This window comes from Noviherbaspirillum massiliense JC206 (genome assembly GCF_000312045.1).
Lineage (GTDB): Bacteria > Pseudomonadota > Gammaproteobacteria > Burkholderiales > Burkholderiaceae_D > Noviherbaspirillum > Noviherbaspirillum massiliense.
Genome location: NZ_HE978634.1, coordinates 553,940 through 609,951 on the forward strand (window position 1 = coordinate 553,940; position 56,012 = coordinate 609,951).

At 58.7% G+C, this 56,012-nt stretch carries 55 protein-coding genes, 2 tRNA genes and 1 pseudogene (1 of these 58 cut by a window edge); 34 read left to right on the top strand and 24 right to left on the bottom strand.

What is annotated here, in order from left to right:
• The first annotated feature begins 751 nt into the window (after positions 1-751).
• From HGHM_RS02775 to HGHM_RS02795, 5 genes are all read left to right on the top strand, one after another.
• Positions 752-1,198 (top strand): pyrimidine dimer DNA glycosylase/endonuclease V, encoded by a 447-nt coding sequence (locus HGHM_RS02775; protein ID WP_019139978.1) that lies wholly within the window; start codon positions 752-754, stop codon positions 1,196-1,198.
• Between the two features lie 11 nt (positions 1,199-1,209).
• Positions 1,210-1,662, top strand: a complete 453-nt coding sequence (locus tag HGHM_RS20440) for a DUF6714 family protein (protein ID WP_019139979.1) — start codon at positions 1,210-1,212, stop codon at positions 1,660-1,662.
• Between the two features lie 148 nt (positions 1,663-1,810).
• Entirely contained in the window at positions 1,811-2,662 is an 852-nt protein-coding gene (locus HGHM_RS02785) for a class I SAM-dependent methyltransferase (RefSeq protein WP_019139980.1), read from the top strand.
• Between the two features lie 11 nt (positions 2,663-2,673).
• Positions 2,674-3,180: a RidA family protein gene (locus HGHM_RS02790; RefSeq protein WP_019139981.1), complete on the top strand. Its 507-nt coding sequence runs from the start codon at positions 2,674-2,676 to the stop codon at positions 3,178-3,180.
• A gap of 123 nt (positions 3,181-3,303) precedes the next feature.
• The gene (locus tag HGHM_RS02795) at positions 3,304-3,777 is read left to right on the top strand and encodes a hypothetical protein (protein WP_019139982.1); all 474 of its coding nucleotides are present in this window, start codon (positions 3,304-3,306) and stop codon (positions 3,775-3,777) included.
• Between the two features lie 62 nt (positions 3,778-3,839).
• Here HGHM_RS02795 and HGHM_RS02800 read toward each other — a convergent pair whose 3' ends face one another.
• Together HGHM_RS02800 and HGHM_RS02805 are read right to left on the bottom strand one after the other, a co-directional pair.
• Positions 3,840-4,475: a hypothetical protein gene (locus HGHM_RS02800; protein ID WP_019139983.1), complete on the bottom strand. Its 636-nt coding sequence runs from the start codon at positions 4,473-4,475 to the stop codon at positions 3,840-3,842.
• A 9-nt stretch (positions 4,476-4,484) separates the two neighbouring features.
• Positions 4,485-5,048, bottom strand: coding sequence for a hypothetical protein (locus HGHM_RS02805; RefSeq protein ID WP_019139984.1), 564 nt, complete (start codon positions 5,046-5,048; stop codon positions 4,485-4,487).
• Between the two features lie 196 nt (positions 5,049-5,244).
• Between HGHM_RS02805 and HGHM_RS02810 the strand changes: the two genes are divergently transcribed.
• The 6 genes from HGHM_RS02810 to HGHM_RS02835 all read left to right on the top strand — a co-directional run bounded on the left by HGHM_RS02810 (position 5,245) and on the right by HGHM_RS02835 (position 11,176).
• Positions 5,245-6,090 carry a MipA/OmpV family protein gene (locus HGHM_RS02810; protein WP_019139985.1) on the top strand — a complete coding sequence of 282 codons (846 nt, stop codon included), beginning with the start codon at positions 5,245-5,247 and terminating at the stop codon, positions 6,088-6,090.
• Between the two features lie 102 nt (positions 6,091-6,192).
• Positions 6,193-6,528, top strand: a complete 336-nt coding sequence (locus HGHM_RS02815; RefSeq protein ID WP_019139986.1) for a hypothetical protein — start codon at positions 6,193-6,195, stop codon at positions 6,526-6,528.
• A gap of 44 nt (positions 6,529-6,572) precedes the next feature.
• The gene (locus HGHM_RS02820; RefSeq protein ID WP_019139987.1) at positions 6,573-7,196 is read left to right on the top strand and encodes a DUF1294 domain-containing protein; all 624 of its coding nucleotides are present in this window, start codon (positions 6,573-6,575) and stop codon (positions 7,194-7,196) included.
• 148 nt (positions 7,197-7,344) lie between these two features.
• Positions 7,345-8,136 carry an alpha/beta hydrolase gene (locus HGHM_RS02825; RefSeq protein WP_148415316.1) on the top strand — a complete coding sequence of 264 codons (792 nt, stop codon included), beginning with the start codon at positions 7,345-7,347 and terminating at the stop codon, positions 8,134-8,136.
• Between the two features lie 128 nt (positions 8,137-8,264).
• Positions 8,265-10,433, top strand: coding sequence for a VTT domain-containing protein (locus tag HGHM_RS20445; protein WP_019139989.1), 2,169 nt, complete (start codon positions 8,265-8,267; stop codon positions 10,431-10,433).
• A complete protein-coding gene (locus tag HGHM_RS02835) occupies positions 10,433-11,176 on the top strand; it encodes an endonuclease/exonuclease/phosphatase family protein (RefSeq protein ID WP_019139990.1) in 744 nt (247 codons plus the stop codon). The genes HGHM_RS20445 and HGHM_RS02835 overlap by 1 nt, the downstream gene beginning before the upstream one ends.
• 195 nt (positions 11,177-11,371) lie before the next feature.
• Here HGHM_RS02835 and phaP read toward each other — a convergent pair whose 3' ends face one another.
• The gene (gene phaP, locus HGHM_RS02845; protein ID WP_019139992.1) at positions 11,372-11,941 is read right to left on the bottom strand and encodes a TIGR01841 family phasin; all 570 of its coding nucleotides are present in this window, start codon (positions 11,939-11,941) and stop codon (positions 11,372-11,374) included.
• A gap of 478 nt (positions 11,942-12,419) precedes the next feature.
• Here phaP and ybaK point away from each other — a divergent pair, with 478 nt between their 5' ends.
• Entirely contained in the window at positions 12,420-12,911 is a 492-nt protein-coding gene (gene ybaK / locus HGHM_RS02855; protein WP_019139994.1) for a Cys-tRNA(Pro) deacylase, read from the top strand.
• 81 nt (positions 12,912-12,992) lie between these two features.
• Entirely contained in the window at positions 12,993-13,598 is a 606-nt protein-coding gene (gene plsY / locus HGHM_RS02860) for a glycerol-3-phosphate 1-O-acyltransferase PlsY (RefSeq protein ID WP_026075645.1), read from the top strand.
• 19 nt (positions 13,599-13,617) lie between these two features.
• Here the strand turns inward: plsY and tsaD are convergent.
• Positions 13,618-14,645 (bottom strand): annotated as a pseudogene (gene tsaD / locus HGHM_RS20450) (tRNA (adenosine(37)-N6)-threonylcarbamoyltransferase complex transferase subunit TsaD).
• Between the two features lie 261 nt (positions 14,646-14,906).
• Positions 14,907-15,155, bottom strand: a complete 249-nt coding sequence (locus HGHM_RS23020) for a hypothetical protein (RefSeq protein ID WP_148415318.1) — start codon at positions 15,153-15,155, stop codon at positions 14,907-14,909.
• 398 nt (positions 15,156-15,553) lie between these two features.
• Here HGHM_RS23020 and ybiB point away from each other — a divergent pair, with 398 nt between their 5' ends.
• The 7 genes from ybiB to dnaG all read left to right on the top strand — a co-directional run bounded on the left by ybiB (position 15,554) and on the right by dnaG (position 23,321).
• On the top strand, positions 15,554-16,558 hold the full coding sequence (ybiB, locus tag HGHM_RS02875; RefSeq protein ID WP_019139997.1) for a DNA-binding protein YbiB: 1,005 nt from the start codon (positions 15,554-15,556) through the stop codon (positions 16,556-16,558).
• A gap of 247 nt (positions 16,559-16,805) precedes the next feature.
• Positions 16,806-18,011, top strand: a complete 1,206-nt coding sequence (locus HGHM_RS02880; RefSeq protein ID WP_026075646.1) for a cation:proton antiporter — start codon at positions 16,806-16,808, stop codon at positions 18,009-18,011.
• A gap of 42 nt (positions 18,012-18,053) precedes the next feature.
• Positions 18,054-19,208 (top strand): YbdK family carboxylate-amine ligase, encoded by a 1,155-nt coding sequence (locus HGHM_RS02885; RefSeq protein ID WP_081583515.1) that lies wholly within the window; start codon positions 18,054-18,056, stop codon positions 19,206-19,208.
• A gap of 69 nt (positions 19,209-19,277) precedes the next feature.
• Positions 19,278-20,474, top strand: a complete 1,197-nt coding sequence (locus HGHM_RS02890) for a BaiN/RdsA family NAD(P)/FAD-dependent oxidoreductase (protein WP_019140000.1) — start codon at positions 19,278-19,280, stop codon at positions 20,472-20,474.
• A gap of 116 nt (positions 20,475-20,590) precedes the next feature.
• Entirely contained in the window at positions 20,591-20,803 is a 213-nt protein-coding gene (gene rpsU / locus HGHM_RS02895; protein WP_005877634.1) for a 30S ribosomal protein S21, read from the top strand.
• Between the two features lie 144 nt (positions 20,804-20,947).
• Positions 20,948-21,397, top strand: a complete 450-nt coding sequence (locus tag HGHM_RS02900; RefSeq protein WP_019140001.1) for a GatB/YqeY domain-containing protein — start codon at positions 20,948-20,950, stop codon at positions 21,395-21,397.
• A gap of 130 nt (positions 21,398-21,527) precedes the next feature.
• Positions 21,528-23,321, top strand: coding sequence for a DNA primase (gene dnaG, locus HGHM_RS02905; protein WP_019140002.1), 1,794 nt, complete (start codon positions 21,528-21,530; stop codon positions 23,319-23,321).
• Between the two features lie 208 nt (positions 23,322-23,529).
• Here the strand turns inward: dnaG and HGHM_RS23650 are convergent, their stop codons facing one another.
• Positions 23,530-23,922 (bottom strand): hypothetical protein, encoded by a 393-nt coding sequence (locus HGHM_RS23650; RefSeq protein WP_245549142.1) that lies wholly within the window; start codon positions 23,920-23,922, stop codon positions 23,530-23,532.
• 7 nt (positions 23,923-23,929) lie between these two features.
• Here HGHM_RS23650 and rpoD point away from each other — a divergent pair, with 7 nt between their 5' ends.
• From rpoD to HGHM_RS02925, 3 genes are all read left to right on the top strand, one after another.
• Positions 23,930-26,071: an RNA polymerase sigma factor RpoD gene (gene rpoD, locus HGHM_RS02910; RefSeq protein WP_245549144.1), complete on the top strand. Its 2,142-nt coding sequence runs from the start codon at positions 23,930-23,932 to the stop codon at positions 26,069-26,071.
• A gap of 135 nt (positions 26,072-26,206) precedes the next feature.
• Positions 26,207-26,285 (top strand) — tRNA-Ile (locus HGHM_RS02915).
• 197 nt (positions 26,286-26,482) lie between these two features.
• Positions 26,483-26,989: a protease complex subunit PrcB family protein gene (locus HGHM_RS02925; protein ID WP_161603761.1), complete on the top strand. Its 507-nt coding sequence runs from the start codon at positions 26,483-26,485 to the stop codon at positions 26,987-26,989.
• Between the two features lie 65 nt (positions 26,990-27,054).
• Here the strand turns inward: HGHM_RS02925 and HGHM_RS02930 are convergent, their stop codons facing one another.
• Entirely contained in the window at positions 27,055-27,474 is a 420-nt protein-coding gene (locus HGHM_RS02930) for a hypothetical protein (RefSeq protein WP_019140007.1), read from the bottom strand.
• Positions 27,475-27,692: 218 nt separating this feature from the next.
• Between HGHM_RS02930 and HGHM_RS20455 the strand changes: the two genes are divergently transcribed.
• The 3 genes from HGHM_RS20455 (at position 27,693) to HGHM_RS02955 (ending at position 30,233) form a co-directional block, all read left to right on the top strand.
• Positions 27,693-27,959: a hypothetical protein gene (locus tag HGHM_RS20455; RefSeq protein ID WP_034348666.1), complete on the top strand. Its 267-nt coding sequence runs from the start codon at positions 27,693-27,695 to the stop codon at positions 27,957-27,959.
• Between the two features lie 237 nt (positions 27,960-28,196).
• Positions 28,197-28,275, top strand: a tRNA-Ile gene (locus tag HGHM_RS02945).
• Positions 28,276-28,793: 518 nt separating this feature from the next.
• Positions 28,794-30,233 (top strand): DEAD/DEAH box helicase, encoded by a 1,440-nt coding sequence (locus tag HGHM_RS02955; RefSeq protein ID WP_026075649.1) that lies wholly within the window; start codon positions 28,794-28,796, stop codon positions 30,231-30,233.
• 4 nt (positions 30,234-30,237) lie between these two features.
• On the opposite strand, the gene gluQRS is transcribed toward HGHM_RS02955, so the two are convergent.
• The gene (gluQRS, locus tag HGHM_RS02960; protein ID WP_019140012.1) at positions 30,238-31,110 is read right to left on the bottom strand and encodes a tRNA glutamyl-Q(34) synthetase GluQRS; all 873 of its coding nucleotides are present in this window, start codon (positions 31,108-31,110) and stop codon (positions 30,238-30,240) included.
• Positions 31,111-31,259: 149 nt separating this feature from the next.
• Here gluQRS and HGHM_RS02965 point away from each other — a divergent pair, with 149 nt between their 5' ends.
• Complete coding sequence (locus HGHM_RS02965; RefSeq protein WP_019140013.1) at positions 31,260-31,958, top strand: pirin family protein; 699 nt, start codon at positions 31,260-31,262, stop codon at positions 31,956-31,958.
• 124 nt (positions 31,959-32,082) lie between these two features.
• Here the strand turns inward: HGHM_RS02965 and HGHM_RS02970 are convergent, their stop codons facing one another.
• The gene (locus tag HGHM_RS02970; RefSeq protein WP_019140014.1) at positions 32,083-32,949 is read right to left on the bottom strand and encodes a sulfurtransferase; all 867 of its coding nucleotides are present in this window, start codon (positions 32,947-32,949) and stop codon (positions 32,083-32,085) included.
• Positions 32,950-33,101: 152 nt separating this feature from the next.
• Between HGHM_RS02970 and dnaE the strand changes: the two genes are divergently transcribed.
• On the top strand, positions 33,102-36,548 hold the full coding sequence (gene dnaE, locus HGHM_RS02975) for a DNA polymerase III subunit alpha (RefSeq protein ID WP_019140015.1): 3,447 nt from the start codon (positions 33,102-33,104) through the stop codon (positions 36,546-36,548).
• Here dnaE and HGHM_RS02980 read toward each other — a convergent pair.
• Positions 36,545-37,171, bottom strand: a complete 627-nt coding sequence (locus HGHM_RS02980) for a GNAT family N-acetyltransferase (protein ID WP_148415320.1) — start codon at positions 37,169-37,171, stop codon at positions 36,545-36,547. The two genes, dnaE and HGHM_RS02980, sit on opposite strands and share 4 nt — an antisense overlap.
• A 64-nt stretch (positions 37,172-37,235) precedes the next feature.
• Positions 37,236-37,619: a DUF2917 domain-containing protein gene (locus HGHM_RS02985; RefSeq protein WP_161603762.1), complete on the bottom strand. Its 384-nt coding sequence runs from the start codon at positions 37,617-37,619 to the stop codon at positions 37,236-37,238.
• Between the two features lie 151 nt (positions 37,620-37,770).
• On the opposite strand from HGHM_RS02985, the gene HGHM_RS02990 reads away from it, so the two are divergent.
• The 4 genes from HGHM_RS02990 (at position 37,771) to HGHM_RS03005 (ending at position 43,108) form a co-directional block, all read left to right on the top strand.
• A complete protein-coding gene (locus HGHM_RS02990; protein ID WP_019140018.1) occupies positions 37,771-38,682 on the top strand; it encodes a LysR family transcriptional regulator in 912 nt (303 codons plus the stop codon).
• Positions 38,683-38,889: 207 nt separating this feature from the next.
• A complete protein-coding gene (gene msbA / locus HGHM_RS20460; protein WP_148415322.1) occupies positions 38,890-40,710 on the top strand; it encodes a lipid A export permease/ATP-binding protein MsbA in 1,821 nt (606 codons plus the stop codon).
• A gap of 71 nt (positions 40,711-40,781) precedes the next feature.
• Positions 40,782-41,822: a polysialyltransferase family glycosyltransferase gene (locus tag HGHM_RS03000; protein ID WP_019140020.1), complete on the top strand. Its 1,041-nt coding sequence runs from the start codon at positions 40,782-40,784 to the stop codon at positions 41,820-41,822.
• 83 nt (positions 41,823-41,905) lie between these two features.
• On the top strand, positions 41,906-43,108 hold the full coding sequence (locus HGHM_RS03005; protein ID WP_019140021.1) for an O-antigen ligase family protein: 1,203 nt from the start codon (positions 41,906-41,908) through the stop codon (positions 43,106-43,108).
• A gap of 65 nt (positions 43,109-43,173) precedes the next feature.
• Here HGHM_RS03005 and HGHM_RS03010 read toward each other — a convergent pair whose 3' ends face one another.
• The 13 genes from HGHM_RS03010 to HGHM_RS03070 all read right to left on the bottom strand — a co-directional run bounded on the left by HGHM_RS03010 (position 43,174) and on the right by HGHM_RS03070 (position 54,630).
• The gene (locus HGHM_RS03010) at positions 43,174-44,055 is read right to left on the bottom strand and encodes an ATP-binding cassette domain-containing protein (protein ID WP_019140022.1); all 882 of its coding nucleotides are present in this window, start codon (positions 44,053-44,055) and stop codon (positions 43,174-43,176) included.
• A gap of 1 nt (position 44,056) precedes the next feature.
• Entirely contained in the window at positions 44,057-44,728 is a 672-nt protein-coding gene (gene modB / locus HGHM_RS03015) for a molybdate ABC transporter permease subunit (protein ID WP_019140023.1), read from the bottom strand.
• A complete protein-coding gene (locus HGHM_RS03020) occupies positions 44,725-45,135 on the bottom strand; it encodes a TOBE domain-containing protein (RefSeq protein ID WP_019140024.1) in 411 nt (136 codons plus the stop codon). Before HGHM_RS03020 ends, modB begins: the two co-directional genes overlap by 4 nt.
• Positions 45,132-45,881 (bottom strand): molybdate ABC transporter substrate-binding protein, encoded by a 750-nt coding sequence (gene modA / locus HGHM_RS03025; protein WP_019140025.1) that lies wholly within the window; start codon positions 45,879-45,881, stop codon positions 45,132-45,134. The genes HGHM_RS03020 and modA overlap by 4 nt, the downstream gene beginning before the upstream one ends.
• 299 nt (positions 45,882-46,180) lie before the next feature.
• Positions 46,181-47,113: an L-lactate dehydrogenase gene (locus HGHM_RS03030; protein ID WP_019140026.1), complete on the bottom strand. Its 933-nt coding sequence runs from the start codon at positions 47,111-47,113 to the stop codon at positions 46,181-46,183.
• Between the two features lie 481 nt (positions 47,114-47,594).
• Positions 47,595-49,058, bottom strand: coding sequence for a ribonuclease G (gene rng, locus HGHM_RS03035; RefSeq protein ID WP_019140027.1), 1,464 nt, complete (start codon positions 49,056-49,058; stop codon positions 47,595-47,597).
• Positions 49,055-49,675 (bottom strand): Maf family protein, encoded by a 621-nt coding sequence (locus HGHM_RS03040; protein WP_019140028.1) that lies wholly within the window; start codon positions 49,673-49,675, stop codon positions 49,055-49,057. Before HGHM_RS03040 ends, rng begins: the two co-directional genes overlap by 4 nt.
• A 20-nt stretch (positions 49,676-49,695) precedes the next feature.
• Entirely contained in the window at positions 49,696-50,166 is a 471-nt protein-coding gene (rlmH, locus tag HGHM_RS03045) for a 23S rRNA (pseudouridine(1915)-N(3))-methyltransferase RlmH (protein ID WP_019140029.1), read from the bottom strand.
• Positions 50,167-50,193: 27 nt separating this feature from the next.
• A complete protein-coding gene (gene rsfS / locus HGHM_RS03050; protein WP_019140030.1) occupies positions 50,194-50,802 on the bottom strand; it encodes a ribosome silencing factor in 609 nt (202 codons plus the stop codon).
• On the bottom strand, positions 50,802-51,467 hold the full coding sequence (locus HGHM_RS03055) for a nicotinate-nucleotide adenylyltransferase (protein ID WP_019140031.1): 666 nt from the start codon (positions 51,465-51,467) through the stop codon (positions 50,802-50,804). The genes rsfS and HGHM_RS03055 overlap by 1 nt, the downstream gene beginning before the upstream one ends.
• Positions 51,458-52,384 (bottom strand): oxygen-dependent coproporphyrinogen oxidase, encoded by a 927-nt coding sequence (gene hemF / locus HGHM_RS03060; RefSeq protein ID WP_019140032.1) that lies wholly within the window; start codon positions 52,382-52,384, stop codon positions 51,458-51,460. The genes HGHM_RS03055 and hemF overlap by 10 nt, the downstream gene beginning before the upstream one ends.
• A gap of 128 nt (positions 52,385-52,512) precedes the next feature.
• Complete coding sequence (gene purD, locus HGHM_RS03065; RefSeq protein WP_019140033.1) at positions 52,513-53,787, bottom strand: phosphoribosylamine--glycine ligase; 1,275 nt, start codon at positions 53,785-53,787, stop codon at positions 52,513-52,515.
• A 117-nt stretch (positions 53,788-53,904) separates the two neighbouring features.
• Positions 53,905-54,630: a YebC/PmpR family DNA-binding transcriptional regulator gene (locus tag HGHM_RS03070; RefSeq protein WP_026075650.1), complete on the bottom strand. Its 726-nt coding sequence runs from the start codon at positions 54,628-54,630 to the stop codon at positions 53,905-53,907.
• Between the two features lie 242 nt (positions 54,631-54,872).
• On the opposite strand from HGHM_RS03070, the gene HGHM_RS03075 reads away from it, so the two are divergent.
• Complete coding sequence (locus HGHM_RS03075) at positions 54,873-55,787, top strand: DMT family transporter (protein ID WP_026075651.1); 915 nt, start codon at positions 54,873-54,875, stop codon at positions 55,785-55,787.
• Between the two features lie 10 nt (positions 55,788-55,797).
• Positions 55,798-56,012: the 5' portion of an SDR family oxidoreductase gene (locus tag HGHM_RS03080; RefSeq protein WP_019140036.1), read on the top strand. Its footprint extends 565 nt past the window's final position; only the first 215 of its 780 coding nucleotides appear in the window; the start codon lies at positions 55,798-55,800; the stop codon falls past the right edge of the window.

Here is a 56,012-nt window from a genome sequence, read left to right on the forward strand (position 1 = left end):
CCCATGAGGGTGACGTGCCATGAGCTTCAGAATTGAGCAAGATACTTCGGCTCGTGATTCATTCGGGGAGTATCGGTACCGTATTTACAGCGGCGCCCGGCTAGTTGCCCACTACTGGCATGATTACCGTGGAGATGAGCACGGTATTGAATTCCTCAATGGTACAAGTGAGTCTTATCCAGTTGGTAGCATGGTTGAGTTCATTGAGGGCGGTGGGCCAAAGCCGCTAGTGCTCTCTGCACGAGCTATTGCCTACCTAGAAATGAAGGTCGCGTCGTAGTGCTCATGCAGGGGTTGAGCTGCGGCCTAACAAATCGTATATGGACTCCCCCGAAGTACAAGGGACTTATCGAAAGGGATGGCATGAGGGAGCAGCCTGCAGTCGGCTATACGGCACCTGAAGTGGACTTTGTGATGGTCAGTGCCAACATGAGATTCGTGTCGTTCTTGCGCTAGTCGCTAACAGGAGCCAACGCGGTAGATCTGACAATCGATACCGTCACTCTCCATCTGCTCGACACGCTGAACATGTTCTCTGCAATCAATGGGGGAAATGACCTCGGGCGAAGCTTTTGACCGCCATCTGCCAATGCGAGTGCACTGTCACATCAATCAAGGACGACAGACTGGCGTATATTCCTGCTCATGACGCGCCCTGTCATAGGAAGTCGCACTCAATCCGGCCCGGTATGGCAGCCGATATGGGTGTCCGACCGCGCCCGTCTTCTTAAATACTAGGCACTTCATCCCCATGCGCCTCTGGTCCTTGCATCCTTCCTACCTTGACCCGAAAGGGCTTGTTGCCCTGTGGCGCGAGGGCTTGCTCGCGCGCGCCGTGCTACGGGGCGAGACGCGCGGCTACCGGCATCACCCGCAGCTCGAGCGCTTCCGCGCGCACCCCGATCCAGTGCAGGCGATCAATGCCTATCTCTGCGCTGTCCATGCCGAAGCAAGCACTCGCGGCTACGCTTTTGACCGGAGCAAGATAGAGCCATGCGATGCGGTCAGTCCCATCGAAGTGACGACCGGCCAGCTGGCCTGCGAATGGGCTCACCTGCTTTCCAAGCTCGCCGTGCGCAGCCCCGAGTGTTACGCACGCCTTGCCACCCATGAAAATCCTTTGTGCCATCCGCTCTTTGTCATTCGGCCGGGCCCCGTGGAGCCATGGGAGCGGGCCCAAGCCGCACCTGGCGAATGAAGCGGGGCCACATGGAGAAGACATCCACTGACTGGAAGGAAGCATTCGCCGGCTTGCCCGCGATGCCGGCCATGTCGCTCCGGGGCGGCGACGCCGTGGATGAGTACGCGCCGGTCCCGCCTTATGATCCGGATGCGGATTGCCCCACCGGCGACTACTTCGAAAGGTATTTCTGGGAGCTGCCGCATCTGGATGCCGATTCCTGGCGATACTATCTGCCATTCCTTCTCGAGTATGCGCTGGAAAACATTGGAAATTCCGAGTCGAATGCTGTTGACGCGTTCCTGTTTTCACTTCGGCCACCGGATCGCGATCCTCCACGCTTCGGAGCACTTTCGCTGCAGCAGGATCAGGCTGTGGTAGCCGTCCTGGACCGGCTTGCCTTCGTTCCGGAATCCGTCTGGAAGGAGCCAGCGATGACGGCCCTAGAAGAGTATTGGGGGCCAGGGGCGATCCATCGGTAATTCGCGTAAGGCTTGGCAGTGGGTGTGCGGAAGTGCTGCATCGCTGCCAAGCGCTCTATCTGACGAGGATTCCTGAGCCGCGTCGGAAGCATGGAAGGTGTAGAGACCTGTCACTTAAAATAATCCATCTACATTCGCCGGCACATCCATGAAAGAAAATCATTCGAGCAAGACCGCGGAAGATGTGGCCCGGTTGCGAGCCGCCCATCAGCTTATGGATCATCCCCGGGTATTTGACGATCCGGTGGCGCTGCGCATCGCCGGTGCGGAGGCGTTTGCGGCGACTGTCGCCGACCGCCAGCAAGGCCGGGGCCGGACAGCAATACGCGCGCTGCGTGCGGCAGTCGTGGCGCGCAGTCGTTACGCCGAAGAGCAGCTCGCACGCGCTGTCGAGACCGGTGTGCGCCAGTACGTGATCCTCGGCGCCGGTCTCGATACTTTCGCCTATCGATGCGAATATGCCGGCTTGCATGTTTTCGAGGTCGATTATCCCGCCACGCAGGTTTGGAAAAGGAAGCGGCTTGCCGAGGCCGGAATTGAGCCTCCTCCATGCCTGCATTTCGTTCCCATTGACTTCGAAACACAATCCCTTTCAGGTGCGCTGCAAGACGCGGGACTCGATGCGAATCAGCCGGCTTTCTTTTCCTGGCTGGGCGTCACTCCCTATCTCAGTCGGGGAGCCATCATGGCGACGCTTGGTTTCATTGCCGCTTCCATGCAGCAGGGCAGCGCTGTGATCTTCGATTACATGGTTGCGCCGCATCTTCTCGATCCCGTCCGGCGGACCGCGTTCGAAGCCATGGCTTCGAGAGTCGCTGAACTGGGTGAGCCCTGGCGTGCTTCCTTCGAGCCTGCTGCGCTGGCGTCCGAACTAAAGGAAATCGGCTTTCCCGCCATTCGGGATATGGGGCCGGAGGAACTCAACGCGCTTTATTTCCGTGACCGCACGGACGGCCTGAGGGTAAGCGGAATGTCCCGCATCATGCTTGCAATGGTTTGAGGAGAATAGCGATGACAACGATGCAGTCCAGGGAAGAGGCGTTCCAGCAGGTGGCCAGAGAACTTGGCCACAGTTTTGATGGCGAAATGCGTACCGGCGGAAATTACGTGCCGGCGGTCGAGCATGGCGATGAAGTCTATGTGAGCGGCCAGATCCCGCGAGTCGGCGACATGGTCGTGGTCACCGGGCGGGTCGGGAAGGATGTCTCGCTGGAGCAGGGACGTCATGCAGCGAAAATCTGCGCCATGCGTGCGCTGGCAATTCTTCGCCAGACCCTTGGCAATCTCGATCGCATTCGCAAAGTGCTGCGCATCACGGTGTACGTGCAATGCGCGGAGGATTTTACCCAGCAAAGCGAAGTGGCCGATGGCGCCTCGGAAGTCCTGCATGCCGTTCTGTCGTCCGCAGGCCGGCCTACGAGAACGTCGGTGGGCGTCTATCAATTGCCGAAGAACGCGCCGGTCGAGATCGACATGATCGTCGCGGTCGATCCCGCACACGCAAGCAAGAGGTCTTAAACTTGCCGGGGATGTTGCAGGCATGTCACTTTCGCAAGCATGTTTCTGGCCAAGGCCATGTTGCCATGCCAGACTGTCGGCGCGCGACTTGCGCGAAGGACAACAAGGACATGTGGAGGCGCTATGGATGGTAAAGGATGGGGCTGGGTCGGCAAATATGTAATCGTGATTATTGCGGCGCTGCTGTTAGGTGTGGCCCTCGGCAATCTCGCCCTGTTCAAGAGTGCAACACTCGGCAATCCGCGGCTGACGGCAGCACGGCTGGCGGAATTCATTGCGCATATGGCGGCGCTCTCACTGCTGTGGTCGCTTGGCTGGCAGGCTGCGCAACAGATGCGCGATTCCAGCGAGCGCCTGAATGGGGTGGCAACGATCCTGGTGGCGCTCGTCAGCCTGTTGATCACGGCGACGGGCTACGTGGTTCTTGCCAACTTTATCGGTCCTTTCGTTTCCCGGGATGTGATGCAGATGGTGAACTGGCTGTTCATCCTCGGCGTGTTCGGTGCCGCCGCGTGGTTCATCTTCGCGCTGTTTGCAGGTGCCGATGATCTGATGGCTGCGGTACGTGATGCACTTGCCGGGAAAAGGGAGGTCTGAGGGAGGATTCCGGCGCCATGTGTAGAGGACGCCGGAGTCAGAACGTCATATCAAGGGCCGGCCTATTTTGAGGATCGTGCTGGCCTGGCAAGCGCCTTTCTTAACTCGGCATTCGCGCCGAACTGCTTCCTGAACTCGGCCAGGGCTGCAGGATACTGGTCAACCAGTTCCGCCTTGGTGACTTCGTTGAATTCATCCCGATGGAAACGCCAGGTGCCGACATAGATCGCCTTGTCGCCTGGACGAATGTCGAATTCGATCGGCACCGGTAACAGGATTTCATTGGTATTCACTTCCGAACGGTAGCGGTTGACGGTCCTGAGCTTGTAATACGTGTAGACCGAGCCGTAGACAATGTAGCGCTTGTCTTTCGGTATGGGGAAGAAATAGGTTTCTTCCAGCTGGGGATTGAAGGCTTCTCGCGTCGTTTCGGCTTCCGTCAGTTGATCCGACAGGAACAGCATCGCCCGGTTGCGATAGGCTTCCTTCACATTGAAAGGATCGACCGTGCCCATCTTCAGGTCCTGGTCCTTCGCCTGGATCTTGGGCAGCATTTCAATTTTTCCCACCACCATCACGCTGCCGGAATCCACTTCGCTCAGGCTGGTCGCACTCTTGTGCAGCGTGCCGCAACCGCCTAAAAGCAACGCCGAAGCAAGCAGAACAGGGCGGGCACACTGAATGAATCTGGATAGCATGGATGTCTCCTATTGAAGGGTGGCGAGCCGTTTCTTGGCGAGGTTGATCTGCCGCGTGTATTCGCGCATCTCGTCATCCGCCTCGAGTTCCTTGATGAGGCGTTGCAGCAGTTCCTTTTCCGAGGGTGCCTTGAGCGCTTTCATCTCGAACTGGCCCTGTTTCCAGAAGCCGCCCGCATGATCGACGTACTTGTAGGCACCCATGAAAAAAACGCCCGGCGTCTGAATGCGGATTGCGGTTTCGTTCCTGCCCTTGGTGCCGAAGAGGTATTCATGGTCACGCCTTGTCAGGAAGCTTCCTCCCCGCCCGCCGAATTTCTCGACCTGATAGGCACCGGGCTCGATGCCGATATGCCAGAACAGGCCATCCTTCGCGGGCACGTTGTACCAGCCGGCTTGCCCGCCATACTTTTTGATCGACACCCATTCCAGGCTCGATGGCGCATCTGTCATGTCGACGTAGCCGTACACCAGCGACAGAGTTTCATCTTTCGGATCGACCGCCGGTCCCGCGCATCCGGCGAGAACGATGATGAAGCTCACGAGCGCAATCCGCCATTTGTGAAACGCCATGCTTTTCCTCCCGGGTTGAAAAAACCTGCAGCACGTTCCTGAACATGGTGCCCGGAGGATGAAAGTCCTTGTTGATTCGTGTTTGCACGGGCAGGTGGAGCGTTTAATATAGGCAACTATTTTGCCGCCACGGTGCCAATTCGCCAAGTGTCCGCTTCGGAAGGGTGGCCGCCCGCAGCACCAACTGGAAACCTCCATGATGAAAAAAACGATCGCAATTCCGCAGGCAATTCTCTGCATGGCAGGTCTGCTGAGCTCGGCCGCGGCTCACGCGGAGGCGCTGCCGCTGTGGGAGCTCGGCCTTGGTGTCGCCGGCATCAGCCTGCCGGATTACCGCGGCTCCGACGAGAGGAGCACCTATGTATTGCCTGCGCCGTATTTCGTCTACCGGGGCAAACTCCTCAAGGCCGACCGCAATGGCGTACGCAGTATGTTGTTCGATAGCGACAGGGTGGACATTACTCTCGGTCTGAATGCAACCCTGCCGGTGAACAGCCGGAACAATGCGGCGCGTGCCGGCATGGAGAACCTCAAGCCTTCGATCGAGGTTGGTCCGACGATGAGCGTCAACCTGTGGAAGTCGTCCAACGAGAAAATGAAGCTGGATTTCCGCGCACCATTGCGGACGGCGATCACCGTGGAGTCTTCACCCAGACAGATAGGCTGGCTGTTTTCACCCAATCTGAACCTGGACGTGCGGGACCCGGCCGGTTTCTCGGGATGGAATCTCGGGCTGCTTGGCGGGATATTGGTCAATTCGCGCAAGAACAACGCTTATTTTTATTCGGTCGACTCCGCTGAGGCCACCGCGACCCGGCCTGCCTATGCCGCGCCGGGCGGCTATGCCGGTTCGCAATTCACCATGGCCTTGTCGAAGCGCTTCCCGCGCTACTGGGTGGGCGGCTTCGTGCGCTACGACAGTCTCGCCGGCGCGGTATTCGAGGACAGTCCGCTGGTGAAGAAGCGCAGCTCGGTATGGGCAGGGTTTGCGATTTCCTGGATCTTCAGCGAATCTTCGAGGATGGTGACGGCCGAGGATTGATTGGAGCGAAGGGCAATTTTCCGGATTCGCTTTGAACACGGACAGGTCACACCAGCTGACAGACAAGACATATCCGTCAACTTGATGCGCGGGAGAACAGCCATGAAGCCATTCAGTGGAAACGCCCCTCTGGCCTGGGTCGCCGCCCTTGGCGCCCTGATGGCCGTATTGTGGCCGTATTTTTCGGCGTCACCGTTGCCACTCCCGGGTTTGCGCAATCTTTCCGCGCCGCTGATCGGCTGGCCTCTGGCAGCCGTCAGCTTTGCGATGGCGGCATGGTTGTCACTGCCCGCCTGGCAGTCCCGGGACAGGCTGCTGATCTGCGCCGGGTTCTCGCTCTGCCTTTGCTTCGTGGTCGCGTTGTACGCATCCATGGTGGCTGCATGCATCTTCGCGTTTATCGGGAAGAACATCATTTACGAGCAGCGGCGCACCTGAAGATGCAGCCGAGCCGAGCTTCGCGCCATCCTGAACCAGGGGCCATGCGCCATCGGGGCCGAATCACCAGCTGGAATGATGCGCGCGGCTTCGGTTTCATCACCCCGGACGATGGCGGTGCCCGGGTATTCCTTCACATCAAGGCCTTTTCAAAGGCAACGCGCCGCCCGGCTGGAAATGAAAGAGTGGTTTATGCACTTGCGCGTGACGGCAAGCGCGGGCCGAGTGCAGCGAGCGCCGCGTTTGCAGGCGCCCATCCTGCGCGCAGAGGAGGCGCCGGGGCGGGCGGCATTGCGGCTGCCTCCGCTTTCCTGTTCCTTCTTGCGATTTCAATTGCGGCATGGGCAGGCAAGCTGCCGATGCAAGTCCCGGTCCTGTATTGGGGCGCAAGCCTGCTGGCCTTTGCAGCCTACCTGGTCGACAAATCGGCGGCGCGGAGCGGCCGCTGGCGGACCAGGGAATCCAGTCTGCATCTGTGTGCGCTCGTCGGCGGCTGGGCCGGCGCACTGCTCGCGCAGCAGACGCTTCGCCACAAGTCCCGCAAGCAGTCATTCCAGTCGGTATTCTGGGTGACCGTTATCGCCAATCTGGGCATGCTGGGGCTGTACATATCACCGAGTTGCCGGCATGCCTTGGGTGTGGCGCTCGGGTGGACGATTAAAGGGTAAGATGTTTTCGAAGGTTTGCGCGTTCATGCATGCATGGCCCCGCATGGCGCGTGCAATGCCTGGCGCACTGTTCAATAATAAGGATCAGAGATTGATTTCAGAAGCTTGCGGATTACTGCGAATATTCATCGCTAAGGCATGCAGAACGGTGGCAATACTCATGCTGACCAGCGGCATGATGTCAGCCCATGCGGCAAATGATCGCATCATCCGCATCGACAGACCGGGCAAGGCACCGCTGCTTTACCTGGCGACTGGCGCGGAAGGGCAGGCGCCCCAAGTGGGCGTGATCCTGTTCGTAGGAAGCGAAGGCGTCATCGATCTGGCAAACAAGGGCATCCCCCAGCCTGGGCATAATTTTCTGCTGCGCGCGCGCGCCGTGTTTGCCGAGCGTGGGCTGGCCGTGGCAAGTTTCGATCCGAGCGCCGACAGTGCGCCGCTGTCGGACGGCGTGCGCATGTCCAATCTGCATGCGGAAGAAGTGCGGCAGGTCTTGTCGGATTTCAAGGACAGGTTTGGGTTGAAACAGGTGTATCTGGTTGGAACCAGCCGCGGCACCATTTCAGCGGCACATCTCGCCGTTTACTTCGGCAAGGAAATCAGTGGCGTCGTGCTGACGTCGACGGTCTTCGTCAGCAGTCGCACCGGCCCCGGGCTCGCCAGTTTCGATTTCGACCAGATACCGGTTCCGCTGCTGTTCGTGCATCATGGCCACGATGCCTGCAGGGTGACACCGCCCGACGGCGCCCGCAGGATGAGTGATCGATTTCCCGTGGTATTCATTGAAGGCGGCGATTGGCAGCGGGGTGATACCTGCGGTCCGTTCGGCCCGCATGGTTTCCTGGGGCGGGAGCGGGAAACGGTGGAAGTCATCAGCGACTGGATTCTCTGGAGGAAGTTGGGCAACGGGAGCGCGCCGGATGCTCCCAAGGTTGAATGATGCCGGGAATTTCCTCCTGCTTGCCTTGGAGGACGATCTGCTTGTCCGTCTTTTATTGAAGCGAAACTAACAGCCTTGCCGGACGTCGAACACCGAAACAAGCATTCTTTCTTTTCGGTACGGCGAGCATGTCCGCACAAGACCATCCTTTCAAAACTACTTCGCTCGCAACCGGCCTGCTGCAGCCGGGCCATAACTGTTGGCGCATCGAGCATGCCCAGCGCTTCAGCCTGCTGATTGACGCAGATGCCTATTTCCGTGCGGTACGTGCTGCAATTCGTGCCGCGCGGCACAGCGTGTTCATCCTGAGCTGGGATATCGACAGCCGCATGCTGCTGGTGCCGGAAGGCGCAAACGACGGCTATCCCGAACCGCTCGGGGAATTCCTGCATGCCGTGGCGACAGAGCGTCCTGACTTGAGCATCTACGTCCTTAATTGGGATTTCGCGGTGCTGTACGCCTTGGAGCGGGAATGGCTTGCTGCCTACAAGCTGGGCTGGCAAACCAGCCGCAATCTTTTTTTCCATATGGACGCCCGCCATCCGATCGGCGGTTCCCATCATCAGAAAGTGGTGGTGGTAGATGATGCGCTTGCTTTTGTAGGCGGATTGGATCTCACGCGTTGCAGATGGGACACGCCGGATCATGCCTGCCATATGCCCTTGCGTCGCGATATCGACGGCAAGCCGCATGCTCCGTTCCACGATGTCCAGGCCATGGTGGACGGCGATGCCGCGCGTGCATTGGGCGAACTGGTTCGTCTGCGCTGGGAGCGCGCTACCGGGCGCAAGCCGGCAAGTTGTTGCAGCGAAGGATACGACCCCTGGCCGTCAGACGTCGCTCCGGACTTGACCGACATCGATATCGCCATCTCCCGTACAGAGCCCGCTTTCGAGGGCGAGGCGGGAGTGCATGAGGTGCGTCAATTGCACCTTGATGCGATTGCTGCTGCGAAGCGCTACATGTTCTTCGAGAACCAGTATTTCACCTCCGTATTGATCGGGAATGCGCTCGTTGGCCGCCTGGCCGAACTGGACGGTCCGGAAGTCGCGGTGATTTCCCCGCAGACGCAAAGCGGCTGGCTGGAGCAGGTGACGATGGGCGTGTTGCGGGGGCGACTGCACCGGCGCCTGAAAGCGGCGGACATGCATGACCGCTACCGGATGTACTGTCCGCATATTCCGGGCCTGGAAGAGCGCTGCCTGAATGTGCACAGCAAGGTGTTTGCAATCGACGAGGACCTGTTCTGCGTCGGTTCCGCCAACCTCTCCAACCGCTCTTTGGCACTGGACACTGAATGCAATCTGGTGATCGAGGCGAGCGGCAGTGAAGAAGAAAAGGCGCGCATCCGCAGCGCGATTGCCCGTTTGCGTAATCGCCTGCTGGCCGAGCATCTCGACACCACACCGGAAGTCGTCGATGCGGAACTTCGCCAGTGCGGAAGCCTGCTTGAGACGATCGCAGCGTTGCACAAACCGGGCCGCTCGATGCACCTGCTCGATCCCGTGGTGACGCCGGAGCTGGATGCGCTGATTCCCGAACAGGCGGTATTCGATCCGGAAAAACCGATCGATCCGGAAGAACTGGTGGCGCAGTATGTGCCGCACGAGGCCCAAAAGCCAGTGCCGCGTCGTCTGATCGGCCTTGGCATTGTGGCGATCGCGCTCGCTGCGCTGGCAATCGCCTGGCGCTGGAGCCCGCTGCGGGAATGGATCAATCTCGCAACCCTGGTCAACTTCGCACACCACCTGGAAGGCTTGCCTTTCACGCCGCTTGCCATCATCGGCAGCTATGTAGTGGCGGGCTTGCTGGTGGTGCCGGTCATGCTGCTGATCGCGGTCACCGGCATCGTTTTCGGCCCGGTCGTGGGTGCGGCCTATGCAATTGCCGGCACACTCCTGAGTGCCGCCGTTACTTATGGACTTGGCCGGTGGCTGGGGCGCGAAACTGTCCAGCGAATGGTGGGGCCGCGCGTCAATCGCCTCAGTAAGCGCATTGCCAGGCAAGGCATTGTCGCCATGGTGATCATTCGCATGTTGCCGATCGCGCCCTTCAGTGTAGTCAATGTAGTCGCCGGCGCTTCCCATATCCGCTTTCGGGATTACATGATCGGCACCTTGATCGGCATGCTGCCCGGCATAGGCATGACGGTCACCTTCGTGCATCACCTGGTGGAAGCGGTACGCAATCCGAGTCCGGGAACCGTCGCCGTTCTGGCTTTGGTGGTGGTTCTGATCATCGGGCTGGCGATGGCACTTCAGCGTTTTCTCAGGAGGAAAGGAGAGCCTGCGGCGTAATGGATTCGCTGATCGATGTGGCGCCCTCGCCCCTGAAGACGGCGCTGGACCTCAACCCCTGGCCGCTCACGGTCGCCACCTACAATATCCATGGAGCGGTAGGTGTTGATCGTCGTTTTTCGCCGGAACGGGTTGCCGAGGTGCTGCGCGAAATGCGCGCCGATGTGGTTGCGATGCAGGAAGTGCCACTGGGCGGCAGTAAAACGCCTAATGTGCTAGCAATGCTGGAAGAAGCCACCGGCATGATCGGGGCGGCGGGTCCGGCTTTGAAGCTGCCTCACAAGATTTACGGTAACGCAGTGCTGAGCCGCTATCCGATCACGTCGGCACGTACCATCGATCTGTCATTCGGCAGCCGCGAGCCGCGTGGTGCGCTCGATGCCGACCTGAGTTGTCATGGCCATCCCTTGCGCATCATCGCGACTCACCTCGGTCTGCGTCCGGCGGAGCGGCGCGATCAGATACGGCGTCTGCTGCAGGTATTCGACACCGAGGAAATGCCGGTGATCCTCCTGGGCGACATCAACGAGTGGTTCGTCTGGGGCCGGCCCTTGCGCTGGCTGACTTCGCATTTCGAGTCGGTGCCGGCGCCGGTCACCTTTCCCTCACGCCTGCCGATGTTCGCGCTGGACCGCATCTGGATCCGGCCGCGTCATCGCCTGGTGCATGTAGAAGTGCATTCGACATCCCTGGCGCGGCGCGCGTCCGATCACTTGCCCCTGATCGCGCATATCGACGGGTGAGGGCGGGCACAAAACGACAACGCCATGCAATTGCCGGTTATGAAGGCTGGCGCAATCCTGGGCGATATTGCAATCGCCCGGGCCGGTACGCGGGAGGAAGGGCAGTTGAAGAGCGGGTTCAATGATCTTTTTTTCCGGGGCAGGAAATGAAAACGGGCCGCAAGCGGCCCGTATCATCAAGCACTGACGCGAAAATTACTTGCGAGCGCGACCGGCGCTTGCAGTTTTTTCAGCGGCTTGCGCGAACTGGTTCACGGCCGAGGTCAAGTTTGCTTCCATGACTTCCGCAGCCTGCTTGGTGGTCTTGCTGAATTGCTCGTAGCCGGCGTTGGCATTGCCAAGCGCAGACTTGACGATGGCGATAACGTTTTCGGAGCCGGCCGGCGCATTCTTCGACACATCGTCTACCAGCGCATTGACCTTGCGGCTGGTTTCGGCAACCTGCTCTTCAGTGGCACGGGCCAGTTCTGCCTGCACATTGCTGGCGATGCTGAACAGGTGACGGCCATAGGCGATCACTTTCGCGGTATTCGGCTGTGCCTGCGCTGCAGTCAGCGTGAAGAATTCCTGCGCATCTTTTGCTGCCAGGAGCTGACGAGTCACGGCAGCGGAATCTTCCAGCGATGCCTTGGCGGCGGTGATGTTCAGGTCGACCACCTTTTCCACGCTTTCAAATGCCTTGCTGGTTAAGGTAGTGAAAAAGGAAAGCTGAGCTTCGAGATTGGTTTTGGTCGCGGACGACAGCTGTTCGGGTAGGGCAAACATGAAATTCTCCTGAAGTAGATCGCAATGAAAGGGAAGTGCGCCTCTTATTGTGCGCTGCAACAAATCCTATTTTAAGGGCTGAATTGATGAAGTCAAGGGTTTTTTGGTGCGCCGCACAAAATATTTGAGAATTTTTTAAGTGCGCACCCATCGGAACGGAGAAAAGCTTTCTTCTTGTAAATAAAAGAAGCTCTCCTGACCGCGAATTCGAAGCATCGCATCGGAATTGGATTGGCAGAGTGCCATGCAAGCGCTGTGGATTTGCTGAGCCAGATCAAGCTTTTTCAACGGCATTTCCTGTTGCATGCTGAAAGACAAGAGAAGCCGTCTGCACATGACACCGTGACACTTCGGCTCCCGATGCCTCCTGCAGTGTGGTGATGAAGAGTCAGATGCAGCAGTTTCAAGGGCTGGGAGAGCTGAAAACCGGATTTCTTGCTGCATAATGTGCTCCATTTTTCTGACTACTCTTTGCCGCATGGCCAAGAAGGAACACATTTCTGAAACCCCGGCGACGCAATTGCTGCGCAGGCAAGGCATTGCCTTCTCCGAGCATCCTTACGAATATGAAGAGCATGGCGGTACCGCGGTGTCGGCGCGTGAGCTCGGGGTCGACGAGCATCATGTCATCAAGACCCTGGTCATGCAGGATGAAGCTGCCAAGCCACTTGTGGTGCTGATGCATGGTGACCGCAAGGTATCGACCAAGAACCTGGCACGCCAGATCGGCTGCAAGTCGGTCGAGCCGTGCAAGCCGGAAGTCGCAAACCGGCATTCCGGCTATCTGGTGGGCGGCACTTCCCCGTTCGGCACCAAGAAAAACATGCCGGTCTATGTCGAGGAGAGTATTCTTGCGCTCGACAAAATCTATATCAATGGCGGCAGGCGCGGCTATCTGGTTGGCATTGACCCAAGGGTGCTCACGGCGCTGTTGAACGCCAAGCCTGTCCACTGCGCCTTGCAGGAGTGACCGAAAGGGAACAGCGTCGCATGGGACCCGCAAGCGGCAAGAAGTGCGCAGTCCGCCACCATCCAATCCTGGGAGAGAATGATGAACATGGTTTTATTTACCGTCGCAGCCTATCTGATCGGCTCGATTTCGTTTGCCGTCGTAGTGAGCGGCCTGTTCGGGCTGGCTGACCCGCGCACCTATGGATCCAAGAATCCGGGCGCGACCAATGTTCTGCGAAGCGGCAACAAGAAAGCCGCGGCGCTGACGCTGCTGGGAGATGGCTTCAAGGGCTGGCTTGCGGTGTGGCTTGCGCAGAAATACGGGCCGCAATACGGTATTGACGACACCGGCATTGCACTGGTTGCCATCGCCGTATTTGTCGGGCATTTATGGCCGGTGTTCTTCCGTTTTGTCGGCGGCAAGGGTGTAGCGACTGCCCTGGGCGTGCTGCTTGGCTTGAACGGCTGGCTGGGACTGGCGACGCTCGTGACCTGGCTGGTCGTGGCCTACGCATTCCGCTATTCGTCGCTGGCGGCGCTGGTGGCCAGCATCTTCGCGCCGTTCTACTACGGACTGCTGTTTGGTACGGACGTGAAATTGCTTGCCGTCCTGCTCATGAGTGGCCTGCTGGTGTATCGCCACCGCGCCAATATTGCCAACCTGATGGCCGGCAAGGAAAGCCGCATCGGCAGCAAGAAGAAGTAAGAACGAAGAACGGCCGTCTTCAGGCAGCTTTCAATTCTTCCAGTGGCCAGCGCGGCCGCACGTTGAACGCATAATCGCGCACCGCCGCCTGTGGATTGAGCTGCAGGCGCATCGCGCCGGCGAACGCAATCATCGCGCCGTTGTCCGTGCAGAACTGCAGTTCCGGATAGAAGACCCGGAAATTTTTTTCACTGCGGCGGCATTCAGGGCCTCGCGCAGCTGGCGGTTCGCGCCGACGCCGCCCGCAATCACCAGCCTTTTCAAGCCGGTCTGCTTCAGCGCAGCCAGGCATTTCGCCAGCAGCACATCGACAATGGCCTCGACGAAGGCGCGCGCGAGATTGGCCTTGTCCTGCTCGCAGATATTCGTGACCTGGCTTTTCACCACGGTCAGCACTGCGGTTTTCAATCCCGAGAAGCTGAAATTCAGATCCTTGGAGTGCAGCATCGGCCGCGGCAATTTGTAGACATTGGCATCGCCGAATTCCGCCAGCCGGGAAATCGCCGGGCCACCCGGATAGCCGAGACCGAGCAGCTTGGCCGACTTGTCGAATGCCTCGCCTGCCGCATCGTCCAGGGTCTCGCCGAGCAAGGTGTATTGGCCCACGCCATCGACCCGCATCAATTGCGTATGGCCGCCCGAGATCAGCAGTGCCACGAAGGGGAATTGCGGCGGGTCGCTTGCCAGTAGCGGTGAAAGCAGGTGGCCTTCGAGGTGATGTACGCCCAGCACCGGCTTGTCCAGCGCCAGGCCGAGCCCGCAGGCGATCGAAGCGCCCACCAGCAGCGCGCCGGCCAAACCCGGTCCTTGTGTATAGGCGATGGCGTCGATGGCGGACCGCGGGAGGGCGGCGTCTTTCAATACCTGTTCCAGCAGTGGTATCGCGCGCCGTACGTGATCGCGCGAAGCCAGTTCCGGCACGACTCCACCATACTCTTCATGCATTGCGACCTGCGAATGGAGCGCATGCGCGAGCAAGCCGCGCTGCGTGTCATACAGGGCGAGGCCGGTTTCATCACAGGAGGATTCGACACCAAGGACAATCATGGGCAATCAGGGGAGGGCTTATATCACGAAGCGCCATTGTAAAGGAAAGCATATTGATGCGACGTCGGTGGAAGCATGGCTGGCGGCGCAGCACGCCTGCAGGTTTGTCAATGCTGCAAATTCATCGTGCCATTTGAATGCGAGGCCGCGCGGAAGAGGGAGGAGAAACCAGTAAAACAGCAGTGGGGCATGGAAGGGAAATTGCGGACAAGCTGGCCTGCTCATTGCCGGCGGCCCGACAGGAATGTCGGCCTTACATTGTCAGCCCGGCAAGGCGGCCAGCAGTTCGCGCAGCAGGCTTGAGTAATGGGCCAGCGCCTCGTGCCATGAGTCGAAATGAAAAGCCGTCTCGCCGAGCGCGACCGTAAAGCCCAGGAACATGCCTGTAATGATTCCGCCAGCCGCCGAAAAAAGTCCTGCCGCAATGCCGCGCCACATGAAACTCCAGGCCACACCAATAAACTTCACCGTAGGCAGAGCGCTTATCCGAGAGATCGTTGCTGTATTCATGGCCTTCCGCTCCCTTGCATAATTCGCGCTCACTTGTTTGTCGACCAAACGCCATGTCGCGGGGCAATTGTCCAAACCGTTTTGCTCTTATGCATTAAACCTCAGGCCACTTCTTTAGCCCATACCATGAACATGGGAGGGTTCGAAGAGCACGCACAAGGGCAGGGGCATATCCAGCAAGTGCACTCCGCTGCATCTTGGCAGCAGTCGTTCTTGCACGAGCCCCGGTTGTATAATCCCGCGGCTTGCCCGCAGAGAGGCTGGCCAGCGCAATCACGGCAAGCATTGCGTATCGTATCCGCCCCAATTAGCAGCTTCCGGTCCGCTGCATCGAATAGCCGAGGCTGAAAGTGATGCGAGAAATGCCCGAGTTGAAAGTTCATAGTACCCTTTAGCCTATGGACTCTTCATACTCAAGCGAAAAATTTTCTGCCGCACCTTTTATCAAGGAAATCGGGCGCGGCAAGAAGGGCGCGCGCAGCATGTCGCGCGACGATTCGCGGCAGCTATATGCTGCGATGCTCGATGGTCGCGTATCGGACCTGGAGCTGGGCGCCGTCATCCTGGCACTGCGCATCAAGGGTGAGTCCGTCGATGAAATTGCCGGATTTCTCGACGCCGCCGAAGCTTCGTTCGATCCGATCCCTTCACCACCAGGTGAATACGCGCCGGTCGTCATTCCCAGCTACAACGGCTCGCGCAAGCTAGCCAATCTCACGCCGCTCCTGGCCATCCTGCTGGCAAGGCAAGGCGTGCCGGTGCTGGTACATGGTGTGACACGCGACCCGGGACGCGTGACTACGGCGGAAATTTTTCAGGAACTCGGAATTCCTTTTTCACAAGACCGGCAGCAACCGGCGGACCAGTTTGCATCCCGCTTGCCGGCCTTCATGCCGATCGAGTCACTGGCACCGCGTCTGGCACGCCTGCTGGAACTACGGCGTGTGCTTGGCGTGCGCAATTCGACCCACACGCTGGTAAAGATCATGCAACCCTTTGCAGGACCTGCACTGCGTCTTGTCTCTTACACCCATCCGGAATACCTGGCCATGCTGACCAGTTATTTCACGACTGCCGCACCGGCCGAACGCGGCGATGCCTTCCTGATGCGTGGCACTGAAGGTGAAGTTGTTGCCAACAGCAGGCGGGCGCAACAGATTGAATGGTTCCATGGTGGTGTACGCACGGTGGTGGTCGAAAAGCAGGAGCCGGTGGATGAGTTGCCATCCTCGCCCCAAGACCGCGATGCAAGCGGCACTGCGCAATGGATTTGCTCGGTCTTGAATGGAAAGGAGCCGATTCCGGAGGCGATCGCAGAGCAGGTCCGGCACTGCCTGGACGTATCGCGGCGTCTCCGTGCAAATACGCTTGTACGTCATGCGAATGATAATCACCGAAGCTGATTGCAGCCGTGGCGCATTTGACCCGAGACTTGATGTCTGCTAACTTGCGCGACTTGAATAACAAAATTTAAAGCCAGAAAGTGCTTCCAACAGGAAATATTTTTTGGAACTTTTTATTCTTCCTGCTGACGAAGTAGTGCAGTCAAGAAACGTCGCGATAAAAACAAATTAGCGACCGTGCCGTAACAGGGACGTCTCATTTCACGCCTTGCTTGCCTCTGCAAGCTTTCCAAATTAAGGGGGATCCATGCCTTGGAGTCTTCCGCCTTTTGACCTAATGCAGTCCATTCAATGGAATGCGCTGCTGTTGTTCGGCAGCCTGCTGCTGCTCGGTCTGGTAGGCGGCCATATCGTTTCGAAAATTTCCTGGATACCACGCATCACCGGTTATCTGCTGGTCGGCTTTGCGCTGGGCGCGGGCGGACTGGACTGGCTGTCGGGAGATGTGCTGACGGTGGCTCGCATCTTTGGCGACATCGCGATTGCACTTGTCGTGTATCAGCTTGGACGGTATGTGGACATTGGCTGGCTGCGTTACGAGAAATGGCTGGTGGCGACCGTGCTCACCGGCTCCGCGCTGTGTTTCGGCCTGGTCTGGACCGGGCTGGAGTGGCTCGGTATTCCGCGTTCCGTAGCAATGCTGGCGGGCGTGTTCGCCATTGGGACCGCGCCCGCGGTCGTCACGGTCGTGATCCGCGATCTCGACGCCGAAGGCCATGTGACACGCCGGCTGGCGGCCATGACAGCCTTGAACAACCTGGTGGCCTTGCTGATTGCCTATGTGCTCCTGCCTGTGGTCGCGTCGGAAGATGCGGCTCCGATCGAGACCCTGATCGGTGACACGCTGTATGTACTCGGCGGTTCGCTGCTGCTTGCCTATCTGACTTATCGTCTGATGATGCCGCTGGCACGCCTTCTGGGACGCGAGCGCAGCCGGCAATTCGTGCTTGTCATTGCCATCATCACACTTGCGATAGGCGCGGCTTATGCATTGAAATTGCCGGTGTTGCTGACAATGCTGGCGTTCGCGATCCTGTCCAAGAACCTGGATGTGCAATATGACGTGATGGAACTCGAATTCGGTGTTGCAACCGAGCTGTTCATCGTGATGCTGTTTGTCACCATCGGCGCATCGATCCGCCTGCCCGCTCTGCTGTCGATCGGTATGCCGGTGGCACTGCTGATTGGCGCACGCCTGCTTGCCATGACGATCAGCATTTTCGTGTTTGCCCGCCCGGCGAAACTGAAATGGCGTCAAGCCGGCCTGCTTACGCTCGGCACGCTGCCGATGGCGGAAGCCGGCCTGGGGTTCGTGCAGTTTTCATCGCTTTATCCGCAAACTATCGCGGCAGTGGCGCCGGTACTGGCGGGCAGCCTGATCGTGCTAGAACTGCTCGGCCCGATCGCCACGCAATTTGCCCTGATCAAGTCGGGCGAGGGCGGCCACCGCTAAGACGGCTGTTTGGGCCGATCTTGAAGAATCAAGGAGAATTGGATGAGTATCTTGCCCTTTGGCTCATCGACGCCTTACACCATGGGCATTGAGCTGGAACTGCAACTGGTCAACCGTCGCAATTACAATCTGGCGACCGATGCGGTCGATCTCTTGACCTGGATTGAGCCACGCGATTTGCAAAAGCAGATCAAGCTCGAAATGACGCAAGGCATGATCGAGCTGAATTCCGGCGTGCATACCCGGGTCGACGAACTGGTGGAAGAGCTGAAGGACATCCGCTCCGCGCTCATCCGCGGCGCGCAGCATCTGAACATCGACGTCGCCGGCGGCGGCGCACACCCTTTCCAGAACTGGAGCGAACAGCGGATCACGCCGAGCGAGCGTTTTCATTTTCTGCATGAAAAGTACGGTTATCTTGCCAAGACCTTTACCGTCTTTGGCCAGCATATCCATGTGGGCGTTGCCAATGGCGATGACGCCTTGTACCTGACGCATGGCTTTTCACGTTTCGTGCCGCACTTCATCGCACTCTCGGCTGCCTCGCCGTTCTATCAGGGCGTCGATACCGCCTTCGATTCCTCCCGCAGCAATGTGGTGCGTGCCTTTCCCTTGTCCGGAACCGCGCCGGTGCTGACGCGCTGGAGTGATTTCGAAGCCTACTACGATGAATTGTGCAAGCTCGGCATCATTGCCAGCATGAAGGATTTTTACTGGGATATCCGTCCCAAGCCGGAGTACGGCACAGTGGAAATCCGCGTCTGCGATACGCCGCTGACGCTGGAGCATGCGGCGCTGCTCGGCTGTTATGCGCAGTTGCTGGCGCGCTGGCTGTTGAGCGAGCGTCCGCTGGAAATCAATGACAAGTTTTACCTGCTGTACCAATACAACCGCTTCGAGGCGAGCCGTTACGGGCTGAATGGGCACATTGCCCAGCATGGCGATGAAAAGCATTGCGACTCGATCAAGCAGTCGATCTTCGTCAGCATACTGGACCGCCTGCATGACCTGAAGCGCTTTGCACAGAACGAGGCAGAAGAGCAGGCACTCAAGCGTCTGCGCCATCTCGCCTACGAACGCCAGAACGATGCTGCCTGGCTGCGCAAGACATACAAGCAGCGCGGCTCGCTCAATGATGTGATGCGGTTGTCATCCGAATTGTGGATGAAGCATACTTCGCCCCCGGGATTTCATTAACCGAGGGCATGGCTTGAGACAATTCCTTTTCCGCTTGCCGCAAGTCGCGTCAGTGCGTCAGGCTGATTCATGACAAAACAATTCGATGTGGCGGTCATCGGCGCAGGCGCGGCTGGCATGATGTGCGCCGCCGTGGCAGGCCAGCGCGGAAAGAAAGTCGTGCTGATTGACCATGCCTCTAAGTTGGGTGAAAAGATCCGCATCTCCGGTGGCGGACGCTGCAATTTCACCAATCTGCGCGCTGGTCCGGAAAACTACCTCTCGCAAAATCCGCATTTCTGCCGAAGCGCCTTGTCGCGCTACACGTCGCAGGATTTCATCGACCTGGTCAAGCGCTACCGGATCGGCTTTCATGAAAAGCACAAGGGCCAGCTGTTCTGCGATGACTCGGCCGAACAAATCATCGCCATGCTGAAAGCCGAGTGCGATTCCGGTGGCGTTGAATGGCGCATGCCTTGCAAGGTGGCGGCGATCGGCAGGAATGGTGAAGCTTTCCGGATCGAAACGGAAGCCGGAGAAATCCTGGCCAACAGCGTGGTGATTGCCACCGGCGGCTTGTCGATACCCAAGATTGGTGCAACGGATTTCGCGTTTCGCATCGCCCGGCAATTCGGGCTGAAAGTGGTAGAGCCGCGCCCGGCGCTGGTGCCGCTGACTTTCGATTCTGCTGGCTGGAGCTCCTTTCTGCCGCTGGCCGGGATCGCGTTGTCGGTGGAAATTGCGGCTGGCGAGAAGAAGGCACGCGGCTTCTTTCGTGAAGACCTGTTATTCACCCACCGCGGCCTATCCGGGCCCGCCGTACTGCAGATCTCGAGCTTCTGGCGAGAGGCGGCTGCATTGAGCATCAATCTCGTGCCGGATGTCGATGTTGCCGAATCACTTGTCGCGGGAAAAAACTCGATCAAAAAGAATCTGGGTAATGTATTGGCGCAATGGCTCCCGGCGCGCCTGGCGGAAGGCTGGCTGCTCGCCAACGGATTCAATGCCGACGCAAAGGTCGCAGAGCTGCCGGACAAGCAATTGCGCAAACTGGGCGAGTCGCTGAACCGCTGGACTATCACGCCAAACGGCTCGGAAGGCTATCGCAAGGCGGAAGTCACGCTGGGCGGCGTAGACACCAGCGAATTGTCCCAGCAAAGCCTGATGTGTACCAGGATCCCGGGATTGCATTTCATTGGAGAAGCGGTGGATGTCACAGGCTGGCTGGGCGGCTATAACTTCCAGTGGGCATGGGCTTCCGGAGTCGCCGCCGGGCGTTCAATTTGATCCAGATCAGGATTGCTGCGCCAGACGCAAAAAAGGGTGGGTTAGTCGTACTTTTCTTTGCGAAGTGAAGCTGTTATAATCCACGTCTTTCCTTAAAAAACTTAATTTAAGTTTACATGACCACCATTCGCCTTAAAGAAAACGAGCCTTTCGAAGTTGCAATGCGTCGCTTCAAGCGCACTATCGAGAAAACCGGCCTGCTGACCGAGTTGCGTGCGCGCGAGTTTTACGAGAAGCCGACTGCAGAGCGCAAGCGCAAGCTCGCCGCTGCCGTAAAGCGCCACTACAAGCGCATCCGCAGCCAGCAATTGCCGAAAAAGATGTACTGATTTTCTGCCGCACACCGTGCGGCATGGCGCAAACCCGCTCCGGTGTTGGTCCGCAGCGGGTTTTGGCGTTTATGGTCAAGCCTGTTTGAAAGAATTGGTGCATCCAGGCAAGACTGGCTGGATTTTGTCGGAATTGGAGATCAAATGAGCCTGAAAGAACAAATCACGGAAGACATGAAGGCGGCGATGCGTGCCAAGGACACTGCCAGGTTGGGTACCATCCGGTTGCTGACTGCGGCAATGAAGCAAAAGGAAGTGGACGAGCGCATCGAACTGAACGACAGCCAGATTCTTGCCATCATCGAAAAGATGATCAAGCAGCGCAAGGATTCCATCAGCCAGTTCGAGGCGGGCGGGCGCCAGGATCTTGCCGATAACGAAAAAGCCGAAGTCGCTGTCTTGTCGACGTACATGCCTGCAGCCTTGTCGGATGCCGAAGTGCAATCGGAAGTGGAAGCCGCTGTCGCCGCCACTGGAGCCAAAGGTCCGCAAGACATGGGCAAGGTCATGGCGGTTCTGAAATCCAAGCTCGCAGGCCGCGCCGACATGACGGCGGTATCCGGGATGGTAAAGGCGGCATTGGCCAAGGCCTGATGTGACTGTGGCTGTTTAAAAGCAGCCATTCATCTCCATCTTCTTTTTGTTCGCGGGGCTTGCGTGAAGCCAGCTCCCACCAGTTTCACAAACTGCTTCCCAGGAACTTGTTGGCGCGCCACTGACAATCGTGATTCCACAATCTTTCATTCAGGACTTGCTCAACCGGCTCGATATCGTCGAGATAGTCGGACGTTATGTGCAACTGAAGAAAGGTGGCGCCAACTACATGGGCTTGTGCCCGTTCCACAACGAAAAATCCCCCAGCTTTACCGTTAGCCCGACCAAGCAGTTCTATCATTGCTTCGGTTGTGGCGCCCATGGCACAGCCATTGGTTTCCTGATCGAGTATTCCGGTCTCGGCTTTGTCGAGGCGGTCAAAGACCTTGCCCAAAGCGTCGGCATGACAGTGCCGGAGCAGGACCGGCTGCCGCCTGCTCAGCGGGCTGAAGCGCAAGCCAGAAGCCTTGCCTTGTCTGATGTGATGTCGCGAGCATGCGACTTCTACCGGCAAAAGCTTCGCGGCGAGCAACGCGCGATTGCCTACCTTAAAGGGCGTGGACTGACCGGCGAAATAGCGGCCAAGTTTGGCCTCGGTTTTGCGCCCGATTCCTGGGATGGCTTGCGCGCCGTGTTTCCCGATTACGAAGCTTCCGAGCTGGTCGAGTCCGGGCTGGTGATTGCCAAGGACGAGGATGAGGGCGGGCCGCGCAAGCGCTATGACCGGTTCCGCGACCGCATTATGTTTCCGATCCGGAATACCAAAGGCCAGGTCATTGGCTTCGGCGGACGCGTCATTGATGCCGGCGAACCGAAATACTTGAATTCACCCGAGACGCCCTTATTTCAGAAGGGTAATGAGTTGTACGGCCTGTTTGAGGCGCGTCAGGCGATTCGGGATGCCGGCTATGCGCTGGTGACCGAGGGCTACATGGATGTGGTCGCACTCGCGCAACTCGGGTTTCCGCAAGCGGTCGCCACACTCGGGACGGCCTGCACTGCGACTCACGTGCAAAAGCTGCTGCGGCAAACCGATCATGTGGTTTTCAGCTTCGATGGCGATGCAGCCGGGCGCCGAGCGGCGCGGCGGGCATTGGATGCCTGCCTGCCTTTTGCAACGGACAACAAGATTCTCAAGTTCCTGTTCTTGCCGCCGGAGCATGATCCGGACAGCTATATCCGGGAACTGGGTGCGCAGGCTTTTGAGAAGCAGGTGAATGACGCGATGCCTCTTTCGCAATTCCTGCTGAACGAAGTGGTTGCGAACGAAGATTTGAAGACATCCGAGGGCAGGGCTCGCGCGCAGTTCAATGCAAAGTCTCTGCTGCAGGCAATGCCGCCGTCAGCGTTGCGCCTGCAGATTGTCCGCAGTTTGGCTCAGTTGACGCAGACGACGCCGGCCGAGATCGAGGCCTTGTTCGAGCTGGCACAACCGGTGGCGCGGGCGAGGATTGCTCCGCCACGGGCAAAGCGCAGTCCGCCGATGGGCTTGGAAAGGCAGATGATGCGCATCCTGGTTGCGCATCCGACACTGGTGGCTGAGCTGGATGAGGCTGCCATGACAGCAGCGGCACATCTTGCGCCGGACAATGCATCGATGCTGATCCAGCTGACCGACGCCTGCAAGGCGCTGGGACCTCAAGCGAATTTCGCGGCCCTCGCGGAGCAGCTGCGCGTCTTGGGAACGGATTTCGAGCCCCTGATCGCGGAAATAGCCGCAGAACCCGAGTCCGACCCGGAAGCCGCTCGGGCCGAACTTGCCGGGGCGGTACGGCAGACTAAAATACAGGTGTTAAAAGCCGAGATGGATCAATTAGTTACGACTGGTCTGCAAACAGAAGAGGCGCGAGCCCGTTACCGGGAGCTCGCCCAGCAGCAGGAGCAACTCCGTCGGCAAGCTGAGGTCGAAAGCACATTGCGCTGATTTGCGCCAGTGCATGGCGCCGTTGGGCTGGAGCAATGTTGTTCCTTGTGGTACAATTAAAAGCTTTTGATTCAAGGCCTTAGGGTAGTTCGTTAGGCGTGTCGGATTCCAATCGAAAAGATAAAAATAACAACGGAATGAATAGCGCTTGGGCGGATGCCAAGCCAGTGAAGCGTACGTAAATTAACCCGGCTCCCAATGCGTTGTCTTATTTGCGCAACAAGGGCAATCCAGTTGGTATTGATTCTATGGCGAACGCAATGAAAAAACCCGCGAAATCCACGCTTAACGCAAAAAATGCGAAATCGGCTGCAACTAAACCTGCCTCCAGCAAGTCGATGGCAAAGCCTGCCGTGAAGAAGACCGCCGTCGCCAAGCCCGCAGGCAAGGCGAAATCATCCAACAAAGTTCCGACGAAGACAGTTGCCAAGGCAGCGCCGAAAACGGCCTTGAAAGCGACTGCGTCAACGGCCAAAACTTCATCCCGAGCCACTGCAAAAGCGGCTCCTGAGAAATTGAAAACTCCCGTGACAAACAAGAAAACCGTATTGAAGCCAGTTGAAAAAGCCTCCAGCAAGGCACCGGCGAAAGCCGAAGCCAAGACCGGCATGCCCACAACTGTAAATCAAACTACAGATGCAGCTGCATTGGCTGCAATTGATACATCCAGTTACGTCCTCCCCGCCGTCAAGGTGCCGGGTCGTCGTGGCCGCAAGCCAAAAGACTTTCAGCCGGAAAATGACGAAGTCGCAGCATTGAATGCGGTGGAGCGTGCCGAGCTGAAGGCTGCCGACAAGGCAAGGGCCAAGGACCGCAAGGCGAAGGAAAAAGCCCTGCTCAAGGATGCTTTTTCGTCCGATACCGAGGCATCCGAGGAAGAGATCGAGCAGAGGCGCCAGAAGCTCAAGACCCTGATCAAGCTGGGCAAGGACCGCGGCTTCCTCACGTACTCGGAAATCAATGACCACCTGCCGGAAAACATCGTCGACCCGGAAGCGATTGACGGCATCATCGGTACCTTCAACGACATGGGTATCGCGGTCTACGAGCACGCGCCGGATGCCGAAACCCTGCTGTTGTCCGACAACGTGGCAAACGTTGCCAGCGACGAGGATGCGGAAGCCGCCGCAGAAGCCGCCCTGTCCACGGTGGATTCCGACTTCGGTCGCACTACCGATCCGGTGCGCATGTACATGCGCGAAATGGGATCGGTTGAGCTGCTGACGCGCGAAGGCGAAATCGAAATCGCGAAGCGGATTGAGGAAGGCCTGAAGGACATGATCCAGGCGATTTCCGCCTGCCCGACGACCATCGCTGAAATCCTCGCGGCAGCGGACAAGATTGCCAAGGATGAAATCAAGGTCGATGAAATCGTCGATGGCCTGGTGGATCCGAACGCGCCTGAAGAAACCATCGCTGCTGCTCCTGCCGCATCCGACGATGAGGACGACGACGAAGAGGACGACGACGAGGACGATGAGGAAGAGGAAACCAATACTTCCGGCGCCGCGGCTGGTTTTTCCGCCGAACAGCTGGAACAGCTGAAGCGTGATTCGCTCGATAAATTCGAGGCGATCGCTGTCCAGTTCGACAAGATGCGCAAGGCCTACGAGAAGGAAGGCTACAACTCCAAGCCGTACGTGAAGGCCCAGGAAACGATTTCGAACGAACTGCTCAGCATCCGCTTTACCGCGAAGTTTGTCGAAAAGCTGTGCGACACCCTGCGTGCGCAGGTCGATGAAGTTCGTCATATCGAAAAGCAGATCCTGGATGTCGTCGTCAACAAATGCGGCATGCCGCGTGCTCGTTTCATTCAGGTTTTCCCAGGCAATGAAACTAACCTCGACTGGATCGATGGTGAAGTCAACTCTGAGGAGCCGTATAGCGCCGTCCTCGGCCGCAACGTGCCGACAGTGAAAGAATTGCAGCAGAAGCTGATCGACTTGCAGGCGCGCGTGGTGCTGCCGCTGCCCGATCTGCGCAACATCAACAAGAAGATGTCGGCAGGCGAGATGAAAGCTCGCAAGGCCAAGCGTGAAATGACGGAAGCGAACCTGCGTCTGGTGATTTCGATCGCGAAGAAATACACCAACCGCGGCCTGCAATTCCTGGATCTGATCCAAGAGGGCAACATCGGTCTGATGAAGGCGGTGGACAAGTTCGAATACCGGCGCGGCTACAAGTTTTCGACGTATGCGACATGGTGGATCCGCCAGGCGATCACCCGTTCGATCGCGGATCAGGCGCGCACCATCCGTATCCCGGTGCACATGATCGAAACGATCAACAAGATGAACCGGATTTCGCGTCAGATCCTGCAGGAGACCGGTGCCGAGCCTGATCCGGCCACTCTGGCTGTCAAGATGGATATGCCTGAGGACAAGATCCGCAAGATCATGAAGATCGCGAAAGAGCCGATCTCGATGGAAACACCGATCGGGGACGACGACGATTCGCATCTTGGCGATTTCATCGAGGACAACAATACCCTGGCGCCGGCCGACGCTGCCTTGCATGCGTCGATGCGTGGGGTGGTGAAGGATGTGCTCGATTCCCTGACTCCGCGCGAAGCGAAAGTACTGCGCATGCGCTTTGGCATCGAAATGTCGACTGACCATACGCTGGAAGAGGTGGGCAAACAGTTCGACGTTACCCGCGAGCGCATCCGTCAGATCGAAGCCAAGGCGTTGCGCAAGCTGCGTCATCCGTCGCGCTCCGACAAGCTCAAGAGCTTCCTCGAAGGCAGCTGATCTCGTCAGGGAATTTATCTTCCCTGGAAGGTTGAATCCATGCATCTTGGGACACGGTTACGTGTAGCCTAGCGTGTTCGGATTCGGCAGGCAGGGAAGCAGGTCCATGCGGCTATGGTCCGCGAGCAAGAGATCGGGCCTCTAGCTCATGCCTGGTTAGAGCAGCGGACTCATAATCCGTTGGTGCCGTGTTCGACTCACGGGAGGCCCACCAAAATTGCATATTGAAAAAGGAGGCGGTTCGACCGCCTCCTTTTCTTTTTTGAGTGTCCCGCAGTATTGTTTCTTTTAGACTAATAGCCAAGCTGCAAGAAGGCATTCGATTTCAGGCAACCGAAAAACTGTCCAAGCGCAAATATATTCCTGAACATCTCAGGTGAAATAGGCATTTCACCAAAGTAGGGAATGCCGATGCCCAAAACGTGGCATGTCGTTGGCTATCTGAGCCTGGTTTGCCTGTCCGGATGCGGCGGCAGTCCGGATGATGCCCAGAGTTCGCAGTCGTACGCCCAAGCCTCCATCACGAAATCCGCTACAGAAGAGATCGCCTTTCAAACGGTCGATGCGAACCTCTATTCGGGAATCACGGGCCCTGAGACACATGTCGTACGCGACGCAAACAGCTGGGAAACCCTCTGGCTGGAGCACAAGAAAAACGAAGTGCCACCATCGCCTCATCCCCTCATCGATTTTTCGCGCGAAACAATCCTTGCAGTCTTTCTCGGCGTGCGGCAAACCGGCTGCTATGACGTCAAGATTCGACGCATCTACGCTGAGGATGAGACGGTATTCGTTGAGTATGAAGAAATCAGGCCAGGGCCGGGCGCGATCTGCACGCAGGCACTGAGCGCACCTGCCCACATCGTGGCCATTCCGCGCACGGACCAGCCGACCATACGCTTCATGCGATCCGGGTAGGCAAACTGCCTGCTAGTTGGCTTGCGTCTTATGTATGCATGAGCGCCACACGTCCGGATGGCAATTCACAGCATATGCTGCCAGATCTCTTCAAGGAACCAACATCCCTGGCTGAGCGAAAAGTGGTAGTCCATCTGCCAGCCCGTACTGGATGCCTCTATCACTGCTCGCGTCGGCGTCACTTCCAGCGGCGTCAGCGTCAAACCATAAGAATTGACGTATTCCTGTAGCGGAAGATATTTCATGTCTTCCTGCTTAGTTACCTTGCGCCGCGTTTCAGTAATCTGTTGCTTCCCATCCTCAAGGCTGTACTGATACAGAACCCGGGTGGAAGGATAAAGGGTACGGCTTGTCGCGAAAGCCTTGTCCGCCGAAAAATTCTTGAAAAAGGCGGAAAAATCCTCAGGCCGATGTGGATCACACGCGAAGGTCGACAACGAAATTCCGAGAAGGATGGACGCAAGCGATGCAGAGCGAATATGCATGGAAAGTCCTGAAACTGAGTGATCGCTAACCGGCTAGGGCGGATGGAGTCGAAAAATATTGTCGATCTATCAAAGCTTTCAATATTGATCGCAATCATGCATAAGCTGCACTCGGGCATCACTTTTTTGATCCAAATCGCATATTCTTGGAACTAACGCATTGTTGAAAAGTCAATGGACTCTCAATGCCGATACAAGGCAAGGAAAAAGAGGAAACCATGAAACAGCAAGACCAAACGACTTACAACCCCAATCATCTATTCGATGCACTGATCGAACGCATGGGTCTCAGCAACGACGGCGCCCTGGCGCGCAAGCTGAAGATTGCAAGAAGCCTTATTAATGAAATTCGAAAAGGGCAGCGACCTGTTGCCGGATCCCTCCTCTTGTGGATACAGGAAGCTACGGGAATCACCGTGAATGAATTGCGGATGTTGATGGGGGATCGCCGCCGCAAATATCGCCTCTCTTACGCTATAACCTGAACCATCCTCGACTACGAGACCGACAAAGGGGCCGTTGAAGCCCCTTTTTCATGCGAGCGACTCTGGAACAGAATAATTACTGAACGCAAACGGAAGGCTGAGGGCGCCTTCGGCGCGGCGAAGAGAGCCAGGCCTGCTCATCGCACTTGCTCTTATGTAAGCACAGTCACCTACGTTATAATCGGCGAACTTTTTGTTCGTCCGTCTGAGGGCCTACGAACAAAAACTGGTTTTCCAGGGCCTCTAGCTCATGCTTGGTTAGAGCAGCGGACTCATAATCCGTTGGTGCCGTGTTCGACTCACGGGAGGCCCACCAATAGTTGGCATCATGAGCAAAGGGTTGGCATGAGCCAGCCCTTTGCCGTTTCTGCGTGCCTTAGGGATGCCTGCTCGACATCAGCGTTTGTTCAAGCATGGCGGCGAGAATGTTGGCTTCACCGAACCGGCTCAAGCCAATTAGCGTATTCATGCAGCCGTCCTGCCATTGCCTTGAATAACCTTCGAAATATTTTTGCAAACCGAGGCAATTTTTTTGTTCCTGTCCGGTCAAACGGAACAACGTCGAAAGCGGTCCTGGGCCGCTCCGAACCACACTCAAAAAGCGCCCGAACGCGACTGCTTTGATGCAGGCGTATAATCAGGCTGGTTTTCATCAAAGGTGAGTCGTCGGCACATGCTTCCAGCCGGCACCGCGCAGCAGGAACCGGGAAATTTCCAGCCGGTCTCTCGCAAAAAAATTTTTACTCTCTAATTGTCGTTTGAAAGCCTTGATTCATTCTGCGGATCATGGTCCGCGTTCATCATGCTCATCGCATGGCAGGCTTCTTGAATATCATGTCTGACACTTTGATTGCCCCAGCTTCAACCAGCACGCCCAATGTCCGTTTCGAAGATTTCGGCCTCGCGCCTGAAATCCTGCGGGCGCTCGCCGACCAGGGCTATGTCCATCCTACGCCTATCCAGGCCAAAGCAATTCCCATCGTGCTGCAGGGCCGGGATGTCATGGGGGCGGCCCAGACAGGCACCGGCAAGACAGCCGGTTTTTCATTGCCGATCATCCAGCGCCTGCTTGCGCACGCCAACGCCAGCGCTTCGCCGGCACGGCATCCGGTACGGGCACTGATCCTGACGCCGACGCGCGAGCTTGCTGATCAGGTTGCCGATAATGTGAAAGCCTACTCCCGGCACACCGCGCTGCGTTCCACGGTCGTCTTCGGTGGCGTAGACATGGCGCCGCAAACCGCGGCATTGCGAGCCGGAGTGGAAATCGTGATCGCCACGCCGGGCCGCCTGCTGGACCATGTGCAGCAAAAGACGCTGAACCTGTCGCAGACCGAGATTCTGGTCATGGATGAAGCCGACCGCATGCTTGACATGGGCTTTCTGCCGGATCTGCAGCGCATCATCAATCTGTTGCCGAAGCAGCGACAGAACCTGATGTTTTCCGCGACCTTTTCCCCGGAAATCAAGAAACTGGCTTCCACCTTCCTGAACCGGCCGGTCACGATCGAAGTGGCGCGCAGCAATGCGACTGCGGAAAACGTCACGCAAGTGATCTACAAGGTGGACGAGGATGCCAAGCGCGACGCGATCCTGCATCTCATTCGCGAGCGCAACCTGAAGCAGGTCATCGTGTTTTCCAACACCAAGATCGGCGCGTCGCGACTGGCGCGCCATCTGGAAAAGGAAGGCGTGAAGGCGGCGGCGATTCACGGCGACAAGACGCAGGGCGAGCGCATGGCTGCTCTCGATGCCTTCAAGCAGGGAACGATAGAAGTGCTGGTTGCTACCGACGTTGCTGCACGCGGTCTCGACATTGCCGAACTGCCTTGCGTTATCAATTACGACCTGCCTTACAACGCCGAAGATTACGTGCACCGGATCGGCCGCACCGGTCGTGCCGGTGCGTCGGGCGATGCGATTTCCCTGTACAGCGACAAGGATTCGCGCTTGCTCACGGATATCGAGAAACTGATCAAGAATAGTCTTCCGCGCGTCGAGCTGACCGGTTTCCTGCCGCAACGCTCCGGGGACCGGCGCCCACGCCGCGAAGATGAAGGCGCCGCAACTCCTGGCGGTAGGGCGGCGCAGTACGGGCGCAATGCCTATGCACCGCGCCGGGAAAAGGTCGACCCATGGTTCCTGAAGCCGTATGAACCGTCGGAGCCGCCGACTCCGGCTACCGGCGAGCAAAAGACCCTTCCTTCCAATTCACAAACCAAGCCGCAAAAGGCAAAGGTTGCGGCTTTGCTCGGCGGCATTCCCAAGCGCTGAGCGCTCATTGATCAGCGAACCGCGCGGCCCACGCCGCAACGGCCTGCTTCCAGAAGCCTTCGACAGACTGAACCTGGTCGGAACGCAGGCCAAGGAAGCGGGCTGCTGCATTCAATTCTTCCAGCGGCCGTGCCAGATCGAGTGCCTGCGCACCGGTTTGCTTCGACAGCTTTTCGCCCGCCGCATTGGTCAGGACCGGCACATGCAGGTAACGTGGTGTCGGTAAGCCAAGCAGGCGCTGCAGGTAAATCTGACGCGGCGTCGAATCCAGCAGGTCGGCCCCGCGCACAACGTCGGTTACGCCCTGATCGCCGTCATCGACCACCACCGCCAACTGATAAGCCCAGAAACCGTCTGCACGCTTCAACACGAAGTCGCCTACCTCGGTTGCGAGGTTCTGTGAAACGCGTCCGATCCAGCGGTCTTCGAAGGTGATCTGTGCCATTGCGGGATCAGGAACGCGCAGCCTGTAGGCGCGCGCGGCTTTCCCCGGTGCCAGTCCGGTGCGGCACGTGCCCGGATAAACCGCCGCACCGTCAGGGCCAATGCCGATTCGCGAATCGGCAATCTCCCGCCTTGTGCATCCGCAGGGATACACATAGGGAGCCAGGCGCTGGAATGCCGCTTCATACAAAGGCTTGCGCCGACTCTGCCAGACCACCTCTTCATCCCATTGCATTCCCAGTGCCAGCAGGCATTGCAGGATGGCTTCCGCCGCGCCCGGCATGGTCCGGGCTTCATCGATATCCTCGATGCGCACCAGCCATCGCCCATGGCTGGCTTTGGCGTCGAGATAACTTGCCATCGCCGCCACCAGTGATCCCCGGTGCAAAGGCCCGGTCGGGGAAGGGGCAAAGCGGCCGACATAGGCAGTCATTGATTTCTCCTCAGTACAAAATGGCAGCGCTTCACATGGAGCAGGGGCATGGAATTATGCCTCTTTTGAAATAACGGCAAAGCCTCATATTGCTGTAAGCTCGGGCCGCTGCAGCGAGCCGACAAAAATATTTCCTGAAAGGAGCAGGCATGATCGAATTACGAAGGAGCGCGGAGCGCGGGCATGCAAACCATGGCTGGCTGGACTCGTACCACAGCTTTTCATTCGCCGATTATTTTGATGCCAAGCACATGGGTTTCGGGCCGCTGCGCGTCATCAACGAAGATCGCATCAATGGCGGCGCCGGCTTTGGCACGCATGGCCACCGTGACATGGAAATCATCAGCTATGTGCTGGATGGGGAGCTCGCGCACAAGGACAGCATGGGCAACGGCAGCGTGATTCGTCCAGGCGATGTGCAAAGAATGAGCGCGGGCAGGGGCGTGATGCATTCGGAATTCAACCATGCCCAGGATCGCACGACGCATTTCCTGCAGATCTGGATCGAGCCGAATGTCAGGGGCATCGAGCCAGGCTACGAAGAAAAGCATTTCAGCGAGACGGAAAAGCGCGGGCGTCTGCGCCTAATTGCCAGTCCCGACGGGCAGGATGGATCGGTAACGATCCACCAGGATGCGAAACTGTATGCGGGCCTGTTCGACGGCGAGGAAACCGCGAGGGTCGCCCCGGCTCCCGGGCGGCGCGTCTATGTCCATGTGGCGCGCGGCGAGATTGCCGTCAATGGCATTGTCCTGAAGGCAGGCGATGCATTGAAGGCTGCCGACGAACAAAGCATTGAATTGTCCCAGGGGCGCGAAGCGGAAGTGCTGCTGTTCGATCTGCCGTAATGGCCCATCGCTGGCCGGTTGTCACGGCCTGAATTGGCCAATACGAAGCTGTTTGCGCTGAAGTAAAAATCCCGGCTAATAACCGGGATTTTTTTCATGCATGGGTGATGCGAATATCCAATGCTCAGGCTGCCTGGGCCGGTTCGCGCATCTCTTTCCTGCAATGCGGGCAGGACTTGCCAGGGATGTAATACGGTGACAGCTGCTCGCGCGGCGTCACTACCGCGCGGCAGGCGAAGCATTGCACGGTGGCGGTGGCTTCCAGCTTGGGATTGAGCGCAGTGCGGTAATCGAACACGAAGCAGTCGCCAGTGTAATGCTCGCCGCCCACTTCTTCGAAATACTTCAGGATGCCGCCGTCGAGCTGATAGACGCTGTCGAACCCGATGTTCTGCATATGGATGGCGGCCTTCTCGCAGCGAATGCCGCCGGTGCAGAAAGTCACCACGGTCTTGCCGGAAAGATCATCTTTGTGCTGCGCGATCACTTCCGGGAACTCGCTGAATTTTTCGAGGCGGTAATCGATGGTGTTATTGAAAGTGCCCACATCGACTTCGAACGCATTGCGGGTATCCACCATCACCACCGGCTTGCCGGCATCGTCATGGCCCTGGTCCAGCCAGCGCTTGAGCGTCTTGGCGTCAACTGCCGGCGCACGGCCTTTCTCCGGCTGGATTAGCGGATTCTTCATCGTGATGATTTCGCGCTTGAGCTTGACCAGCATGCGATTGAACGGCTGCCGGTCGGAATAGCTTTCCTTGACTTCGATATCTGCAAAGCGCTCATCGGAGCGCAGCCATGCGAGGAAGCGGTCAATCGATTCACGCAGGCCGGCAAGGAACAGGTTGATTCCCTCCGGACTTAGCAGGATCGTGCCTTTCAAGTCGAGTTCTTCGCACAGCGCGCGAAACTGCGGGCGCTTTTCGACGGTATCGTTGAAGGTGATAAATTTGTAAGCTGCTATGTTGACGTAGCTGTTGTCGGACGGCATAAGCGAGGTATAGGGGTAAGTCTTTGATTTCGCGTAATTATAAACGCTGGCGCAATTGCAGGACGAGGATGCGCGTGTGGCATCGCAATCCTTGGATGCAACCGGTATCGACATTGCTTAGTGGAATAACACTGGCGAGGTAAAATAGTGCAATGACCGCGCCGCAATTTACCCATCTCCGCCTGCATACGGAATTTTCCATCGTCGACGGCCTCGTGCGCATCGATGATGTCGTCAAAGCTGCCGCCAAGGACAGGCAGGCAGCGCTTGCCATTACCGATCTCGCCAACCTATTTGGCATGGTCAAGTTCTACAAGGCAGCACGCGGGAAAGGCGTCAAGCCGATCGCGGGGTGCGATGTCTGGATCAGCAATGACGATGACCGCGAAAAGCCTTCGCGCCTGCTTCTGCTGGTGAAAAATCGCACCGGCTATCTGCAGTTGTGCGAACTGCTAACCAGGGCATGGCTTAGCAACCTGCATCGTGGACGCGCCGAAATCCGCGCCGAATGGCTCGAGGGAGGCAATGCCAGCGGCCTGATCGCCTTGTCCGGCGCGCATTTCGGCGATATCGGCATTGCGATCGACAATGGCAATCCTGCAGCGGCGGAGCGCTGCGCCCAGCGCTGGGCAAAGATTTTCCCTGGTCATTTTTATATCGAGGTGCAGCGTGCCGGCCACCCGAACATGGACAACCATGTGCGCCAGGCAGTGGCGCTGGCAGCCAAACTCGGCCTGCCGGTGGTGGCGACGCATCCGGTCCAGTTCCTGACGAAGGAAGAGTTCACCGCGCATGAGGCGCGCACCTGTATCGCCGACGGCGAGATCCTTGCCAATCCGCGCCGCATCAAGCGATTCAACGAGCAGCAATGCTTCAAGTCGCAAGCCGAAATGGCGGAGCTGTTTGCGGACATGCCGGCGGCTTTGCAGAACTCGGTGGAAATCGCCAAGCGCTGCAATCTGCAGCTCGAACTCGGCAAGCCGAAGCTGCCGAACTTCCCGACGCCCGAAGGCGTGTCGATCGATGAATTCCTGGTGATGCAGTCCCAGGAGGGCCTCAATGCGCGCCTGCTGCAGCTGTATCCGAACGAGGAAGAGCGGGAGAAGGAAAGGCCACGCTACGAGGCGCGCCTGAAGTTCGAAACCGACACCATCATCAAGATGGGCTTCCCGGGCTACTTCCTGATCGTGGCCGACTTCATCCAGTGGGCCAAGAACAACGGCGTGCCGGTGGGGCCGGGGCGCGGCTCCGGTGCCGGCTCGCTGGTGGCATATTCACTCAAGATTACCGACCTCGACCCGCTTGCCTACAACCTGTTGTTCGAACGCTTCCTGAATCCGGAGCGGGTATCGATGCCTGACTTCGATATCGACTTTTGCCAGGAAGGCCGCGACCGGGTGATCCAGTATGTAAAGGACCGCTACGGTAAGGATGCGGTGTCGCAGATCGCGACCTTCGGCACTATGGCGGCGAAGGGCGCGGTGCGCGACGTTGGCCGCGTGCTCGATTTCGGCTACAACTTCTGCGACGGCATTTCCAAGCTGATCCCGTTCAAGCCGGGCAAGCTGGTGACGATTGCCGATGCGATCAATGAAGAGCCCTTGCTCAAGGAGCGCCTTGAGAACGAAGAAGAGGTCAAGCAGTTGCTGGACCTGGCGCAGCAGGTTGAAGGCATCGCGCGTAACGTCGGCATGCATGCCGGCGGCGTGCTGATCGCGCCGGGCAAGCTGACCGACTTCTGCCCGCTCTATACCCAGGGCGGCGACGCCGGCGTGGTGTCGCAGTACGACAAGGATGATGTGGAAGCGGTCGGCCTGGTGAAGTTCGACTTTTTGGGACTGACCACGCTCACCATCCTCGACCGCGCGGTGCGCTACATCAGGCAGCTCGACCCAGCGATGGCGGATTTTGATCTCGCCAAGCTGCCGCTCAATGACAGAGCATCCTATGAACTGCTGACCAAGGCGAAAACCGTCGCCGTGTTCCAGCTTGAAAGCCGCGGCATGCAAGGCATGCTGAAGGATGCACGGCCCGACCGCTTCGAGGACATCATCGCGCTGGTGGCGCTGTACCGTCCCGGCCCGATGGACCTGATTCCGGATTTCTGCCGCCGCAAGCACGGCGAGAAGTTCGAGTACCCCGACCCGCGTACCGAAGGCATCTTGTCTGAAACCTACGGCATCATGGTGTATCAGGAACAGGTGATGCAGATGGCGCAGGTGATCGGCGGCTACACGCTCGGTGGCGCGGACTTGCTGCGCCGCGCGATGGGCAAGAAGAAGCCGGAAGAAATGGCGCAGCACCGCCTGATCTTCCGCGAGGGCGCGGCGAAGAACGGCTTGTCGGAAGCCAAGGCCGACGAAATCTTCGATTTGATGGAAAAGTTCGCGGGTTACGGCTTCAACAAGTCGCACGCCGCCGCCTATGCCTTGCTGTCGTATTACACTGCTTACCTGAAGGCGCATCACCCCGCCGCTTTCATGGCGGCCAACTTGTCGCTCGCGATGGATGACACCGACAAGGTCAAGGTCCTGGTCGAGGATGCGATCGATGTCTGTGGCCTGACACTGCTGCCGCCCGATATCAACCAGTCGGATTACCGCTTCACGCCGGTGGGCGAACCGGGCAAGAAGGCGACGCAGATCCGTTACGGCCTGGGCGCGGTCAAGGGCACCGGCGAGAATGCGATTGCGGCCATCATTGCCGCGCGCAAGAGCGGTGGGCCATTCACCGACCTGTTCGATTTCGTCAAACGGGTCGACAAGCGCCAGATCAACCGGCGCACGATCGAAGCACTGATCCGCGCAGGCGCCTTCGATTGCGTCAACGCCGACCGCGCAACGCTGCTCGCTTCCGTCGGCTTTGCGATGGAATGCGCAGAACAGGCGGAAGCATCAGCGAACCAGGTCAGCCTGTTCGGCGGCGACGACGATGTCATGACGGCCCCGGAATACGTCAAGGTGACGCCATGGACCGATAAGCAGAAGCTGACCGAAGAAAAATCCGCGCTCGGCTTTTACCTCTCCGGCCACCTGTTCAACGCCTATGCAGAAGAAGCACGCAAGTTTGCGCGCACCAAGCTCGCCAGCCTGGAGCCGGCGCGCGAGCCGAAACTTATCGCCGGCGTGATCACTGCGGTGCGCACCCAGATGACCCAGCGCGGCAAGATGGTGATCGTCACGCTTGACGACGCCAGCGCCACCGTCGATGTGACGGTCTACAACGAGTTGTATGACCCGAACAAGAACCTGTTCAAGGAAGACGAGCTGCTGGTGGTGCAGGGCAAGGTATCGGAAGACCGGTTCTCCGGCGGCTTGCGGATCACGGCGGACAAGGTGATGGATATCGCCAGCGCCCGCATCCAGTTCGGCAGGCAGTTCGCCTTGTCGCTGTCCACCCGCGTCGATGCCCTGCAAATCAAGAATATTCTCGAACCGTATCGCTCGGAGTCGGGCTTGCCGCTCACCATGCGCTACATCCAGCAGGGCGTAGGCTGCGAGATCCGCCTGGCCGACGACTGGCGGGTAACGCCGGCCGATGCCCTGCGGCAGTCGCTGATAGACCGCCTCGGCGTGCAAAGCGCGGCAGTGGAATATTAAAGCCGCGAGCCAGGCGCCGGCTGCGTCGTGCGGCCGCGCTGCGCTCCGAAGGCCGCCAGGGCGGCGCACTTCCAGGTCGGCAGCGCAAGTTCTTTCCAGGCTTTGAACAGGTAAGTGCCGTCGGGATGCGGACCGAGCATGAAATCCATGCTTTCCAACAGTTGCCGCATCGCCCAGTTCTCAGACAGAACATCACCTTCTATACGCTCGATGCCAGCCTCCCACGCCATGCAGACAAGGTTGCGCAGCAGTCGCGAGGCGATGCCCATGTGCTGCCAAGCGTCGCCGACCACCACCGCAAATTCGCCGCGCTCCGGATAGGGTTCGGCCACGTATTGCGCCATGCCGACCGCGAGCTCTTTGCCGTTCTCACGGATGACCGCAAGCAGCGTCACGGCGTCCAGCGGATCGGCGCGGGTAAAGCGCGCGAGCATGTCGGGCGTCATTTCATGCACAGGATAGAAGAAGCGGTGGTAACGGCTGCGCAGCGACAGATTGCGAACCAGCGCCTGCATCAGGGGAGCGTCATCCGGCCATGCGGTGCGGATTTCGACCGTCCTTCCATTTTTCAATTGCCAGACATCGCTGATTTCTTCGGCCGAGGACGGCGTTCCGGCTTCCATGCCTGAGCGCAGATCGTCTATCCAGTTGAATGTGCGAGCGGAAAGGTGTTCCACGATGGCCCTCTCATGCGAACAGGGCGCGAAGGCTAGAGAAGGGCGACAAGCTGCGTGGTGCCGAAATGCCGGTCGCCGCGCTCATGCCGGCCTTGCGTTCAAGAAGGAATTCCGCTTCGCCGATCGGCGAGAGCAGCGCGCCGCCATTGCGATCGAGGGTGAAGGATTCGCCGGCTTGCAACACGATATCGCGGAGATCATCGTCCTGCGTCACCCAGACCATGCCGCTCACCGCTTGCACCGTCCAGCCTAGTGCCCGCCGCAGATGGACATAGCGGCGGCCGCGCAGGTGAATCGTGCTGCCGTTCGGATCCAGTTCCATGGCTGCTGTCAGCGGAAAGCCCTTTTCGCTGGGCGCAACGGAAACAGGCTTGTGGCGAATCAGGGTTCTCATGACGACCTCCTTGCTTCGGATGGGAAAGGCAGTTGTCGATCCAGCCTCGATGAAGAACATTATGGTTTGTTCTCAGTTATTTACAATTTGGCAATTTGGAATAACATTGTTCTCATTGGTGAACAATGAAAGATGCGGCAGGAGGAATGCCATGGAACGGCTTGAAGAAATGATGACCTTTGCCAAAGTGGTGGAAACCCGCAGCTTTTCCGCCGCCGCCCAGGCGCTGGGCACATCGAAATCGCTGGTCAGCAAGCACGTGAGCAATCTGGAAAGTGCGCTGGGTGTCAAGCTGCTGCATCGCACGACACGCCGCATGAGCCTGACGGAAGTCGGTGCCGCCTATCACGAGCACTGCGCCCGCATTGCGCAGGAGATTGCTGCAGCGTCTCAGACCGTCATGCAATTGCAGGCCGAGCCGCGCGGCTTGCTGAAACTGACCTCGCCCGTGATCTTCGCTTCCCTGCACCTCGCTCCGGCGCTGCAAACCTTTCTGCAACGTTACGACAAGGTGGAAGTGGAATTGAATGCGAGCGACCGCGTGATGGACGTCGTCGATGAGGGCTATGACCTCGCCATCCGTATCACTGACAAGCCCTCGCCCAACATGGTGGCGCGCAGGATTGCGCCAGTGCGCTGGGTGACTTGCGCTTCCCCCGAATATCTGGCGCGTCACGGCACGCCCCGGACACCGCAGGAACTAAGCCGGCATCAATGCCTGGTGTACCAAGGCATACCGGCCATGCGCAGCAGCTGGCGCTATCTGGTCAATAACAGGGAAGTGAACCTGCATGTTACCGGCAAATGCCGCGTCAACAATACAGGAGTCCTGATCCAGCTGGCGCTGGCCGGCATGGGTATTGCCATCTTTCCCACTTATATCGTGGGGCATCACTTGAAAAGCGAAAGCCTGAAGGAAATCCTGCCGGACAGCATTGCCAATCCGGACATGTCGCTCTACGCGGTCTATCCGCCCAACCGCTATCTGCAGCCCAAGGTCAGAGCTTTCATCGATCACTTGTTGGAACACTTTGGACCGCATCCGGACTGGGACAGGTTTTAGCAAGCGCCACAGTCCGGGCGCCGTGGATGCGATTCCTAGCTGCACCATGCCTTTAACTGGCATAATCGTGCGCCGTGATTACCTTTACCCGCTGCCGGCATTGATGGCTTGGCAATACTTGCTCTGCTGTTCAGACAGGCATGTTTTGCCCTTGCATCCGGCCTTGCAATTTTGCCGCTTGCTCCCGATACCCCACGCCGAAAATTGATGAAATCCTCCTCACACCTCAAGCGCCTTTTCAGAATGCACTGGCCGTACAAGCATCGGCTTGCACTGGCTTTCGTTGCCATGATTCTGACGGCGGCCACCGAACCGGTCGTTCCCTACATATTCAAGCTCCTTCTTGACAAGGGATTCACGGGGACGCCGGCATTTTCCTACTGGATGGTGCCCGTCGCCGTCATCGCGGTGTTTGCGATTCGAGGCGTGTCGACCTTCCTCAGCACCTACATGATGACCTGGGTCTCGTCCAAGCTGCTGAGCGACTTGCGGCAGCAGATGTTCAGTCGCATCCTGGATGTGCCGGCAGAGTTCTATGCCACGCATACGGTGGGTCGCGTGATCAATTCGATCATGTTCGAAGTGCAGCAAATCGTCGAGATGATCACCAAGATATTCACTACCATCGTGCGCTCCTCGCTGACGGTGCTCGGTTTGCTGGCCTGGCTGCTTTACCTGAACTGGCAGTTGACCACGATTACGCTCGTGCTCTTGCCGCTGATCGCCGTCGTGGTGCGTACCACTGGCAAGCGCCTGAAGAAGCTGAACCAGGAGTCGCTGACTGTGAATGCGCAGCTGACCCAGGTGATCGAAGAGACAACCCGGGCACACCAGGTCATCAAGATCTTCGGCGGGCAGGATTTTGAAAAGACGCGTTTCGAACAGCGTGCCGAAAATCTGCGCCGCTACACCATGCGCACGACCAAGACCTTTGCCGCGACCGTGCCGATCACGCAACTGTTGACTTCGTTCGCAGTGGCCATCGTCATCGTGATGGCCCTGATCCAGTCTGAGCATGGCCAGATTACGGCCGGCGGCTTCGTCTCATTCCTCACGGCCATGCTGATGCTGCTGACGCCGCTGAAACAGCTGGCCGACGTCAATGGGCCCTTGCAGCGCGGCATGGCTGCCGTCGAAGCGGTGTTCAACCTGATTGACACGCCGGTGGAGCGGACGGGAGGAAAGGTGCTGACAGGACGGGCAACGGGCCGGGTCGATTTCGTTGATGTCAGTTTTACCTATCCGGGGCAGAAGCAGCCGGCGTTGGACGGGATCAACCTGCATGTCGAACCAGGCGAAACAATTGCCTTTGTCGGCATGTCCGGCGGTGGCAAATCGACATTGGTCAATCTGCTTCCCGCATTCTATTCGCCGACCAGCGGCAAGATCCTGCTCGATGGCGAATCCATTGAAGACATTTCACCGGCCAGCCTGCGCGCGCAGATTGCCATGGTGAGCCAGAATGTCGTGCTGTTCAACGATACCGTAGCCGCCAATATTGCCTATGGCGACAAGCATCCCGATCGCGCCCGCATCGAGGCGGCAGCGCGGGCCGCACATCTTGCCGACACCATTGCCAATTTGCCGGAAAAGTTTGAAACCCGCATCGGCGACAACGGCTCCCGCCTGTCCGGCGGACAGCGCCAGCGCATGGCGATCGCGCGTGCCATCTACAAGGATGCGCCGCTTCTGATCCTTGACGAGGCAACGTCTGCACTGGATACCGAATCCGAGCGGGCAGTGCAGGCCGCGCTCGACGAGTTGATGGTAGGCCGCACGACGTTTGTCATTGCGCACCGCTTGTCGACCATCGAGCGGGCCGACAGGATCGTCGTACTTGCCGGCGGCAGCATCGTCGAGATCGGCACGCACAAGGAATTGCTCCAAAAGCAAGGCGTCTATGCAAACCTCTATCACCTGCAATTTTCAGGAGAAGGAGCGGGCAGTCCGGAGGTGGCGGAACAGGATGCGGTTGCGGAGGCGGAAAGCGCCGAACAACATGCGCGCAGCGGTTCCTGGCAAGGCTGAGACAGGAATGCCTTGACATCCCGAAGAGCTAGCCCGGATACTTTCGCCCGCAACAGAGCCTCTTTACGCACATGTCCCACTTCCAGAAGGTTGCGGTTTATTTCGTCGCTTCGCCACTGCAGTATCTTGCTGCAAGGCGCATTGCCGAGCATTTCGAATCCGGCGCGCGCCAGGTGCTTGTCTGGTACAAGCCGGGGCTGAAATCCATTATCAATGCCGCGGAATGGGATGCCTGCAGCTACATGCCCTGGCCGCGCCTGGAACCGCTGCCCGGCGTATTCGGACGCCACCGGCGCCTGCGGGCGAATATCCGGATGGTAGCCGATCTCGTCGGCAGTTGCGATACCCTGGTCTTGCACAGCGCCGTATTCGACACCGAGGCAATCAACTACTTCCTGCATGCGCTGCCGGCCGCTTCCGGCGCGCAGCGAACGTATGCGCGCATCCTGCCAGATGGCCTGATCAGCATAAGGCGTTATCCGCTCACCATGACAAAGCGCCTAGTCCAGCGCATCCGCAAGCTGCGCCGCCTGTTCGCGCCCGAACTGGATTATCAATGCTTCAGCGGCGATCGGATCGGATCCGATGCGGCGTTCTGTGACCGCATTTATGTGTTGCCAAGCTTGCCCAACGAATACCCGGCTGAAAAAGTGTGCCTGCTGCCGCCATTGGTCGATGCGAGCCATTCATCTCAGGACAGGGCAAAGGGCAATGGGTGGCGCGCATTGGTGATCGGCCAGCCGCTGACCGACACCGGCCTGCTTTCGGCCAGGTATACGGCGGAAGTGACGGCGCAAATACGGGAATGGCTGGCGCAGCAGGGCATTACCGATATCGACTACAAGGCCCATCCGAAGGATCCTGCAAAAGAGCTGTATCAGCCGGACTATCGATTGGTGGATCCGGCTTGTGCCCTGGAAGCCTACATGGCTTCGACGCATTACGATGTGGTAATCGGCGTGCGCTCGTCGGCGCTGCTGTTTGCACGTCAAATTTATCCGGAGTCGGTCAAGGTGCTTGCGTTCGGCTGGGACAGGGTGCGCTTCAAGTCGAAGCAGGAGCAGGCCGATATGAAGAAGGCCTTCTCCGATTGCGGCGTGGAGTTTGTCTGAGTGAAGAAACTTGCCTACCCCAAACCATCCGATTATTCGCTCCACTTGAACTCCAATCGCCCTCATTTCCAGATACTAAAAACATGACCTCCCCTCAGGCCAAGCCCTTTCTCAGCCAAGCGCGCTCCTGGCTGTTCAGTGCAATCTGCTTCGTGCTGCCCATGAAAGCCAGCTACATCTATACCCTGAGCGCGCTGCTTTTGTTGGTCTGGATTGCCGATGGAGGATTGCGCGCCAAGTTCGAAGCAATTCTGCGCTCAAAATTGTGCCTCGCATTCATCGCCTACTTTGGTGTCTACGTCCTGGCGATGTTGTGGACCGAAGATACAACGTCGGGATGGAACATGGTAGGGCGCCATGTGCCTTTCCTGCTATTCCTGCTGTACTGGAGCAGTGCGGAACCCGGATACAGAGAGCGCTATGTTTCCGCACTTCTGGCCGGTTTGTGCGTCTGCGCCTTGCTGGCTTATTACAACTGGATACAGTTGCACTGGTTCCCCGATTGGCCGCGCGGCGTAAAAGTGTTCAAGGATCCGGATGATACGGCCCCTTTCGTGGACCGTATCCTGTACACTCCGATACTTGCGCTAGGGGCTTACTTCAGTCTCCGCCGCGCTGTTTTTGCCACAAGCATGACAGCGCGCATGCTGCCGGCCTTGATTGCCGCCTTCCTGGTGTTCAACCTGTTTTTCTCAGGAGGGCGCGCCGGGACGGTTATGTTCCTGGCGCTCTGCGTTGCACTCGCTTTCGAGCGGATAAAGGCGCGCGGCAAGGCCTTGTTGCTCTGTGTGCTGGTGCTGCCTTTGCTTCTTGTTACTGCATATAGAACGCAGAGCTATTTCGCGGAGCGTGTCGATTTTGCGGTCAGGGACATCAAGGTGTTTCCCGAGAATCCAAATACTTCCGTCGGACAGAGACTTGTTTTCTGGGCCACCAGTATTCGACTCTTTGCTGATCACCCGCTCGGTGGTGTTGGCAGCGGTGATTACGAAAAGGAATATAACCAGCTCAAGTCGCAATACTGGGATACAACCCCCGAGTCACATAATCCGCACAATCAGTTTCTCATGACTGCAGCTACGACGGGCCTGCTTGGACTGGCAGCCTTGTTCTGCATTTTCTATTTCGCAGCTTCCGGAAGCGATTTCCGAACCAGGACGATGCTGCTCGGATTTGCCGTTGTTTGTCTGTTCGAAAGCTATCTCTGGCGTTCCAATACATCATTGGCCTTTGCCGCAGTGCTGGCCGCGCTAGCGGCAGGGAAAACACCGGAATCAAAATCATAGACGGAAACGCAGCGTATGCGGCTTCCGGTTCGTGCAGGGATGGAGCCTGGCGCTGGTCTCAACATCTATGTGTCAGTTGAGGTCTTGAAAATCACCGGACTGAAAGTCTTCAGCAACAGGGAGACCTTGTCTCCCTCGCGCAGTTCGCGCACCTCATCATCTAACGCAATCACCTCGATCATGTCGTGGCCGACCAGTAGCGACACGATGTTTACGACTTCTTCGCGCCGAATCGCCAGCACCTGGGCCTGAAGGCTGAGCTTGCCGGCAAGCCGTTGCTGCAGGAATACCTGGGCGGGGGTGCCGGAGCACATGACGCGGCCGCCTTCAAGCTGCAATATCTGCTGCGAAAGCTTGAACACTTCGCCTATGTCATGGCTGACCAGCAGCGTGGCCAGGCCGAGTCGCCGGTGCAGGTGCAGCAGATCATCCTGCAACTGGCTGCGCAGGTCTGCGTCGAGTGCGGACAGCGGCTCATCCAGCAGCAGCAGGGCAGGCTTCCTGGCAATCGCCCGCGCCAGCGCCACGCGCTGCTTTTGTCCGCCGGACAGGGTGGACGGCAGGCGGTGTGCCAAGGGTGTCAGCGCCATAATGGCGAGCAGCTCATCGATCCAGGCCGAATCCTGTTCTCCCACTGCATAGCCAACATTCTGGCGCACCGTCAGATTGGGAAAGAGCGCATAGTCCTGGAACACGAAGCCGATCGACCGCTTCTGTGGGGGCAGCTTGATGCGACGGACAGAGTCGAACCAGACCTGGCCTCCCACTACGATCCTGCCCTCGTCGGGATCGGTCAGTCCCGCGATCATGCGCAGCAGCGTGGTCTTGCCGGCACCCGATGGGCCGAACAGGGCAGTAATGCCGCCATCTTCGATGTCGACCCGGACATCAAGCCGCAGTCTCCCCGCCGGGCCGTTCAATGTCTTGGTAAGGGCAAGCTCGATCAATTCACTCCGCCTTCTGCCATTTTTTGTTGACGAGATAAACCGTCAGCAGGATCGCGAAGGTCACGGCGAACAACACCAGGGAATAGAAATTCGCGGCGCCATAATTCAGGCTTTCCACTTCGTCGTAAATCGCGATCGATGCCACCTTGGTAATGCCGGGAATATTCCCGCCGATCATCAGCACCACCCCGAATTCGCCAATGGTGTGGGCGAAGCTGAGCACGATCCCGGATAGCAGTGCCGGCTTGATGTTGGGCAGCAGCACGCGGAACAGGGTCACGCGATCGGACTTGCCGAGCGTGCGCGAGGCTTCCATCAAGGAGGGGGAAAGGGCCTGGAAGCCGGCCTGTATCGGCTGCACCATGAAAGGCAGGCTGAAGATGACGGAACCAATGACCAGGCCTTCGAAGCTGAATATCAGTTTCAGGTGCAGCCATTGTTCCAGCCAGTGGCCGAACGCATGCTGGGGACTGAATGCGAGCAACAGGTAAAAACCGAGTACCGATGGCGGCAGCACCAGCGGCATGCTGACCAGCGTCTCGACCACCGGTTTCAGCCGGCTACGGCTATGGGCGACCCAGTAGGCGAGCGGGATACCGATCGCCAGCAGAATGGCTGTGGTGATGGCCGCCAGCCGGAATGTCAGCAGCAGCGGCTGCCAGTCGTAGCTCATGCGCCAGACTCCGGCAGGAGGCTCATTTCGTTGGCTTTCACCAGTCCCTCGGCTTCGTCGCCGACAGCCAGCGCGAGCGCATGGGAGGAGCGGGTGGTAATGATGGACGTGATGGCATGGCCATCGACATCCAGCGTGACCTTGGTCAGCAATTGCCCGCGCTCGATTGCCGTGATGACGCCGGGAAGGCGATTGCGCATGCTGATCAGCCCAGACAGGTTCTTGGCAAGTGATACTTCGGTTTCCTTGAACAGGAGCGTGACCGGCATGCCGGGCAACCAGGAAGCGGCTTCATCGATGCCGCCGACCAAGGTAGCGGTAAAGTGGTGCCGACCTGCTGCCACGTCGACCAGCGCTATGCTGCCCGCAGTTTCAATCCTGACGATCTGGCCGGGCAAGCGGTTCATGGCAGCGCATATCCGTAACGGGCAAAAATGGCGCGCGCCGTTCCGGAAAAAAGAAATTCGTAAAACTGCCGGGCGGAATCCGCTTGCATTTGCTCGCCATGTTTGAGAATGACTGCGCCTTGTGCGATCGGCTGGTAGGAATCGCGCGGCAATTCGATCCATTTCCCCTGGCCGCGCATTTCGGGCGACAGCACTACCGATTTGGCGGTGAAGCCTGCATCCGCCACCCCGGAATGAATGTACTGGTTGGTTTGCGCGATGCTCTCCGCATACACCAGCTTGGGCCTGAGTGCTTCGGCAAGGCGCAAGCGGTCGAGCGCCTTGACCGCTTCGCGGCCATAGGGTGCGGTTTTCGGATTGGGCAGCGCGATCTTGCCGACCGCAGGGCTGGAAAGCAGTCCTTGCCAATTGCGCAGGTCAAGGTCTTTCATGGTCCACAGAACCAGCGTGCCATAGGCATATACCTTGGGGGGACTGGTTGCCAGGCCCGCCTGGTGCAGCTTCTCCGGGAATTCCATGTCGGCTGACAGGAAGACATCGAAGGGAGCGCCGTTCAGGATTTGAGCGGCGAACTTGCCGGAGGAGTTGTAGGCCGGGCGCAGCTCGTGGCCGCTCTCCTTCTTGAACGCATCCTGCAGGTCACGGAAGACATATTGCATGTTGGCTGAGACGGCAACCGTCAGGCTGGCGGCAAGAGAGGGCTGACCAAAGGCGAACAGGCAAGCGAGAAGGACGGCGCCCTGCATGGTGCCTACATAAGGACGAAGTCGCGCCTTGCGCACTACGCATGCTGTGCGGGTAGATAGAGGTAGGTTCTTGAACGCCAACGGGTCGCTTGATGTGTTTTCAGGGCCAAGTTCACTCGGCAGCCTATGCAGCCATCTGTTTTCACAGGATACGGTCTTGCAATGCGCCAATCCAATTTGTTCAGCGGACAATTCTATCAGCGCGTCGGGTCAACCTTCACAGGCCGAGCTTCGTCATCAGAGTTTTTGCGTAACGTTAGTTGCCAATTTACGGAACCGGTCCCTGGAGCCAGGTGCCGTCAGTAACCAAGTTGCGATACCGCTTGCTTGATCAGTCTCGCACTTGCGCCCAATGCCTGCGCTTCTGCGTCGTTCATTTGCGGGCGGATTTGCCGCTGTACGCCGTCACTGCCAATGACAAGCGGCAAGGACAGTGCGACCTGCTTTACTCCCTCGATCTCGGGCGCCATGGAGCATGCCGTAAAGACGGCACGCTCGTCATTCACGATGCAGCGGACAAGGCGTGCCAGCGCCGCTCCAATGCCGTAATAGGTGGCGCCTTTGCCGGCGATGATGCGATTTGCGGCACCGCGCACCGCTTTGTCGATTTCATCCATCATGGCGGCGTCCAGCGGCATTCCGCATGCGTCGCCAAACTGCTTCAGCGGCACGCCCGCAACCTGCGCCGTCGACCAGATCAGGACTTCGGAGTCCCCGTGCTCTCCCGGCACGTAGGCATGTGCGGAGCTCGGCGACACCCGAAAGCGCTCGGCGAGCAGTGAACGAAAGCGCGCCGTATCGAGCATGGTGCCGGATCCGAGCACCCTCGATGGCGGCAGTCCCGAGAGTGCTGTCGCAATATGCGTCATGATGTCGAGTGGATTGCTTGCCACCAACAGGATGGGATTCCCCGCATGCCGCACGATCTCCGGTACCAGATTGGCGAACACGCCGGCATTGCGCGACAGAAGCTGCATGCGTGACTCGCCAGCTACCTGGGCCGCACCGGCAGCCAGAATGACCACCCCGCAGCCGGCCAGTTCAGGCAACCTGCCGGCGCGCAGGCGCACCGGATGGGCAAACGGTGTGGCATGCAGGATATCCATGCGATGCGCTTCGGCCAGGTCCGGGTTGCTGTCAACCAGAACGAGCTCTGTGCTTATGCCCTGCAGGGTAATTGAATATGCGGCGGTGGAGCCGACGTGGCCGGAACCGACAATGCCAACTTTCATGCGTTACCTTGCCTTAGGAAAGAGACATGCGAGAATCAAGCAAGATCGCTGGCCGCCTTGCTTGCCGCGCTATCCGGGGCGGCTGCCTGCTGGCCAACCGTCGGGTGTGCCGCGGACCTCACATTTCATAATCGACACGCTTTCACGTTACAAATTCCATCGTCTCGATCCGGCATGGCTTGTTTTTGACTGGTGAAGCAACCGAAGGATGGTGCGGAGTTCAAAAGGCTGGCCAAAAGGTGATACCGCTACGCAAGCATGGAGTAGCGCTCCACGAAGCCCTTGCTCCGTTCCTCTTGCTGCACGTCATATGCAGTCGCGATGCCGCGTTTGCAGCGTGCATGCGGTTGGCAGGCCCGGATAATCCATAGACATCGGGCTTGGCCCGTGAAACCATTGCGCGACCCTCGCCAGCGAGCGCAACCCTGACAGGCTGCTGCTGTTGCCAGACACACTCCGGATCAAAATAAGCGCGGGTACGCTACATCAGAATGATGTCGTACTGTTCCTGATGAAAGACCGTCTCCACCTGCAGCGAAATTGGCTTGCCGATGAAGTCGCCCAGCATGGCGAGATGCTGGGACTCTTCTTCCAGGAACATGTCGACCACGACTTGCGAGGCAAGAATGCGGAACTCGCGCGGATTGAACTGTTTTGCCTCGCGCAGCAACTCGCGCAGGATTTCATAACAGATGGTGCGCGCGGTCTTCACCTGGCCCTTGCCGCCGCATGCCGGACAGACTTCGCACAGGACGTGTGCCAGCGATTCGCGGGTGCGCTTGCGCGTCATTTCCACCAGGCCGAGTGCCGAAAAGCCGGACACCGAAACTTTAGTGCGGTCGCGCGCCAAGGCCTTGTTCAGCTCCGACAGGACGGCGCTCCTGTGTTCCGCGCTTTCCATGTCGATGAAGTCGAGGATGATGATGCCGCCGAGGTTGCGCAGCCGCAGCTGGCGCGCGATGGCATGCGCTGCTTCCAGGTTGGTCTTGAAAATCGTGTCGTCGAAATTGCGGCCGCTCACATAGCTGCCGGTGTTGACATCGATGGTCGTCATCGCCTCGGTCTGGTCGACGATCAGGTAGCCGCCGGATTTCAGGTCGACGCGCCGCCCCAGCGCACGCTCGATTTCCTCTTCCACGCCATATAGGTCGAACAGGGGACGCTCACCGGTGTAGTGGACCAGCTTGGACAGCACCGATGGCGTGTACAGCTTGGCGAACTGTTCGAGCTTCTGGAAGTTCTCGCGCGAATCGACCTGGATCGTGGAGGTATCTTCGCCGACGAAGTCGCGCAGGACCCGCTGCGCCAGGCTCAGGTCCTGATACAGCAGCGTCGGCGCCGGCTTGGTTTTCACTTGCTGGGTGATCGCCGACCAGGTCTTGCGCAGGTAATCGATGTCCATCTGCAGATCGGCTTCGGACGCGTCTTCCGCCATGGTACGGATGATGAACCCGCCTTTCTCGCCCGGCGGCAGCAGGCGCTGCACCTTTTCCTTCAGCTGCTCGCGCTCGGCTTCGTTCTCGATGCGCTGGGAAATGCCGATGTGTGAATCCTGGGGCAGGTAGACCAGCATGCGTCCGGCAATGGAAATCTGCGTCGACAGGCGCGCGCCCTTGGTGCCGATCGGATCCTTGATCACCTGCACCATGATGGCCTGGCCGTCGTACAGCAGCTTTTCGATCGGAGTGGGCGCGGCAGCGGGTGCATCCTGCGCCCGGGCTTCCCAGATGTCGGCTACATGCAGGAAGGCCGCACGCTCCAGGCCGATGTCGATGAAGGCGGATTGCATGCCCGGCAGCACGCGCACCACCTTGCCGAGATAAATATTGCCGGTCATCCCGCGCGACAGGGTGCGCTCGATGTGAAGCTCCTGGACCGCCCCCTGCAATATCAGCGCAACACGGGTTTCCTGCGGCGTGATGTTGATCAGGATGTCTTCGTTCATAGAAGGGGAATGCCGGCTCGATGCAGCAGTTGCGCGGTTTCGTGGAGCGGCAAACCCATGATGCCGGAATAGCTGCCCTCGATGCGTTCGATGAAGATGGCGGCCATGCCCTGGATGCCATAGCCACCGGCCTTGTCGTAGGGCTCCGAGGCGGCGCAATAGGCGCGGATCATGTCATCGGTGAGCACGGCGAAGGTGACATTGGAGCGCTGTGTGGTTTGCCAGGTCTCTTCGTCGCGCCGCACCGCAACGCTGGTCAGGACCTGGTGCGTGCGGCCGGACAGGGATTTGAGCATGGCGCTGGCTTCTTCCGCATTCGCCGGCTTGCCGAGGATGCGGCCATCGATCGTCACCGTGGTATCCGCTGCCAGCACGGTGCGCGCCGGCAGTCTGCGGCGCAGCATGGTATTGGTCGCGAATTCCACCTTTTCGCGCGTGATGCGGGCCACATAGTCTTCCGCTTTTTCGCCCGGCAGCACTTCCTCGCTCACTTCCGGCCCGCGCGGGGTCTGGTCGCGCAATAGCAACAATTCAAATTCGATGCCGATCTGGCGCAGGAGTTCGCGTCTGCGCGGGCTCTTGGAAGCGAGGTAGATTCTGTTGTCAGCCGGTTTCATTGCGCCTTCGAAGATGTTGTCTACACCCGGTGGTAGGGATGGTTCTGCGTAATCGACCAGGCGCGGTAGAGCTGCTCGGCGAGCAGCACGCGCACCATTCCATGCGGCAGGGTCAGGCTCGAAATCCGAACCAGCATGTCGGCAGATGCCTTGAAGCCCGCATCCAGTCCGTCGGCGCCGCCGATGACGAATGTAACATCCCGCCCGTTTTGTTGCCACTGTGTCAGCAACCGGGACAGTTGCACAGTTGTCACATCCTTGCCGTGTTCATCCAGGGCGATGACCTGCGCGCCTTTCGGGATGGCCGCCTCGATCTTCTGGCGCTCCTGCGCCATCACGGTTTCCGCGCTCCTGCCGCCGGAGCGATCGACCGGCTTGATCTCCTTGAGCAGGATGCGGCATTCGGGCGGCATCCTCTTGGCATATTCGTTGAACCCGGCTTCGATCCAGGCAGGCATCTTGTGGCCCACCGCGGCAATCACGAGCTGCATGAAAGGGGCTGTTGAAACGCGGCGTGGTCAGGCGGCCTTGGTTCTGCTGGAGGCGCGCTTGGCAGGCGCCTTCCTGGCCGTCGTCGCGCTCTTGGTCGCGGCTACCTTGACCGTCTTCCCGGCAGGGGCGGCCGCAGTCTTCTTGGCTGCAGTCTTGCTGGCGGTTTTGCGGGCCGGCTTTTTCGGCTCGTCCTCATCATCCTTGGCGCGGCTGGCTGCCAGATGGCGGGAAGTTCTTTTCGGTTTTGCTTCGCCGTCTTCCGAGGCGGAAGCGGTGCGCTTGGAAGTGCGCTTGGCCGCGCCCAGCTTGATTTCCTTTTCGCCCCAAATTTCCTCGAGCCGGTAATAGTCGCGGATGGCGGGCTGCATGATGTGGACGATCATCTCGCCCAGGTCGACCAGAACCCATTCTCCGGTGTCTTCGCCTTCGATGCTGACGATGGTGCCTCCGTTTTCCTTGACCTTGTCGCGCACGGACGCAGCAAGCGCCTTGGTCTGGCGGTTGGAAGTGCCAGAGGCGATGGTCATGCGGTCGAACAGGCTGGTCAGGTGGACGGTATCGAATGCACGGATGTCGTGGGCTTTGACGTCTTCGAGGGCATCGATGACGAGTTTTTGCAGTTTTTTGATATCCATTAGGTCTGGTAAAGGTGATGTAGTTTTATATAGTCTAGCACCCCGGCCGGAATCAGCGAGGCAGGAAATTGGCCCTTCTGCAGGGCTGCACGAATTTCCGTCGCGGAAATATTGATCGCCAGATTCGTTGTGAGATAAGTCAGACCGTGCGGCGTCGTGCGAATCTGCTCGGGTGTGCCGGCACGCCGCACGAATTCCCTGGCGACTTCAGGCGGAACATGGGCTGGGTCCAGGATGAAGCCGGGCCGCGAGGCGACGCAGATATGCGCGAAATCGAACAGCTGCCGCCAGTCCTTCCAGGTATCCAGTTGCTGCAACTGGTCGGCGCCGATCAGGAATGCGATCGAGGCTGCCGGTCCGATTTCCGCGCGCAAGCTGCGCAGGGTATCGATGGTATAGCTTGCGCCCTGGCGCCGGATTTCCTGTTCGTCGATGACGGTCGGTACCGCCTGCTGCGCGAAGGCGATGCGCAGCATGTCGATCCGTTGCTGCGCCGAGGCGCGCAAGCCGTTTTTTTTCTGCCAGGGATTCCCCGCAGGAATGATGCGCAATTGGTCGGGAAACAGCAGTTTGGCGAAATACCCGGCCAGCGCCACATGGCCGCGGTGCACCGGGTCGAAGCTGCCGCCCAGCACAGTGATGCATAGGTGATCGGTCACACCCATTCCCTGTGCACGAGGAAGTCGGAATACAGCTGCGCTTCGGCGCTGCCGGGCTCCGGTTGCCAGTCGTAGCGCCATTTCACGACAGGCGGCATCGACATCAGGATCGATTCCGTGCGTCCGCCCGATTGCAGGCCGAACAGCGTGCCGCGGTCGAACACCAGATTGAATTCCACATAGCGCCCGCGCCGGTAAGCCTGGAAATCGCGCTCGCGCTCGCCAAAGGCCATGCCCTTGCGCTTTTCCAGGATGGGCAGATAGGCGTCAAGGAAATGGTTGCCCACGCTTTGCATCATGGCAAAGCTGCGCTCGAAGCCCAGCGCATTGAAATCGTCGAAAAAAATCCCGCCGATGCCGCGCGGTTCCTTGCGGTGCTTCAGGTAGAAATAATCGTCGCACCATTTCTTGAAGCGCGGATACAGCTCATGGCCGAAGGGAGCAAGCGCGTCATGGCAGCTCTTGTGGAAATGCCGCGCATCTTCCTCGAAGCCGTAATAGGGCGTCAGGTCCATGCCGCCGCCGAACCACCAGACCGGTTCCAGGCCTTCGGCGCTCGCAATGAAAAAGCGCACATTCATGTGTACCGTCGGCACATAGGGATTGCGCGGATGCAGCACCAGAGACACGCCCATCGCTTCCCAGCTACGGCCGGCGATTTCCGGCCGGTTGGCGGCAGCCGAAGGCGGCAGGCTCTTGCCGCTTACATGGGAGAAGCCGACGCCGCCGCGTTCCAGCAGATTGCCATCTTCCATGATGCGCGAAATGCCGCCGCCGGCAATCGGGCCTGAACCATCCGGGCGTTGCCAGGCATCGGTAATGAATTGCCGGCCGTCGGCCTGTTCCAGCGCCGCGATGATGCGCGCCTGCAGGTCGAGCAGATAGGTTCTGACGTCGGAGGGCGAAATGGAAGAATGAAGCACGTACTCGTTCCAGGGTAAAAAGGGAAGGGATTAGCGCGATTGTACCTGCCTCGCCCGTGACGAAGGCGAGGCAGGGAAACAGCGGGAACACACGCTCCTCACGGAAGAAGAGCAGGGACGGCGGGAAGTCAGGCGGGCCGCTTCAGCGCACGCCAACCGATATCGCGGCGGAACTGCGCACCGTCGAACTGGATCTTGTCGACCGCTTCATAAGCCTGCTTTTGCGCCATCTTGACGCTGTCGCCCAGGCCAACCACGCACAATACGCGTCCGCCCGAGGACACCAGCTTGCCGCCGGCCAGGGTAGTGCCTGCATGGAAAGTCATGCAGTCCGGCGTTTCTTCCGGTATGCCGGTGATCAGGTCACCCTTGCGCGGCGCTTCCGGATAGCCGGCAGCAGCCATCACCACGCCGAGCGCGGTGCGCCGGTCCCATTCCAGTTCGACCGCATCGAGCGTGCCGTTGACGGCATGCTCCAGCACGCTCACCAAGTCGCTTTTCAGGCGCGCCATGATCGGCTGGGTTTCCGGATCGCCCATGCGGGTGTTGAATTCGAGCGTCTTCGGGTTGCCCTGGGCATCGATCATCAGGCCGGCATACAGGAAGCCGGTAAACGGAATGCCATCCTTGGCCATACCTTGCACGGTCGGATTGATGATTTCGCGCATGATGCGCGCATGCAGGGAAGGCGTGACGATCGGCGCCGGAGAATAGGCGCCCATGCCGCCGGTATTCGGGCCCTGGTCATTGTCCAGCAGGCGCTTGTGGTCCTGGCTGGTAGCCAGGGGCAGCACATGCTTGCCGTCGACCATCACGATGAAGCTGGCTTCTTCGCCGCTCAGGAATTCCTCGATCACGACGCGCGCGCCCGCATTGCCCAATTTATTCCCGGACAACATCATGTCGACCGCGGCATGCGCTTCCTCCAGCGTCATCGCCACCACCACGCCCTTGCCGGCCGCCAGACCATCGGCCTTGACCACGATGGGCGCGCCCTTCTGGTCGATGTACTGGTGCGCGGCCTGGCTGTCGGAAAAAGTCTGGTAATCGGCGGTGGGAATGCCATGGCGCTTCATGAAGGCCTTGGCAAAATCCTTGGAGCTTTCCAGCTGTGCCGCTTCCCTGGTCGGGCCGAAGATTTTCAGGCCATGGTCGCGGAATACATTCACGATGCCGGCGGCAAGCGGCGTTTCCGGACCGACCACGGTCAATGCAATATGTTCTTTCAGCGCGAACTGCGCCAGCCAGACCGGATCAGTGATTTCGACGTTTTCCAGTCGCGAATCGAGCGCCGTGCCGCCATTTCCCGGCGCAACGTACACCATCTGAATGCGCGGGGAATGCGCAAGTTTCCAAGCCAGGGCGTGTTCGCGGCCGCCTGAGCCGACTACCAGAATTTTCATGGAACGAGTAAAACCTTGCATTAGGCGCGGCTTGCAGCCGGCGCCAGGTTCAATTCAAAAAAAGAGCCTGTCCGATTCAGACAGGCTTTCGGGCAAAACATGGAGAGTGGGGCATCGTCATTCTTCGATGACGGCGTTGGTATATACCTCTTGCACATCATCCAGGTTTTCCAGCGCATCCAGCAGCTTCTGCATCTTGGCCGCATCCTCGCCGGTAAATACGGTTTCCGTCGACGGCTTCATCGTGATTTCAGCCATCTCGGCCTTGAAGCCCGCTTTTTCCAGGGCGTCCTTGACGGCGGCAAAATCCTGCGGTGCGGTAAGCACTTCGATGCCGCCTTCCTCGTCGGTCACCACATCCTCGGCGCCGGCTTCGAGCGCCGCTTCCATCAGCGAATCTTCATCGGTCCCGGGGGCAAACAGCAGCTGGCCGCAATGCTTGAACAGGAAGGCAACCGAACCTTCGGTGCCCATGTTGCCGCCGAACTTCGAGAAGGCGTGACGCACTTCAGCTACCGTGCGCACCCTGTTGTCGGTCATGCAATCGACAATGATGGCGGCACCATTGATGCCATAGCCTTCGTAGCGGATTTCTTCATAGTTGACGCCTTCAAGACCGCCGGTGCCGCGCTGGATTGCACGCTGCACATTGTCTTTCGGCATGTTGGCGTCGGCCGCCTTGTCGACTGCGAGCCGCAGGCGCGGATTGCTTGCGATATCGCCGCCGCCCAGGCGGGCCGCGACGGTGATTTCCTTGATGAGACGGGTCCAGACCTTGCCGCGCTTGGCATCAGTCGCGGCCTTCTTGTGCTTGATGTTGGCCCACTTGCTATGTCCAGCCATGTTGAATCTTTCTCTGATTGCGCTTTGATTGCGATTAGCCAGGGCGGTCGGCGCGCCTTTGGGAAAAGCGCGCTTGAAAAATCGCAGTAGGAGCACCCTGCGCCGGGCGGCAATTTTAACATACCGGCCCCCGGCAAAATGGCCGGGGAAAGCCATCTGTTCCATCATTTTCCGCCGCTTGCCACGCCACTTGGAGAAGCGGTGATGCGATGCGTAAATTCGTTCCGGCGTACAATCGCGGCATGAATTCCATAGCATCTTCTCCCGCCTCGGAGCGCAAGCTTTTGCTGGGCGGCCTGGCAATCGCGATCAGCGGTGCCGTCCTGTTTTCAGCCAAGGCCATCGTCGCCAAGCTGATTTACCGCTATCACGTCGACGCCGTCACGCTGATCGCGTTTCGCATGATGTTTTCCTTGCCGTTTTTTGCGGCAATCGCCTTCTGGAAATCCCGAACCGAGCCGGCCCTGTCGAAAGCCCAGCTCGGCAAGATCGTGGTGCTGGGCCTGATCGGTTATTACCTGTCGAGCTTTCTCGATTTTCTCGGCCTGCAATACATCACGGCGGGCCTGGAGCGCCTGATCCTGTTCCTGACGCCATCCTTCGTCCTGCTGATTTCCTTCCTGTTTCTAAAGAAAAAAGTCGGCTTGCTGGAGTGGGCCGCGCTGTGCACCGCCTACCTCGGCACGATCCTCGTGTTCCTGCACGATGCCCGGACGGGCGGCTCCAATGTCCTGCTGGGCGGCGCCTTCGTTCTCGGCAGCGCCTTGTCGTATGCCATGTATCTGCTGATGTCCGGAGAAATGGTCAAGCACGTGGGGTCGCTGCGGCTGGTGGCCTATGCAATGTGCGTCTCCAGCGTGGCATGCATTGTGCAATTCTTCCTCTTGCGACCCGTGTCCATGCTGGTGCAGCCGATGCCGGTGTACGGCTTGTCATTGATCAACGCGGTATTCTGCACGGTGTTCCCGGTGTTCCTGACCATGATTGCAGTCGCCCGCATTGGTGCGCCCACTGCATCGCAGGCAGGCATGATCGGCCCGGTGTCGACCCTGTTCCTGGGCGCGCTGCTGCTGGGCGAGCCGATCACCGGCATTCAGTTAGGTGGAACGGCGCTGGTTCTGGCCGGAATTTATTTGCTTTCGAAAAAGAAGACATAGGAGAGAAAAGATGGATCTGGGATTGAAGGGCAAGCAGGCGCTGGTATGCGGCGCTTCGAAGGGGCTGGGACGCGGCTGCGCCGAGGCGTTGGCGGCCGAGGGTGTGAACGTGACGCTGGTGGCGCGCACCGCGGACGCGCTCGAAGCCACTGCCGAGGCGATCAGGAAGGCAAGCGGCGTGAACGTGACGACGGTGGCTTGCGACATCACCACGCCGGAAGGGCG

Bases quoted from the DNA above. Each gene is read 5' to 3' on its own strand.
- HGHM_RS02775 (WP_019139978.1), top strand. From the start codon at position 752: ATGCGCCTCTGGTCCTTGCATCCTTCCTACCTTGACCCGAAAGGGCTT.
- HGHM_RS20440 (WP_019139979.1), top strand. From the start codon at position 1,210: ATGGAGAAGACATCCACTGACTGGAAGGAAGCATTCGCCGGCTTGCCC.
- HGHM_RS02785 (WP_019139980.1), top strand. From the start codon at position 1,811: ATGAAAGAAAATCATTCGAGCAAGACCGCGGAAGATGTGGCCCGGTTG.
- HGHM_RS02790 (WP_019139981.1), top strand. From the start codon at position 2,674: ATGACAACGATGCAGTCCAGGGAAGAGGCGTTCCAGCAGGTGGCCAGA.
- HGHM_RS02795 (WP_019139982.1), top strand. From the start codon at position 3,304: ATGGATGGTAAAGGATGGGGCTGGGTCGGCAAATATGTAATCGTGATT.
- HGHM_RS02800 (WP_019139983.1), bottom strand. From the start codon at position 4,475: ATGCTATCCAGATTCATTCAGTGTGCCCGCCCTGTTCTGCTTGCTTCG.
- HGHM_RS02805 (WP_019139984.1), bottom strand. From the start codon at position 5,048: ATGGCGTTTCACAAATGGCGGATTGCGCTCGTGAGCTTCATCATCGTT.
- HGHM_RS02810 (WP_019139985.1), top strand. From the start codon at position 5,245: ATGATGAAAAAAACGATCGCAATTCCGCAGGCAATTCTCTGCATGGCA.
- HGHM_RS02815 (WP_019139986.1), top strand. From the start codon at position 6,193: ATGAAGCCATTCAGTGGAAACGCCCCTCTGGCCTGGGTCGCCGCCCTT.
- HGHM_RS02820 (WP_019139987.1), top strand. From the start codon at position 6,573: ATGCGCCATCGGGGCCGAATCACCAGCTGGAATGATGCGCGCGGCTTC.
- HGHM_RS20445 (WP_019139989.1), top strand. From the start codon at position 8,265: ATGTCCGCACAAGACCATCCTTTCAAAACTACTTCGCTCGCAACCGGC.
- HGHM_RS02835 (WP_019139990.1), top strand. From the start codon at position 10,433: ATGGATTCGCTGATCGATGTGGCGCCCTCGCCCCTGAAGACGGCGCTG.
- phaP (WP_019139992.1), bottom strand. From the start codon at position 11,941: ATGTTTGCCCTACCCGAACAGCTGTCGTCCGCGACCAAAACCAATCTC.
- ybaK (WP_019139994.1), top strand. From the start codon at position 12,420: ATGGCCAAGAAGGAACACATTTCTGAAACCCCGGCGACGCAATTGCTG.
- plsY (WP_026075645.1), top strand. From the start codon at position 12,993: ATGAACATGGTTTTATTTACCGTCGCAGCCTATCTGATCGGCTCGATT.
- HGHM_RS23020 (WP_148415318.1), bottom strand. From the start codon at position 15,155: ATGAATACAGCAACGATCTCTCGGATAAGCGCTCTGCCTACGGTGAAG.
- ybiB (WP_019139997.1), top strand. From the start codon at position 15,554: ATGGACTCTTCATACTCAAGCGAAAAATTTTCTGCCGCACCTTTTATC.
- HGHM_RS02880 (WP_026075646.1), top strand. From the start codon at position 16,806: ATGCCTTGGAGTCTTCCGCCTTTTGACCTAATGCAGTCCATTCAATGG.
- HGHM_RS02885 (WP_081583515.1), top strand. From the start codon at position 18,054: ATGAGTATCTTGCCCTTTGGCTCATCGACGCCTTACACCATGGGCATT.
- HGHM_RS02890 (WP_019140000.1), top strand. From the start codon at position 19,278: ATGACAAAACAATTCGATGTGGCGGTCATCGGCGCAGGCGCGGCTGGC.
- rpsU (WP_005877634.1), top strand. From the start codon at position 20,591: ATGACCACCATTCGCCTTAAAGAAAACGAGCCTTTCGAAGTTGCAATG.
- HGHM_RS02900 (WP_019140001.1), top strand. From the start codon at position 20,948: ATGAGCCTGAAAGAACAAATCACGGAAGACATGAAGGCGGCGATGCGT.
- rpoD (WP_245549144.1), top strand. From the start codon at position 23,930: ATGCCCACAACTGTAAATCAAACTACAGATGCAGCTGCATTGGCTGCA.
- HGHM_RS02925 (WP_161603761.1), top strand. From the start codon at position 26,483: ATGCCCAAAACGTGGCATGTCGTTGGCTATCTGAGCCTGGTTTGCCTG.
- HGHM_RS02930 (WP_019140007.1), bottom strand. From the start codon at position 27,474: ATGCATATTCGCTCTGCATCGCTTGCGTCCATCCTTCTCGGAATTTCG.
- HGHM_RS20455 (WP_034348666.1), top strand. From the start codon at position 27,693: ATGAAACAGCAAGACCAAACGACTTACAACCCCAATCATCTATTCGAT.
- HGHM_RS02955 (WP_026075649.1), top strand. From the start codon at position 28,794: ATGTCTGACACTTTGATTGCCCCAGCTTCAACCAGCACGCCCAATGTC.
- gluQRS (WP_019140012.1), bottom strand. From the start codon at position 31,110: ATGACTGCCTATGTCGGCCGCTTTGCCCCTTCCCCGACCGGGCCTTTG.
- HGHM_RS02965 (WP_019140013.1), top strand. From the start codon at position 31,260: ATGATCGAATTACGAAGGAGCGCGGAGCGCGGGCATGCAAACCATGGC.
- HGHM_RS02970 (WP_019140014.1), bottom strand. From the start codon at position 32,949: ATGCCGTCCGACAACAGCTACGTCAACATAGCAGCTTACAAATTTATC.
- dnaE (WP_019140015.1), top strand. From the start codon at position 33,102: ATGACCGCGCCGCAATTTACCCATCTCCGCCTGCATACGGAATTTTCC.
- HGHM_RS02980 (WP_148415320.1), bottom strand. From the start codon at position 37,171: ATGGAAGCCGGAACGCCGTCCTCGGCCGAAGAAATCAGCGATGTCTGG.
- HGHM_RS02985 (WP_161603762.1), bottom strand. From the start codon at position 37,619: ATGAGAACCCTGATTCGCCACAAGCCTGTTTCCGTTGCGCCCAGCGAA.
- HGHM_RS02990 (WP_019140018.1), top strand. From the start codon at position 37,771: ATGGAACGGCTTGAAGAAATGATGACCTTTGCCAAAGTGGTGGAAACC.
- msbA (WP_148415322.1), top strand. From the start codon at position 38,890: ATGAAATCCTCCTCACACCTCAAGCGCCTTTTCAGAATGCACTGGCCG.
- HGHM_RS03000 (WP_019140020.1), top strand. From the start codon at position 40,782: ATGTCCCACTTCCAGAAGGTTGCGGTTTATTTCGTCGCTTCGCCACTG.
- HGHM_RS03005 (WP_019140021.1), top strand. From the start codon at position 41,906: ATGACCTCCCCTCAGGCCAAGCCCTTTCTCAGCCAAGCGCGCTCCTGG.
- modB (WP_019140023.1), bottom strand. From the start codon at position 44,728: ATGAGCTACGACTGGCAGCCGCTGCTGCTGACATTCCGGCTGGCGGCC.
- HGHM_RS03020 (WP_019140024.1), bottom strand. From the start codon at position 45,135: ATGAACCGCTTGCCCGGCCAGATCGTCAGGATTGAAACTGCGGGCAGC.
- modA (WP_019140025.1), bottom strand. From the start codon at position 45,881: ATGCAGGGCGCCGTCCTTCTCGCTTGCCTGTTCGCCTTTGGTCAGCCC.
- HGHM_RS03030 (WP_019140026.1), bottom strand. From the start codon at position 47,113: ATGAAAGTTGGCATTGTCGGTTCCGGCCACGTCGGCTCCACCGCCGCA.
- rng (WP_019140027.1), bottom strand. From the start codon at position 49,058: ATGAACGAAGACATCCTGATCAACATCACGCCGCAGGAAACCCGTGTT.
- HGHM_RS03040 (WP_019140028.1), bottom strand. From the start codon at position 49,675: ATGAAACCGGCTGACAACAGAATCTACCTCGCTTCCAAGAGCCCGCGC.
- rlmH (WP_019140029.1), bottom strand. From the start codon at position 50,166: ATGCAGCTCGTGATTGCCGCGGTGGGCCACAAGATGCCTGCCTGGATC.
- rsfS (WP_019140030.1), bottom strand. From the start codon at position 50,802: ATGGATATCAAAAAACTGCAAAAACTCGTCATCGATGCCCTCGAAGAC.
- HGHM_RS03055 (WP_019140031.1), bottom strand. From the start codon at position 51,467: ATGGGTGTGACCGATCACCTATGCATCACTGTGCTGGGCGGCAGCTTC.
- purD (WP_019140033.1), bottom strand. From the start codon at position 53,787: ATGAAAATTCTGGTAGTCGGCTCAGGCGGCCGCGAACACGCCCTGGCT.
- HGHM_RS03070 (WP_026075650.1), bottom strand. From the start codon at position 54,630: ATGGCTGGACATAGCAAGTGGGCCAACATCAAGCACAAGAAGGCCGCG.
- HGHM_RS03075 (WP_026075651.1), top strand. From the start codon at position 54,873: ATGAATTCCATAGCATCTTCTCCCGCCTCGGAGCGCAAGCTTTTGCTG.